This window comes from Enterobacter sp. 118C5, from assembly GCF_034107645.1.
In the GTDB taxonomy this organism is placed as follows: Bacteria; Pseudomonadota; Gammaproteobacteria; order Enterobacterales; family Enterobacteriaceae; genus Enterobacter; species Enterobacter nematophilus.
In genome coordinates this window covers 57,672-114,208 of the sequence record NZ_JAWNEU010000009.1, presented here as the reverse complement: position 1 = coordinate 114,208, position 56,537 = coordinate 57,672, and the positions used below count along the sequence as shown (strand labels likewise).

Here is a 56,537-nt window from a genome sequence, read left to right as displayed (position 1 = left end):
GGTCTTCGTCACCCAGAATGTCAGACAGAACAACGAAGTTGTCGCCTTCTTTCACCAGACCCATTGCGATACCCGCAACAGCGGCTTTGATCGGCACGCCTGCATCCATCAGCGCCAGAGAAGCACCACATACGGAAGCCATGGAAGAAGAACCGTTGGATTCGGTGATTTCAGAAACCACGCGAACGGTGTACGGGAATTTGTCAGCTTCTGGCATCACTGCCAGCACACCGCGCTTCGCCAGACGACCGTGACCAATTTCACGACGCTTCGGTGAGCCAACCATACCGGTTTCGCCCACAGAGTACGGAGGGAAGTTGTAGTGGAACAGGAAGTTGTCAGTACGCTCGCCCATCAGTTCGTCGATGATCTGCGCGTCACGTGCGGTACCCAGGGTTGCGGTAACCAGCGCCTGCGTTTCACCACGGGTGAACAGCGCGGAACCGTGAGTACGAGGCAGTACGCCAGTACGCACGTCCAGACCACGGATCATGTCTTTTTCACGGCCATCGATGCGCGGCTCGCCTGCCAGTACGCGGCTACGAACAACGTTTTTCTCGATAGCGTGCAGGATTTCGCTCAGCTCGTTAGCGTCCAGCGTTTCGTCTTCAGCGACCAGGGTGGCGATGGTTTCATCTTTGATCGCGTCAACCTGAGCATAACGCTCCTGTTTGTCGGTGATGCGGTATGCATCGCTCAGACGAGATTCTGCCAGTGCCGCAACGCGTGCGTTCAGCGCGTCGTTTGCCGCTTCTGGCTGCCAGTCCCAACGTGGCTTACCGGCTTCTTTCACCAGGTCGTTGATGTTCTGGATTACAATCTGCTGCTGCTCGTGACCGAACACCACAGCGCCCAGCATCTGGTCTTCGCTCAGCAGTTCAGCTTCGGATTCAACCATCAGCACAGCTGCTTCAGTACCGGCTACAACCAGGTCCAGCTTACTCTCTTTCAGCTCTTCCTGAGTTGGGTTCAGCACGTACTGGTCGTTGATGTAACCGACGCGCGCGGCACCGATTGGGCCATTGAATGGAATACCAGACAGTGACAGGGCAGCGGAAGCACCGATCATCGCAACGATGTCCGGGTTAACCTGTGGGTTAACGGAAACAACGGTCGCGATAACCTGAACTTCGTTAACGAAGCCTTCCGGGAACAGCGGACGAACCGGGCGGTCAATCAGACGCGCGATCAGGGTTTCGCCTTCGCTTGGACGGCCTTCACGACGGAAGAAGCCACCCGGGATTTTACCGGCAGCGTAGGTACGCTCCTGGTAGTTTACGGTCAGCGGGAAGAAGTCCTGACCTGGTTTAGCTTTTTTCTGGCCAACTACGGTAACGAATACCGCGGTGTCATCCATGCTTACCATAACGGCAGCAGTCGCCTGACGTGCCATCATGCCGGTTTCCAGCGTGACGGTATGTTGACCATACTGGAATTTACGAACGATCGGATTCAGCAAAATTCTGTCCTTTCTTAAATGTATGACAGCACACCGCCGGCGTGCTGTCGATTTAACCCGACCTTCTTCGCATCCTCGCGACTAATGACAACCGACACCCCCATGGGTGAAGCCTCTCATTAGCCGCGCGAACCTCTGCAATGAAGATCATTTATAGCAACAATACAATAGTTTCCATTGAATTGCTGCCGTCTGGTTGAAAAAAGGGGCCATCAGGCCCCCTTTTCTGAAACTCGCAAGACTTAGCGACGCAGACCCAGACGCTCGATCAGCGCGGTGTAGCGTGCAACATCTTTACGCTTCAGGTAGTCGAGCAGTTTACGACGCTGAGAAACCATGCGCAGCAGACCACGACGGCTGTGGTGATCTTTTTTGTGCTCTGCAAAGTGACCCTGCAGGTGGTTAATCTGTGCAGTCAGCAGTGCAACCTGAACTTCGGTAGAACCGCTGTCGTTAGTACCACGACCAAACTCAGAAACGATTTTAGCTTTAGCTTCAACGCTTAGAGACATTTTCAAACTCCAAAGTATAAAGAATGTAAGGGTGCCGATCTCTAATTCAGCGACCCCATGTACGCCCCGCAGATTGTTAAACAATTCACCGGGCGTTAAGCGGCGATATTCTACTCGTCTCCCCTGCTTATCGCAAGGTGAGCCGTTATCGCCGTCACGCGTCGACCGGATATTCGACGACCAGACGACGCGGCGCAACGCGCCCTTCACCGTCCATTTCGCCCATACCGATAAATTTCCCTTCGTCACCTTCCGTCACGCGTACCAGTCCATCCAGCGGCGCATTCGCCGTACGAACCGGGTTTCCGTTCTTAAAGTAAACGGACGATGTTAAAGGAAGATTAACGATCGGGAAGTCCGCTGCCGGACTGTCCATTGGCATCAGCAATGGATCCAGCAAATCTGCAGGTTCCACTCCCTGCGCTTGTGCCTGCTCAGCCAACGCGCGCAGCTGCTCAAGCGTCACCATGCGTTCCACAGGATATTTACTGACCGCCAGACGACGCAGGTAGATCACATGCGCGCCGCAGCCCAGCTTTTCACCCAGATCGTCAATGATGGTGCGAATATAGGTCCCTTTCGAACAGTGGACTTCCAGCTCCAGCTCATTGCCTTCGTGGCGAATGAACAGCAGCTCATACACGGTAATCGGACGGGCTTCGCGCGGGACGTCAATTCCCTGTCGCGCATATTCGTAGAGCTTCTTGCCCTGATATTTCAGCGCCGAATACATCGACGGCACCTGCATTGTGTCCCCGCGGAAGCTCTCCAGGGCCGCATCAAGCTGTTCGGCGCTGAAGGTCACCGGGCGCTCTTCTACTACCTGACCATCCGCGTCGGAGGTATCCGTACGCTGGCCCAGTTTAGCGATAACGCGGTAGCGTTTATCGGAATCGAGCAGGTACTGGGAAAACTTTGTCGCTTCACCCAGGCAAATCGGCAGCATGCCGGTCGCCAGCGGATCCAGCGCGCCGGTGTGGCCCGCACGGTTAGCGTTATAAATACGCTTCACTTTTTGCAGCACGTCGTTGCTGGATGCACCCTGCGGTTTATCCAGCAGCAGCACGCCATGCACGTCGCGACCGCGACGACGAGGACGACTCATCAGTCCTCCTTGCTGTCGTCCGTCGGGTTAACACGACGTTCGTCGTCATGTTTCACCACGCTGGTCACCAGGTTGGACATGCGCATACCTTCGACCAGCGAGTTGTCGTAGAAGAAGGTCAGCTCTGGCACGATACGCAGGCGCATCGCTTTGCCGAGCAGAGAGCGGATGAAACCAGAGGCTTCCTGCAGTGCTTTAATGCCGTTTTTAACCGCCGCTTCGTCCTGATCGTTCAGGAAGGTTACGAACACTTTGGCATAGGCCAGGTCACGAGACATTTCCACGCCAGATACGGTGGTCATCATACCGATACGCGGGTCTTTAATTTCGCGTTGCAGGATGAGTGCGATCTCTTTCTGCATCTCCTGCGCCACGCGCTGTGGGCGACCAAATTCTTTCGCCATAATAAATTCTCCAGACAAAAAAGGGGCTAAAAGCCCCTTTTAAAATTATTGCCGGGTGGCACGAGGCGATCCCGGCCTACATATGGACTTATCCCTGAAGGATTAGTCGATGCTGCGTTGGATCTCGATGATTTCGAACACTTCGATCATATCGCCAACGCGAACGTCGTTGTAGTTCTTCACGCCGATACCACATTCCATGCCGTTACGGACTTCGTTAACGTCATCTTTGAAGCGGCGCAGGGATTCCAGCTCGCCTTCGTAGATAACCACGTTGTCACGCAGTACGCGGATTGGGTTGTGACGCTTGATGGTACCTTCGGTAACCATACAGCCCGCGATAGCACCGAATTTCGGTGATTTGAACACGTCACGCACTTCAGCCAGACCGATGATCTGCTGTTTCAGCTCAGGAGACAGCATACCGCTCATCGCAGCTTTCACTTCGTCGATCAGGTTATAGATGACGGAGTAGTAGCGCAGATCCAGGCTTTCCGCTTCGATCACGCGGCGAGCAGATGCATCAGCACGCACGTTGAAGCCAACCAGGATAGCGTTGGATGCCGCAGCCAGGGTTGCGTCGGTTTCGGTGATACCACCTACGCCAGAACCGATGATCTTCACTTTCACTTCGTCGGTAGACAGTTTCAGCAAGGAGTCGGAGATCGCTTCCACAGAACCCTGAACGTCCGCTTTCAGGACGACGTTCACTTCGTGAACTTCGCCTTCAGCCATGTTCGCAAACATGTTCTCAAGTTTAGATTTCTGCTGACGAGCCAGTTTAACTTCACGGAATTTGCCCTGACGATACAGTGCCACTTCACGCGCTTTCTTCTCGTCACGCACCACGGTCACTTCATCACCGGCAGCCGGAACACCGGACAGACCCAGGATTTCCACTGGAATGGACGGACCTGCCTCCAGCACTTCCTGACCCAGTTCGTTACGCATCGCACGAACGCGACCGTATTCGAAGCCACACAGAACGATGTCGCCCTTGTTCAGGGTACCTTCGCGAACCAGAACCGTTGCAACCGGACCACGACCTTTATCCAGGAAGGATTCGATCACCGCGCCGCTCGCCATACCTTTACGAACGGCTTTCAGCTCCAGAACTTCAGCCTGAAGCAGGATAGCGTTCAGCAGGTCGTCGATACCGGTACCCGCTTTTGCAGATACAGGGATGAACTGCGCTTCGCCACCCCACTCTTCCGGCATAACGCCGTACTGAGACAGTTCGTTCTTCACGCGGTCCAGATCGGCTTCTGGCTTATCGATTTTGTTGACCGCAACAACCAGAGGCACCTGCGCCGCTTTTGCGTGCTGGATAGCTTCAATGGTCTGTGGCATAACGCCATCGTCTGCTGCAACAACCAGTACAACGATATCCGTAGCCTGAGCACCACGAGCACGCATTGAGGTGAACGCTGCGTGGCCTGGGGTATCCAGGAAGGTGATCATGCCGTTTTCGGTTTCTACGTGGTAAGCACCGATGTGCTGGGTAATACCACCCGCTTCGCCGGAGGCAACCTTCGTAGAACGAATGTAGTCGAGCAGAGAGGTTTTACCGTGGTCAACGTGACCCATGATGGTCACAACCGGTGCACGCGGTTCAGCCGCAGCGCCAGTGTCACGGTCGCTCATTACTGCTTCTTCCAGCTCGTTTTCACGACGCAGGATAACTTTGTGGCCCATCTCTTCGGCAACCAGCTGTGCGGTTTCCTGGTCGATAACCTGGTTGATGGTTGCCATTGCGCCCAGCTTCATCATCGCTTTGATGACCTGAGAGCCTTTAACCGCCATCTTGTTCGCCAGATCGCCAACGGTGATGGTTTCGCCAATCACGACGTCACGGTTAACCGCCTGAGCTGGCTTCTGGAAGCCCTGCTGCAGAGAAGAACCTTTACGCTTGCCGCCTTTACCACCGCGAACCGCTGCACGTGCTTCTTCACGGTCAGCTTTAGATTCAGCGTGTTTGTTACCTTTCTTCGCCGGACGCGCGGCTTTTGCATTACGACCACGGCCACGGCCGCCTTCTACTTCACGGTCGTTATCATCTTCAGCCTGACGCGCATGCTGAGAAGTGGTCACGTGATAGTCGCTGGTATCTTCAGTCGGTTCAGCGGTATTCACGCCATTCTTCTCGTTTTCTTCTGCCATACGGCGCGCTTCTTCAGCGACGCGGCGAGCTTCTTCTTCCAGCTTACGGCGGGCTTCTTCTTCCGCTTTACGCTTCAGCTCGGCAGCTTCATTTTCACGGCGGGCTTTTTCAGCCTGGGCGGTTTTGGTCATTTCGTCTGTCTGTTGATTGCTCACTTTGTCTTTTTCCGCAGCGTCACGCTTCACTTTATCACTGGCGTCGCGTTTCGCTTTTTCTGCGGCCTCACGTTCAGCTTTTAATTCTGCTTCACGTTTGGCGGCTGCTTCCGCCTCACGCTGAGCTTGTTCTTCCGCTTCACGCTGTGCCTGCTCTTCCGCGGCAAGGCGTTCTGCCTCTTGCGGATCACGTTTTACAAAGGTGCGCGTCTTGCGGACTTCAATTTGTACCGATTTGCTTTTGCCACCGGTACCAGGAATGTTTAACGTGCTGCGCGTTTTGCGCTGCAGCGTTAACTTGTCAGGCGTAGAACCGTGTTCGCGGTTCAGGTGCGTTAACAAGGTTTGTTTTTCTTGCGCGGTCACCGAGTCATCAGCGGACTTCGGGATCCCTGCATCAGCAAATTGCTGTACCAGGCGGTCCACGGAGGTCTGAATCTCAGCAGCCAGCGATTTTACAGTTACATCAGTCATGCTGTTCCTTCCTGCTACAGTTTATTACGCTTCGTCGCCGAACCAGCAAATATTACGTGCGGCCATGATGAGTTCGCCGGCTTTCTCGTCGGTTAAACCTTCGATATCGGCCAGGTCATCAACGCCTTGCTCAGCGAGATCTTCCAGCGTACAAACACCACGGGCAGCCAGCTTGAACGCAATCGCACGATCAAGACCTTCCAGATTCAGCAGGTCATCAGCCGGCTTCTTATCGCCAAGGCTTTCTTCCTGAGCCAGTGCCAGGGTGGTCAGTGCGTTTTTAGCGCGTTCACGCAGGGCTTCAACGGTTGGCTCATCCAGACCGTCAATTTCCAGCAGCTCTTTCATTGGCACATAGGCCAGTTCTTCCAGCGTAGAGAAACCTTCTTCTACCAGAACAGTGGCGAAGTCTTCGTCAATGTCGAGGTATTTGGTGAAGGTATCGATCGCCGCATGGGCTTCAGCCTGATGCTTAGCCTGCAGGTCATCAACGGTCATGACGTTGAGTTCCCAGCCGCTCAGCTGTGACGCCAGGCGTACGTTCTGACCGTTACGGCCAATCGCCTGCGCCAGGTTGCCCGCTTCAACAGCGATATCCATGGTGTGTTTGTCTTCGTCAACAACGATAGACGCGACATCAGCCGGAGCCATTGCGTTGATTACGAACTGCGCCGGGTTGTCGTCCCACAGAACGATATCAATACGCTCGCCGCCCAGTTCGGTAGAAACCGCCTGAACGCGCGCGCCGCGCATACCGACGCAAGCACCGACCGGGTCGATACGCTTGTCGTTGGTTTTCACCGCAATTTTCGCACGAGAGCCTGGATCGCGAGCTGCTGCTTTGATCTCAATAACTTCTTCGCCAATTTCCGGCACTTCGATGCGGAACAGTTCAACCAGCATTTCTGGTTTAGAACGGGTCACGAACAGCTGTGCACCACGCGCTTCAGGGCGCACGGCGTACAGAACACCACGAATACGGTCGCCCGGGCGGAAGTTTTCACGCGGCAGCATGTCTTCACGCAGGATCACGGCTTCAGCGTTGCCCGGCATCCCTTCGGATTTAATTTCCAGAGAGATGTTGTCGCGGTTCACTTTCTTCACCACGCCGGTGATGATTTCGCCTTCCTGATCGCGGAACTGATCGACAACCAGCGCGCGCTCGGCTTCGCGCACTTTCTGCACGATAACCTGCTTAGCGGTCTGGGTGGTGATACGGTCGAAGGTGACAGATTCAATCTGATCTTCAACGTAGTCACCCACGTTCAGACTTTCGTCTTCAAAACGTGCAGCTTCCAGGGTGATCTCTTTGGTCGGCTGGGTCACTTCTTCTACGATTACCCAACGACGGAATGTATCGAAGTCACCGCTTTTACGATCGATTTCTACGCGAACATCGATCTCTTGTTCGTATTTTTTCTTGGTTGCTGTAGCCAGTGCACTTTCCAGCGCTTCGAAAATCTTCTCACGCGGCAGTGATTTCTCGTTGGAGACGGCTTCAACAACAGCCAAAATTTCTTTGTTCATCGCGGGCTTTTCACCTCAATCCAGACTGTTAAAAGTGGGGAACCAGGTTCGCCTTCTGGATATTACTCAGCGCGAACACTTCATCTTTGCCTTCGACTGTCACCGTGATCATTTCACCATCAACGGCTTTGATAATTCCCTGCCATTTACGGCGGTTCTGTACGGCCATACGCAGAACGAGAGCCACTTCTTCACCGGTAAAGCGCACATAGTGCTCGGCCGTGAACATCGGGCGATCCAGGCCAGGTGAGGAAACTTCCAGGTTGTACGCAACGGTAATTGGGTCTTCAACATCAAGAACCGCACTCACCTGGTGGCTGACATCAGCACAATCATCAACATTGATGCCATCTTCACTATCAATATAGATGCGCAGCGTCGATGTACGGCCGCGAACGAATTCGATGCCGACCAGTTCGTAGCCCAGTGCTTCGACCGGTGCAGTAATCATCTCTGTTAATTTTTGCTCTAATGTGGACAAGCCCACCCCCAAGACATAAAAAAAGGGCGTAAAGCCCAGTTATTCTGTAGTCAGATAACAAAAAACCCCGATAAATCGGGGCTTTAGATAACTGAACCCTATAGCCACAACTGTGGCCTGGAGCACTCTCCGAAAGAATTTTTTCAAATCCAGCTACGAAGGCTCTAAGTCTTCACAGTATATTTGAAAAAGAACTTTATGGGAAAGTGGTTGCGGGGGCCGGATTTGAACCGACGACCTTCGGGTTATGAGCCCGACGAGCTACCAGGCTGCTCCACCCCGCGCCTGAAACGTGGCAAATTCTACGCGTTTTGGACAGAATTTGCAAATAATGCTGGGATTTGGTACCGAAGACGGGACGTAAAATCGGCGTTTAGTATATTGATAGTTGACCCCACCTGTCAACCCAGCTTCCGCCAGATAGAACAGACCAAATTTTTTACAAAAAACGCACGAGTCTCTTCCGGTATTCGATAAAAGATGATTAAATGAATACTCACTTATTTTGCATAAAAATGCACAAGAGAGCGAAAGCGGTCTCTAATCAGTCAATCAAGCAGGGTTTTATTCTATGACGACGATTCTCAAGCATCTTCCGGTAGGACAACGTATTGGCATCGCTTTCTCAGGCGGCCTGGATACCAGCGCTGCACTGCTGTGGATGCGCCAGAAGGGAGCGGTTCCGTATGCATATACTGCGAACCTGGGTCAGCCGGATGAGGACGACTATGATGCTATTCCTCGTCGCGCTAAAGAGTATGGCGCAGAAAACGCGCGACTGATTGACTGCCGTAAGCAACTGGTTGCTGAAGGCATCGCCGCTATTCAGTGCGGTGCGTTCCATAACACCACGGGCGGCCTGACCTATTTCAACACCACCCCGCTGGGTCGTGCCGTTACCGGCACCATGCTGGTTGCCGCCATGAAAGAAGATGGCGTGAACATCTGGGGTGACGGCAGCACCTATAAAGGTAACGATATCGAACGTTTTTATCGTTATGGCCTGCTGACCAACGCCGAGCTGCAGATCTACAAGCCGTGGCTGGACACCGACTTCATCGACGAGCTGGGCGGCCGTCATGAGATGTCCGAGTTTATGATTGCCTGCGGCTTTGACTACAAAATGTCCGTTGAGAAAGCCTACTCTACCGACTCCAACATGCTGGGCGCGACGCACGAAGCCAAGGACCTGGAATTCCTGAACTCCAGCGTGAAGATCGTTAACCCGATCATGGGCGTGAAGTTCTGGGACGAGAGCGTGAAGATCCCGGCGGAAGAAGTGACCGTGCGTTTTGAACGTGGCCATCCGGTTGCCCTGAACGGCAAGACCTTCTCTGACGACGTTGAACTGATGCTGGAAGCAAACCGCATCGGCGGTCGCCACGGTCTGGGCATGAGCGATCAGATTGAAAACCGTATCATCGAGGCGAAAAGCCGCGGTATCTATGAAGCTCCGGGGATGGCGCTGCTGCACATCGCTTACGAGCGTCTGCTGACCGGAATTCACAACGAAGACACCATTGAGCAGTATCACTCTCATGGTCGTCAGCTGGGCAAACTGCTGTATCAGGGTCGCTGGTTCGATCCGCAGGCGCTGATGCTGCGTGACGCGCTGCAGCGTTGGGTAGCGAGCGCAATCACCGGTGAAGTGACGCTGGAACTGCGTCGCGGTAACGACTACTCCATCCTGAACACCGTGTCGGACAACCTGACCTATAAAGCAGAGCGTCTGACCATGGAAAAAGGTGAGTCTGTGTTTTCTCCGGACGACCGTATTGGCCAGTTAACCATGCGTAACCTGGACATCACCGATACCCGTGAGAAGCTGTTCAACTACGTTGAGAATGGTCTGCTCTCCGCGAATTCCGGTAACGGCCTGCCGCAGGTTGAGAACCTGGAACACAGCGATAAGAAATAATCGACAGCAAGACATGCAAAAGGCGCCCCACGGGCGCCTTTTTTATTGGGCATTTGTAGGGCGGGCAAGCGTAGCGCCACCCGCCATTTTGCCAGCCACCACAATATACAGACGAAAAAAAAGACGTCTTTCGACGTCTTTCTTCTGGAATATTGGTACCGAGGATGGGACTCGAACCCACAAGCCCGTTAGGGCACTACCACCTCAAGGTAGCGTGTCTACCAATTCCACCACCTCGGTACGGAATACTTACTGCGGGATATCGCTGGTTGGCTTAGCCGGTGCAGCTGGCTGAGTCTGCTCAGTTTTCGCTGGCGCGCTCAGATTTTCCCACTCGCTTCCTTTGCTGGTCTTGTTGCTGTTGATATTTCCAAGTACCAGACTGATGATGAAGAACAGCGTAGCCAGAATCGCCGTTGTGCGGGTCATGAAGTTCGCAGAACCACTTGAACCGAACAGCGTACCGGAAGCGCCTGCTCCGAAGGAGGCTCCCATATCAGCGCCTTTACCTTGCTGCAGCATGATCAACGCTACGAGAGCGATGGCTACAATAAGGAAAACAACTAAAAGAGCTTCGTACATAATCAACCTGTTCCTTGCGGATTTGCCGCATACCAATGCTTCGACCAATTAGCAGGATTTTTGTTTCCCACTGAAGCGGGTGTGAATACTAACCAAAGCGAATCACCTTCGCAAGGGCATTTTCGACGCATTGTATCAACTGCGGAAAAAAACAGCAAAAAGCCATTAATTGCTTAAAACAAAGGCGACAAGCGCCGCCTTTTTAAACACTTACTGTGAAGGATTATGCAGCTTTTACGGCATCCGCAATACGGTGCGCAAATTCGGTGACCTGCGCTTCGTCTTCACCTTCCACCATCACGCGGATCAGTGGCTCGGTACCGGACTTACGCAGCAGCACGCGTCCGCGGCTGCCCAGAGCCGCTTCAACGTCAGCCATTACCGCTTTCACGTTGTCATTTTCCAGCGGATCGCCTTTACCGGCAGTGAAGCGCACGTTCACCAGGATCTGCGGGAACATTTTCATCCCGCTGCACAGATCGTGCAGGCTCATATGGTTGCGCGCCATCGCGGCAACCACCTGCAGCGCGGCCACGATACCGTCACCGGTAGTGGTTTTGTCGAGCAGGATCACGTGACCGGAGTTCTCGGCACCAATACGCCAGCCTTTCTCCTGCAGCTTTTCCAGCACGTAGCGGTCGCCCACTTTCGCGCGAACAAACGGAATACCGAGCTGTTTCAGCGCCAGTTCCAGACCCATGTTGCTCATCAGCGTCCCAACCGCGCCGCCGCGCAGCTGGCCCTGACGCAGGCCTTCACGGGCAATGATGTACAGGATTTGGTCGCCGTCGACTTTATTGCCTTCGTGGTCAACCATGATCACGCGGTCACCGTCGCCGTCCAGGGCAATGCCCAGATCGGCTTTTTCTGCCAGCACGCGCGCCTGCAGGGCGCGCACGTCCGTCGCCCCGACTTCTTCGTTAATGTTCAGACCATCCGGCTCGCAGCCGATGGCGATCACTTTCGCACCCAGCTCGCGGAAGACATTCGGCGCAATGTGATAGGTCGCACCGTTCGCACAGTCCACCACAATTTTAAGATGCGCCAGGCTCAGCTCGTTCGGGAAGGTGCCTTTACAGAATTCGATATAACGGCCCGCCGCATCGACGATACGGTTCGCTTTACCCAGTTCTGCGGAATCAACACAGGTGATCTCTTTTTCCATTTCGGCTTCAATGGCCTCTTCCACTTCGTCCGGCAGCTTGGTGCCGTCAATGGAGAAGAACTTGATGCCGTTGTCGTAGAACGGGTTATGAGACGCCGAGATCACAATTCCCGCTTCTGCGCGAAAGGTGCGCGTAAGATAGGCAACCGCAGGCGTTGGCATTGGGCCAGTAAAAGAGGCTGAAAGCCCTGCAGCCGCCAGACCCGCTTCCAGCGCAGATTCCAGCATATAGCCCGAAATACGGGTATCTTTACCAATAATGATCTTACGTGAGCCATGACGCGCCAGTACCTTACCAGCAGCCCAGCCGAGCTTCAGAACAAAATCAGGGGTGATTGGAGCATCGCCTACGCGCCCACGGATACCATCGGTACCAAAATATTTACGATTACTCATAGCGTTTGTTTTCCTTCGCTGCCAGTGTGGCTTCCACCACACGCATGGCTTCTACTGTTTCTTTGACGTCATGGACACGGATAATGTGCGCGCCTTGCATCGCCGCAATTACCGCGCAGGCCAGGCTGCCACTCAGGCGCTCGCTCGGTCCCACATTCAGCAATTGGCCAATCATCGATTTTCTCGACATCCCCACCAGCAGCGGCAGGCCAAAGTGATGAAATTCCGATAAGCGCGCAAGCAACGCATAATTGTGTGAGAGATTTTTACCGAAACCGAACCCCGGGTCGAGCAGCAATTTCTCTTTTGGGATGCCTGCACGCTCACAGCGTTCAATATGATCAATAAAGAAGCGATTCACGTCGGCAAAGACATCATCATACTTCGGCGCTTCCTGCATGGTTTTCGGTTGCCCCTGCATATGCATCAGGCATACCGGCAGGCCGGTTTCTGCAGCGGCCTCGATCGCACCCGGTTCGCTCAGCGAGCGGATATCATTAATAATGTGAGCACCCACTCTCGCCACTTCACGGATCACTTCTGGTTTGGACGTGTCGACGGAGATCCACACCTCAAAACGTTGCGCGATTGCCTCAACCACCGGCACCACGCGCGCCAGCTCTTCTTCCACCGAAACCTCCGCCGCGCCGGGACGCGTCGATTCACCGCCAACGTCAATGATGGTGGCACCCGCGTTGATCATTAAATTTGCGTGCTTAACCGCGTCGATAAGCGTGTTGTGCGTGCCGCCGTCAGAGAAGGAGTCAGGGGTAACATTCAGGATCCCCATCACGTGCGGATGTGAAAGATCGAGATGCGAGTCCTGGGCGAAGAGTTTCATGGTTAAATCCCTGCCTTTAGTATGGTTTAACGGAAAAGAAAAACCCCGGAGCAAGCTCCAGGGTTTGAGGTACAGACAAACGCTTCAACAGCAGTGACTTACTTGTCGCCCAACTGTTCTGACATGGTGTTGCCCGGGTTTGGCGTACGCGGTTCATCAACCGGACGCGGCGCGCGCGGGGTGCCATTGTTGTCAGAATTGTTGGAAGCGCCTGGGTCTTCCCAGCCTGCTGGCGGACGCACTTCGCGGCGAGCCATCAGGTCGTCAATCTGCGGTGCATCGATGGTCTCATATTTCATGAGCGCATCTTTCATCGAATGCAGGATGTCCATATTGTCGTTCAGGATCTGACGCGCGCGACCATAGTTACGTTCAATCAGCGCTTTCACTTCCTGGTCGATGATACGTGCCGTCTCATCGGACATATGTTTCGCTTTCGCCACGGAACGGCCCAGGAATACTTCACCCTCTTCCTCTGCATACAGCAGCGGACCGAGTTTGTCGGAGAAGCCCCACTGAGTCACCATATTACGCGCCAGGTTTGTCGCCACTTTAATATCGTTCGACGCACCGGTAGAAACGTGTTCTGGCCCGTAGATGATCTCTTCCGCCAGACGACCGCCGTACAGGGTTGAAATCTGGCTTTCCAGCTTCTGACGGCTGGCGCTGATCGCGTCGCCCTCAGGCAGGAAGAAGGTCACACCCAGCGCACGACCGCGCGGAATAATCGTCACTTTGTGCACCGGATCGTGTTCCGGTACCAGGCGGCCGATAATCGCATGGCCCGCTTCGTGGTATGCGGTGGACTCTTTCTGCGCTTCCGTCATCACCATGGAGCGACGTTCCGCACCCATCATGATTTTGTCTTTCGCTTTCTCGAACTCCACCATGGAGACCACGCGCTTGTTGCCGCGTGCGGCAAACAGTGCAGCTTCGTTGACCAGGTTAGCCAGGTCCGCACCGGAGAAGCCCGGGGTACCACGCGCAATGATTGCCGCGTCGATATCCGGCGCCAGCGGTACGCGACGCATATGCACTTTCAGAATCTGTTCACGACCGCGAACATCCGGCAGACCGACCACAACCTGACGGTCGAAACGTCCTGGACGCAGCAGCGCAGGGTCAAGTACGTCCGGACGGTTAGTTGCCGCGATAACGATAATACCTTCGTTACCTTCGAAGCCGTCCATCTCAACCAGCATCTGGTTCAGGGTCTGCTCACGCTCATCGTGACCACCGCCCAGGCCTGCGCCACGCTGGCGGCCTACGGCGTCGATTTCATCGATGAAGATGATGCACGGTGCTGCCTTCTTGGCCTGCTCGAACATGTCACGCACACGAGATGCACCGACACCCACGAACATTTCCACGAAGTCAGAACCTGAAATAGTAAAGAACGGCACCTTCGCTTCACCCGCGATGGCTTTCGCCAGCAGGGTTTTACCGGTACCCGGAGGGCCGACCATCAGAACGCCTTTCGGGATCTTACCGCCCAGTTTCTGGAAACGGCTCGGCTCACGCAGGTATTCAACCAGTTCACCCACTTCTTCTTTTGCTTCGTCACAACCGGCGACGTCAGCAAACGTGGTCTTGATCTGGTCTTCCGTCAGCATACGCGCCTTGCTCTTACCGAACGACATGGCACCTTTGCCACCGCCGCCCTGCATCTGGCGCATAAAGAAGATCCAGACGCCGATAAGAAGCAGCATCGGGAACCAGGAAATGAAGATCGAAGCCAGCAGGCTTGGTTCTTCTGGCGGCTCGCCTACCACTTTGACGTTTTTGGTCAGAAGGTTATCAAGCAGCTTAGGATCGTTCACCGGGATGTAAGTCGTGTAACGGTTACTATCTTTCTTGGTAACGTTGATCTCACGTCCGTTGATACGCGCTTCGCGAACCTGGTCCTGATTGACCTCTTGCAGGAAGGTAGAATAATCCACCTTGCGGCCATTCGACTCGCTGGGCCCAAAGCTCTGGAATACTGACATCAGCACAACGGCAATGACCAGCCAGAGTATTAGGTTTTTCGCCATGTCACTCAAGGGATTAACCTCATATTACAACTGTGTTAAAAACAGCGTCAGGATACTCTATATCCAGTTTCATTCAAACTTTCGCCTGAAATCTACCGGTTATCATTTTCGCCCGGTCGCTACAATATACACTTCTCGGGAACGGGCCCGGGAAGAGTCCGGCTTACGAACTTTGACCTTCGCAAACAGGGAGCGAATTTCCTTAAGATACTCCTCGAAACCTTCGCCCTGAAACACCTTCACAACAAAACTACCACCAGGCGCTAGTACATCACGACACATTTCTAACGCTAGCTCCACCAGATACATGGCGCGGGGGATATCCACCGCCGGTGTTCCGCACATATTTGGTGCCATATCCGACATGACAACCTGGACCTTACTATCACCAACACGATCAAGTAACGCTTTCAGCACTAATTCATCACGAAAGTCGCCCTGAAGGAAGTCGACACCGACGATGGGATCCATTGGTAAAAGATCGCACGCGATGATTCGGCCCGTTCCGCCGATCTGCGTTACCGCATACTGAGACCATCCGCCAGGTGCCGCACCGAGGTCAACAACCGTCATCCCCGGCTTAAAAAGTTTGTCACTTTGCTGTATTTCATCAAGTTTAAACCAGGCACGGGAACGTAACCCCTTTTTCTGTGCCTGTTGAACATATTTATCGCTAAAGTGTTCCTGAAGCCAGCGGCTGGAACTGGCAGAACGCTTTTTACCTGTCATTTAACATTTCCGTCCTGGTTCATCGTTGCTTGCCTGTGACGTAAATTTCTACGCAGCTATTTGGCGATATAAGGGAGATGGCGGTAGAATGAACCGTTTTCAATCCCAACGTAAGCAAAAATATACGATGAATCTGAGTACTAAACAAAAACAGCACCTTAAAGGTCTGGCACATCCGCTCAAGCCTGTAGTGATGCTTGGCAACAATGGTTTGACCGAAGGGGTGCTTGCCGAGATTGAACAAGCGCTGGAACACCACGAGCTGATCAAGGTGAAAATCGCCTCTGAAGACAGAGACACTAAAAACCTGATCGTGGAAGCCATCGTGCGCGAAACCGGCGCCTGTAATGTACAGGTCATCGGTAAAACGCTGGTGCTCTATCGCCCATCTAAAGAGCGTAAAATCTCGCTGCCACGCTAAGGATATCCTGAATCAATCACATTTTCTGTGTGAAACGAGGGATTTCTTTCAGCAGGCGAGCAAAATGCCATGCTCCTTGAGTTGATAAAAGGCCGCTACGCGGCCTTTTTCTTTTCTTTACAATGTATCAACATCTTAGTGGAGAAGCGAATTACAGGTATTCAACCTTAATAATTTCGTATTCCACTTCACCGCCAGGGGTACGGATGGTGACAACATCGTCCTGCTCTTTGCCAATCAGGCCGCGAGCAATCGGTGAGTTTACCGAAATCAGGTTCTGTTTGAAGTCGGCTTCATCATCGCCCACGATGCGATAGGTCTGCTCTTCGTCGTTGTCCAGGTTCAGAACGCTGACGGTAGAACCAAAAATCACGCGACCATTGTTAGGCATTTTGGTGATATCGATAACCTGCGCATTAGACAGCTTCGCTTCGATATCTTTAATACGCCCCTCACAGAAACCCTGCTGTTCGCGCGCCGCATGGTATTCAGCATTCTCTTTCAGATCGCCATGCTCACGGGCTTCCGCGATAGCGGCGATGATTTCAGGGCGACGCACGGATTTCAGGAAATCCAGCTCTTCGCGCAGTTTTTCGGCACCACGTAAGGTCATCGGAATAGCTTGCATTTGTTATACCTCTTAAACATTCCTGTTGGGAGCAGTGTTCCCTGCTCCTGCCCCCCGAAGCGGGCAAGAAGCAAAAAGAAAACCGACCCGGGAGCGACGCCCCAGGTCAGCAGCAATTTTTCAATTTGATACGCATTTTACCGCGAAGTTCACTATGGGTCATCGTTTACTTTGCAGTGCCATGCACCGTAGTATGACGGTTTGTTTTCGGGTTGTTAGCGCGAGATTATGCGATTTTCCAGTTTTATCATCGGATTGACTACCAGTATAACGTTCACCGCCCAGGCCGCGAATGTTGATGAGTACATTAATCAGCTCCCCGCAGGCGCGAACCTTGCCCTGATGGTGCAGAAGGTTGGCGCACAGGCTCCCGAGATTGACTATCACAGTCAACAGATGGCGCTGCCTGCCAGTACCCAGAAGGTGATCACAGCCCTCGCCGCCCTGCTCCAGCTCGGGCCTGACTTCCGTTTTACTACCACGCTTGAAACCAAAGGTAACGTCGAGGGTGGCGAACTGAAAGGCGATCTTATCGCCCGTTTCGGTGGCGATCCCACCTTTAAGCGCCAGGATATCCGCAACATGGTAGCGGTGTTAAAAAAATCCGGCGTGACAAAAATCGATGGCAATGTGCTGATCGATACCTCCATTTTTGCCAGCCACGATAAAGCCCCAGGCTGGCCGTGGAACGACATGACGCAGTGCTTTAGCGCCCCGCCAGCCGCCGCGATTGTTGACCGCAACTGCTTCTCGATCTCCCTTTACAGCGCGCCCAAGCCGGATGATTTAGCGTTTATTCGCGTGGCATCTTACTATCCGGTGACGATGTTTAGTCAGGTGCGTACGCTGGCAAAAGGCTCCCCGGATGCCCAGTACTGCGAACTGGACGTGGTGCCTGGCGATCTTAACCGTTACACCCTCACCGGCTGCCTGACGCAGCGCGCCGATCCCCTGCCGCTGGCCTTCGCGATTCAGGATGGCGCAAGCTATGCGGGTGCGATTCTCAAGGATGAGCTGAAGCAGGCGGGAATAACCTACTCCGGCACGCTGCTACGCCAGACGCAGGTCAACCAGCCGGGTACGGTCATTGCCAGCAAACAGTCGCCACCGCTGCACGATTTGCTGCGAATTATGCTGAAAAAGTCTGACAACATGATTGCCGACACCGTGTTCCGCATGATTGGTCACGCGCGCTTCGGCGTGCCGGGAACCTGGCGCGCGGGCTCAGACGCTGTTCGTCAGATCCTGCGCCAGCAGGCGGGGATCGATCTGGGCAACACTATCGCCGTCGATGGATCCGGATTATCGCGTCATAACCTGATTGCCCCGGCCACCATGATGCAGGTGCTTCAGTACATTGCACAGCATGACGCTGAGCTAAACTTTATCTCAATGCTGCCGCTTGCCGGACACGACGGTTCGCTGCAGTACCGCGCCGGGCTTCACGCGGCGGGTGTGGACGGCAAAGTCTCCGCTAAAACAGGTTCACTGCAGGGGGTGTATAACCTTGCTGGGTTCATCACGACCGCCAGCGGACAGCGCATGGCATTCGTGCAATATCTTTCCGGCTATGCCGTCGAACCGACCGACCAGCGCAACCGCCGTATACCGCTGGTTCGCTTCGAAAGCAGGCTTTATAAAGACATCTACCAGAATAACTAGCGATGAAACTCCTTATAGTTGAAGACGATCTGTTATTACAGGAAGGACTGGCTCTGGGACTCGCCAATGAAGGCTATGCCCTGGACTGTGCCGGCACCGCGGCAGAAGCCGATGCCCTGATCCAGAGCGGCGAATACAGCCTGGTGATCCTTGACCTGGGCTTGCCGGACAAAGACGGCGCGACGCTGCTCACCCAGTGGCGTCGCCGCGGCATCGCCAATCCGGTGTTGATCCTGACGGCACGCGACGCCATTGAAGATCGTATTACCGGCCTTGATGCTGGCGCTGATGATTACCTGGTGAAGCCCTTTGCGCTTGCAGAGCTTCAGGCTCGGGTGCGAGCGTTAATACGCCGCTATCAGGGCCATAGTGATAACTTACTAACCGACGGGGATATCACCCTGAATCTGCAAACCCAGCAGGTACTGCGTCAGTCCCAGCCCGTTGAAGTCACACCAAAAGAGTTCGCCTTGCTGACGCGTCTGATCATGCGAAGCGGACAAACGGTACACAGAGAAACCCTTCAGCAGGATATCTACTCCTGGCAGGACGATCCGGGGTCAAATACCCTGGAAGTCCACATCCACAACCTGCGTCGTAAGCTTGGCAAAGATCGAATTAAAACCGTCCGCGGCGTTGGCTACCGCCTGGAGAGCCAGAAATGAACAGCATGCGTCGGCGATTAATGGTGTTGCTGGCGGTCATCCTGTTATTTTTCCAGCTGATAAGCGTAATTTGGTTATGGCACGAAAGCCGCGAGCAGATTGGCTTTCTGGTTAACGAAACGCTGTCGGCAAAATCACGTAACAACCACGTCGAGAAAGAGATCCGCGAAGCGATTGCCTCGCTGCTGGTTCCATCTCTGGTGATGGTTGGCTTTACGCTATTTTTCTCGTTCTGGGCGGTCACCTGGATAACCCGACCGCTGAACAAACTGCGCGTGAGCCTGGCTAACCGTTCGGCGGATAATTTAACCCCGCTTCCTATGTATTCCGACATGGAAGAAATCGGCGCCGTGACCACCTCGCTCAATCAGCTACTCGCCAGGCTGGACAGTACCATTCAGCAGGAGCGTCTCTTTACGGCTGACGCCGCCCACGAACTGCGAACGCCCCTTGCCGGAATCAGGCTCCATCTGGAGCTCATGGCCCAGTCAGGCTCTCCGCAGGCTACGACGCTCATCAGCCGTATCGACCAGCTAATGCATACCGTTGAGCAACTGCTGATGCTGGCCCGTGCCGGCCAGGCGATGGCGAGCGGCCACTATGAAACCATCAACTGGACGGAGACTATCATCACGCCTCTTGGTCTTGAGCATGAAGCCAAAGCGCACACGGTGATATGGCCGGAGAAAAGTGCGCTCACGGTACAGGGAGACGCGGTACTGCTGCGGCTGATGCTGCGCAACCTGCTGGAGAATGCCGGGCGCTACAGCCCGACGGGCACCACGATTACCGTGACGCTCACCGAAGTCGAAGGCGGTACGCAGCTCAGCGTAATCGATCAGGGGCCTGGTATCGACGAAGCGCACCGACAGTCGATCACGGAGCCGTTCCGTCGTCTCGATCAGCGTTACGGCGGCAGCGGCCTGGGCCTGAGCATCGTACAGCGCATCCTGCAGCTTCATCACGGTAGGCTGATGCTGGAGAACGGTGCTGAAGGCGGGCTGATAGCAAGCTGCTGGCTGCCCTCAACGCTGGAATGAAAAAAGCCCCCAGGATGGGGGCTTCGGACAGATATTAGTGCTTGTAGATGAACTCGACGCCTTCTTCGTCGTCTTCATCCCAATCATCGTCCCAGTCGTCTTCCTCTTCCGCTTCCAGCTCTTCGAGCTGCTGGCGGTGGTAGTCATCCCACATGAATTCGACTTTCTCTGGCTGTTTCGCTTCTTCAGCCTGAACGACCGGGTTCTCGATGATGAAGGTCATCACATCCCAGCAGAGATCTTTCACGCCAACCTGACTTGCCGCGGAGATAAGGTAGTATTTATCTTCCCAGCCCATCGCTTCGGCAATCGCTTTGGCTTTTGCTTCGGCTTCCGCTTTATCCATCAGGTCGATCTTGTTGAAGACCAGCCAGCGTGGTTTACTCGCCAGTTTTTCGCTGTATTTTTCCAGCTCGCCGATGATAATGCGGGCGTTCTCAACCGGATCGGAACCGTCGATTGGATCGATATCAATGAGGTGCAGCAGGACGCGGCAGCGCTCAAGGTGCTTCAGGAAGCGAATACCCAGGCCAGCCCCTTCCGCAGCGCCTTCAATCAGGCCAGGGATATCAGCCACGACGAAGCTCTTTTCGTTATCCATGCGGACAACGCCGAGGCTTGGCACCAGCGTGGTAAACGGATAGTCCGCCACTTTGGGTTTCGCCGCAGAGACAGCGCGAATAAACGTCGATTTACCGGCGTTTGGCATACCCAGCATGCCAACGTCTGCCAGAAGCATCAGCTCCAGCTGCAAATCGCGCTTATCGCCCGGCGTACCCATCGTTTTCTGGCGCGGGGTACGGTTAACGGAAGATTTGAAACGGCTGTTGCCCAGACCGTGCCAGCCACCTTTTGCGACCATCAGGCGCTGACCGTGCTTGGTCATATCGCCCATGGTTTCACCGGTGCCCTGATCGATAACGCGCGTACCGACCGGAACCTTAATGGTCACGTCTTTACCGCGTTTACCGGTACAGTCCCGGCTCTGGCCGTTCTGGCCGCGCTCAGCGCGGAAGGATTTTTCAAAGCGGTAGTCGATCAGCGTGTTGAGGTTTTCATCCGCCTCCAGCCACACGTCACCACCATCGCCACCGTCACCGCCGTCAGGGCCGCCACGAGGAATATATTTTTCACGGCGGAAGCTTACACAACCGTTACCGCCATCACCTGCCACGACCAGAATCGTCGCTTCATCAACAAACTTCATTTTACTCTCCGTAACTCATTCGCCTGAGCGGGGGACTACTACAACCGCTTCATTTTTGCGCCAACGTCCCCAAAGACGATGACCAATGGCGGAATACATCGCGCCCGCAACCACGACAAACGCACCGAGATAGCCCAACAGGTTGAGCATCGGTCTGACGAAGACATCGGGCCAGGCCATTGATAACAAATCTGAAAATAACAGCGTAAACAGCGGGGTAAGCGTGATCAATGCGCTCACCTGTGCTGCCTGCCAGCGCGCCATCGCTTCCGCCAGCGCGCCATAACCGACCAGCGTGTTAAGCCCACAAAAAATGAGGCACGCCAGCTGCCAGTCGCTCAGCTGGGTAATGACGCCCGGCTTCGCTAACGGCAATAATGCCACTGTACACAAAGTGTACAGCAAAAAAAGGATCTGCTGTGAGGCCAGGCGACGCAATAATACCTTTTGCGCGACGCCATAGCTCACCCAGACCGTTGCTGCACCCACGCCGAAGATCACGCCCCAGGTGTAATCCGTAAGCCGGGTAAAAATCTCGATCAGGCTGGTGTTGAAGAACATCACCAGGCCGCATAGCAGCATGCTTGCCCCGATAATCTGCGTCCCGCGCATCTTCTCCTTGAGGATGAACACGCTCGCGACCATCATGCCCACGGGCGAAAGCTGACCAATCACCTGAGACGCCGTTGGGCTCAAATACTGCAGGGAAGAGCTGAACAGGATAAAGTTACCGAACAGACCGCCCGTCGCAATGGCCAGTAGCACCAGCCAGCGAGGGTTGCGGAAGAGCCGCAGCGGTGGAAGCTTACCTTTAACTGCAAGGATGGTCCCGAGACCGATGCTTGCCATCAGAAAGCGATAAAAGACCACCGTAGGCGGCTCCATCACTTCCAGTACCTGCTTCATTGCAATTGGCAGCGCACCCCAGCACATTGCGGTCGTGAGCGCCAAAAGAATACCAATGCCGGCCTGCTGCTTCATGCCCGTTTTCCCTACAGAAAATTTTCCGGGTTTCCAATGTAAAAAGCCCCGCAACACGTTGCGGGGCTTTAATCCGTTACCGGACCGAGAAAACCTTACTCAGCAACGATGCTGATGTATTTACGGTTGTTCGGGCCTTTAACTTCAAATTTCACTTTACCGTCTGCTTTAGCAAACAGAGTGTGGTCACGACCGCAACCTACGTTATTGCCAGCGTGGAATTTGGTACCACGTTGACGAACGATGATGCTACCCGCCAGAACGGATTCGCCACCGAAACGCTTAACGCCCAGGCGTTTAGCTTCTGAATCGCGACCGTTACGTGTGGAGCCGCCAGCCTTTTTATGTGCCATTTAAATCTCTCCTCAGGTCTTAGGCGCTGATGCCAGTAATTTTCACATCAGTGAACCACTGACGGTGGCCCTGCTGCTTACGGTAGTGTTTACGACGACGAAACTTAACGATTTTAACTTTCTCGCCACGACCGTGTGCAACAACTTCAGCTTTGATAACGCCGCCATCAACGAAAGGAACGCCGATTTTGACTTCTTCACCGTTTGCGATCATCAGAACTTCTGCGAACTCAACAGATTCGCCAGTTGCGATGTCCAGCTTTTCCAGGCGAACGGTCTGACCTTCGCTTACTCGGTGTTGTTTACCACCACTTTGGAAAACCGCGTACATATAAACTCCGCTTCCGCGCACGTCCTCGTATGAATCAGAGTGCGCTATAAATATTCACAATAGGGCGCGAATATTACGCAAAACGCGAGCCTTTGACAAGTGCTACCGTCAATACATGAAGAAAAAAAACACAACACGTACGGTAACGTTTATCTGAGCCGTTTTTTCAGTACAATCAGCACTACTATTGATAAACCGAAACCCTTCGTTACCCCATTGAAGATGGGATCAACAGGATAAAAAGCCCGGCTTTTGCGATGAATTTAGAAAAAATCAACGAGTTAACCGCGCAAGATATGGCGGGTGTAAATGCAGCAATCCTGGAGCAACTCAACTCTGACGTTCAGCTGATCAATCAGTTGGGCTATTACATTGTCAGCGGCGGCGGTAAACGCATTCGCCCGATGATTGCCATTCTGGCTGCCAGAGCCGTTGGCTATCAGGGAAATGCCCACGTGACGATCGCCGCGCTGATCGAATTTATTCACACCGCGACGCTTCTGCATGACGATGTTGTGGATGAATCCGATATGCGTCGTGGCAAAGCTACCGCAAACGCCGCCTTCGGGAATGCCGCCAGCGTTCTGGTGGGGGATTTTATCTATACCCGCGCCTTCCAGATGATGACCAGCCTGGGCTCTCTGAAAGTGCTGGAGGTGATGTCCGAAGCCGTTAACGTCATCGCTGAAGGCGAAGTGCTGCAGCTGATGAACGTCAATGACCCCGATATCACCGAAGAAAACTACATGCGCGTTATTTACAGCAAAACAGCGCGCCTGTTTGAAGCGGCCGCCCAGTGCTCCGGCATTCTGGCCGGCTGTTCTGAGGCACAGGAAAAAGGCTTGCAGGACTATGGACGCTATCTGGGTACCGCCTTCCAGCTGATTGATGATTTGCTGGACTACAGCGCGGACGGCGAAACGCTCGGCAAAAACGTTGGCGATGACCTGAACGAAGGCAAACCGACCCTGCCGCTGCTGCACGCTATGCGCAACGGAACGGCCGACCAGGCGAAAATGATCCGTGAGGCGATCGAACAGGGAAATGGTCGCCATCTTCTGGAACCTGTACTGGAAACCATGGCCATCTGCGGCTCGCTGGAATGGACCCGTCAGCGTGCTGAAGAAGAGGCTGACAAAGCCATTGAAGCTCTCCAGGTTATTCCAGACAGCCCATGGCGCGATGCCCTGATTGGTCTTGCCCACATCGCTGTTCAGCGCGACCGTTAATCTTGCCCCCCACCTCCCCGCATCCTTCGCGGGGAGGTTCAAAAACGCACCAGTAAATTCCGCATTCATGTAAATTCATCGGGTTAGAGCCCGCATGAATAAAGCCATGTCTTATTCTGAATATCCCTTCAAGTAACGCGAACTTTTTAGAACACGAATGTGAAATGAGTATAGTAAGCCAGTCGTTTCAGAAGAAACGGCGTAGGTGAATCCGAACTTAAGGACAGCGTTATGGATACGAAATTTATTGACTGGCATACGGCAGATATCATTGCGGCACTGCGCAAAAGAGGTACGTCACTTGCAGCAGAGTCCCGCCGCCATGGTCTGAGTTCTTCCACCCTGGCCAACGCCCTGACCCGCCCCTGGCCAAAGGGGGAATTAATTATCGCGACGGCGCTGGAAACGCACCCGTGGGTGATCTGGCCTTCACGTTATCACGATCCTGTTACTCATGAATTTATCGACAGAACGCGCATGATGCGCCAGAGAAAAGTAAAAACAGAACCGCAGGAATAACGGTTTTTTTGACAGGAATAGCAACCCCCCGGTCATTTCTGGCAGGGGGCTGCCGGAACGATTACTCGCCCTTCACACGCTCGATATTGGCACCCAGCGCGCGCAGTTTGTCTTCGATACGTTCATAGCCACGATCGATGTGATAAATACGATCCACCACCGTTGTGCCTTCCGCGATACAGCCCGCCAGCACCAGGCTTGCAGACGCACGCAGATCCGTTGCCATTACCTGAGCACCGGACAGTTTCTCGACGCCATGGCAAATCACGGTATTACTTTCGATCTCAGCATGTGCACCCATACGGATCAGCTCCGGTACGTGCATAAAGCGGTTCTCGAAAATCGTCTCGGTAATCACACCGGTTCCTTCGGCAACCAGGTTCAGCAGGGTGAACTGCGCCTGCATATCGGTCGGGAATGCCGGATGCGGCGCCGTACGCACGGTTACCGCTTTAGGACGCTTGCCGTGCATGTCGAGGCTGATCCAGTCTTCACCGGTTTCAACATCGGCACCTGCTTCACGCAGCTTCGCCAGAACGGCATCCAGAGTGTCTGGCTGTGCATTACGGCAGACAATCTTACCGCCAGAGATCGCCGCAGCCACCAGGAAGGTGCCGGTTTCGATACGGTCCGGCAGAACGCGATACACACCACCGCCCAGACGCTCAACGCCTTCGATGGTGATGCGGTCAGTCCCCTGGCCGGAAATCTTCGCACCCAGCGCCACGAGGAAATTGGCGGTATCCACGATCTCCGGTTCACGCGCGGCGTTTTCGATGATGGTAGTACCTTCTGCCAGCGTCGCAGCAGACATGATGGTGACGGTAGCGCCAACGCTCACTTTGTCCATGACAATGTGCGCGCCTTTCAGACGGCCATTGACGGAGGCCTTAACGTAACCTTCTTCCAGCTTGATCTCTGCGCCCAGTTTCTCCAGGCCAAAGATATGCAGGTCAACCGGACGCGCGCCGATGGCGCAGCCGCCCGGCAGCGAAACCTGACCCTGACCGAAACGTGCCACCAGCGGGCCAAGCGCCCAGATAGATGCACGCATGGTTTTCACCAGATCGTAAGGCGCAGAGAAGTTGTTCACGTTGCTGGCGTCGATCCAGACGGAACCGTTGCGCTCAACTTTCGTGCCCAACTGGGTGAGCAACTTCATGGTCGTGTCGATATCTTTCAGCTTCGGTACGTTCTGAATTTCTACCGGCTCTTCCGCGAGCAGCGCAGCAAAGAGGATTGGTAGCGCGGCGTTCTTCGCGCCAGAAATTGTGACTTCGCCCTGGAGACGCGTTGGCCCCTGTACACGAAATTTATCCATTGTGTGCTCTCTTATAAATTCAACCGTGCTGCGGGCCTGTCGCCCTCAGCTCAAAAACCGTTTAGTTTGCGATCGCGTGCCCACTCTTGCGGGGTGAACGCTTTAATCGACAGGGCGTGGATGCGGTTATCCGCAATATATTCCATCAGCGGCGCGTACACAGCCTGCTGCTTCTTCACACGGCTCATACCGTCGAACATCTCACCCACAGCAATAACCTGGAAGTGACTGCCATCGCCAGTGACGTGGGCTTCCTGAAGGGAGAGTGCATTCATCAGCACTGTCTGGATTTCATGATTTTCCATGGGCTCTTAATCATCTGATAGTGAAAACAAGCCCAACATCTTAGAGCAAAGTGGCGTCGTCTTAAACAAGCAAAAAGCCCCGACGATGAAACTGTCAGGGCTTTCGGAAGTAACGCACTGAAAATATTAACGAGGCAGTATGTCCTGAGGCAGATTGTAGAGTTGCGCAAGGGTAACGACATTGTCACTCGCGCCATGAAGCATGACGCTTGTTCCCTGCTTTTTGCCTACGGCAACCAGATGGGCAAGCAGCGCAACGCCTGCCGTATCCACCCGCGTGACGTCAGTTAAGTCGATAAGCGTCACGCCTTGCATCGCTTCATGGCGTTTATCCCACAGCGGGTTCAGCAGATCCTGGTCCAGTTCACCGGACAGCCTTAACGTCTCACCTTCACGCGACCAGCGGAGTTGCTGCGACATTACTTCTTCTCGTCCAGGGTAATTTTCTGGCGAGAAATAGACTGCAGCTGTGCGGTCAGGCCATCAATGCCCTTGGTGCGCAGCAGGTCACTCCACTCATTCTGTTTAGTGGTGATCATGCTCACCCCTTCGGCGATCATGTCATACGCCTGCCAGTGGCCGGTCTGGCTGTTTTTACGCCACTGGAAATCCAGACGCACCGGTGGACGGCCGTTAGGATCGTTGATGGTTACGCGAATAGGAATGATGGTGGCATCGCCAAGCGGCTGTTCTGGCGCAATCTGATAGGTCTGACCGTGGTACATCGCCAGCGCCTGGCCGTAAGCCTGTTTCAGGTATTCACGGAATGCAGCAAAGTAGGCTTCACGCTGCGCAGGCGTCGCGTCTTTGTAATAACGCCCCAGCACCAGCGCTCCCGCGTATTTGATCTGCACATACGGCAGCAGCTCCTGGTCAACCACGTCACGCAGATAGTCAGGATTCGCGCGAATTTTTGGCTGTTCGTTTTTGAGACGGTCGAAGGTTTTCTTCGCAGCTTCGTCCATCAGTTTGTACGGGTTGCTCTGATCCGCAGCATGCGCCGCAGTGATAGGGGCAATGACCAGCATGGCAACCATTAACAGTCGTTTAAACATGAATGACTTCTCCTGAATTAATTCGCAGCACCAGGGGTCGGCGCAACGTTGGTATGGTCTTCACTCTGCGCAGGGGCATCGTCAGACTTTTTATCATCCCCTTTACTGTTGTAAAGGAACTGACCAATCATGTCCTCCAGCACCATCGCGGACTTCGTATCCTGGATAACGCTACCGTCTTTAAGGATAGTCGTTCCCAGCTCAGGGTCTTCAAAGCCCACGTTAAGGGCCAGATATTGTTCACCCAGCAGGCCGGAAGTACGGATAGAAAGGGAGCTGGTGTCCGGAATGTGGTTGTAACGTTCTTCGATATCCATCGCGACGCGCGGCAGATACGTTTTCTCATCGAGCGTAATGTCAGATACGCGGCCGATCACCACGCCGCCAATACGGACCGGTGAACGTGCCTTCAGCCCGCCGATGTTATCGAATGTGGCATAGATGCGATACGTCGGCTCGGTGCGTACTGAGGTGATATCTGCCGCTCGCAGGCAGATAAACAGCGCCGCCAGCAGCGCCAGCAGCAGGAAAACGCCGACCCAAATTTCATTTTTTCTCGTTTGCATGAACTCAATTCCCAAACATCAGTGCGGTGAGCACAAAATCCAGACCCAGTACGGCCAGCGACGAATGTACGACAGTACGTGTAGTTGCACGGCTAATGCCCGCCGAGGTCGGGATGGCATCGTAACCATTGAACAATGCAATCCAGGTGACCGTAATGGCAAATACCACGCTTTTAATCAGGCAGTTAACCAGATCCATTCGCAGGTCGATGGCGTCCTGCATCGCGGACCAGAAGAAACCGGCATCAATGCCTTTCCAGTGGACCCCAACCAGCGAACCGCCCCAGATCCCCACGGCGACAAACAGAATAGTCAGTAGCGGGAGCGAGATCACCCCCGCCCAGAAACGCGGCGAGATCACGCGACGCAGCGGATCGACCGCCATCATCTCCATGCTGGAGAGCTGCTCGGTGGCACGCATCAGGCCAATCTCAGCCGTCAATGCCGATCCTGCACGCCCGGCGAACAGCAGCGCCGCCACCACCGGCCCCAGCTCGCGCAGCAGCGAGAGCGCCACCAGCATCCCGAGGCTGGTTTCCGCACTGTAGGTTGTCAGGACGAGGTAGCCCTGCAGCCCCAGCACCATGCCGATAAACAGACCGGAAACAATAATGATGAGCATCGACAGCACGCCGACATTGTAAAGCTGACGCACCAGCAGAGGGGCGTGCTTGCTAAACTCCGGCTTGCCGACCAGCGCGTTGAATAACATCAATCCGGCACGCCCGAACGTCCTGATGGTTTTTATGCCACGGTGTCCGAGAGCGGCCAACGCATTTAACAGCATGAGTGGCTTAACTCCCTATTCCCAGTAAATCGTCACGATAATCGCCCGCCGGGTAGCGGAACGGTACGGGTCCGTCAGCAATACCGTCAAGGAACTGCCGCACGCGCGGATCGCAATTTTCCTGCAGCGCCAGGGCGCTACCGTGTGCAACGATCTTTTTGTCCGCCACGATATAGGCGTAATCGGCAATGCTCAATACTTCCGGTACATCGTGAGACACCACGATACAGGTTACGCCAAGCGCGCTGTTCAGTTCAGAGATGAGCTTTACCAGCACGCCCATCGTGATAGGATCCTGCCCGACGAACGGTTCGTCGAACATGATTAAATCGGGCTCTAATGCAATGGCTCGCGCCAGCGCGGCGCGGCGCGCCATCCCGCCGGAAAGCTCCGAAGGCATCAGCTTCGCGGCTCCCCGCAACCCCACGGCTTCAAGCTTCATCATCACCGTGCTTTTCAGCAGCTCAGGCGGCAGGCTGGTATGCTCGCGTAGCGGATAGGCTACGTTATCAAAGACGTTCATGTCGGTGAACAACGCCCCTGACTGAAAGAGCATACTCATGCGTTTGCGGACAGTATACAGGCGCGAGCGCGACATCTCCGGGACGTTTTCGCCATCGAAGAGGATTTCACCGCTATCCGGTGGGATCTGACCACCAATAAGGCGCAGGAGAGTCGTTTTACCGATCCCGGACGGCCCCATGATGGCGGTGATTTTGCCACGCGGTACGGTCAACGAAATATCATCGAATATCAGACGATTGCCGCGAGAAAAACTCACCCCGCGGACATCGACAATATTCGCCATCGTTTGGCTCATTTATAGTTCCTTTCTTACCCTGCTCACGTTAAGGCGTGCAGCCTGAATCAGCCCTTAACCCCGCATTTTTACAGAATATTAGCCGTTGAGGTTAGCGAAAGCTGGCATTTGTTTTACTTTTCCGGCGCATAAAGTCAAAATTAGGAATTCGTTACGCCTCAGACCGTATGCAGTCCAGCCATTCCCGCGCGATGGACCGACAAGTATACCTGAAGAAAGGACTTTTGATGCTTTTAGCAACAGCACTGTTAATCATTGGTTTACTGTTAGTGGTCTACAGTGCTGACCGTTTAGTCTTTGCTGCATCTATCCTGTGTCGCCTGACGGGCGTACCGCCTGTTGTCATCGGGATGACCGTGGTCAGCGTTGGCACGTCACTTCCTGAAATCATCGTCTCCGTCTCGGCGTCGCTGCATGGTCAGTTGGACCTGGCAATTGGCACCGCGATTGGCTCTAACATCGTCAATATATTACTGATTTTAGGCCTTGCGGCACTGCTCCATCCATTTCGCGTCCATTCTGATGTTCTGCGACGTGAATTGCCGCTAATGTTAGTCGTAAGCCTGCTGGCAGGATGCGTATTCTATGATGGCGTACTGAGCTATAGCGACGGCATTTTCCTGCTGGCGCTGGCCGTCATCTGGTTACTGTATAGTGTTAAAATTGCCCGCCAGGCGGAAAAACAGGGTCAGGATAGCCTGACGCGTGAGCAGGTTGCCGAACTCCCGCGTGAAGGTACGCTGCCGGTCGCCCTGCTCTGGCTTGGCGTTGCGCTGATCATCATGCCGATGGCAACTCGCATGGTTGTGGATAACGCGACGGTACTGGCGAACTATTTCGCCATGAGCGAACTGACGATTGGCCTGACGGTGATTGCTATCGGCACCAGCCTGCCGGAGCTGGCCACCGCCATTGCGGGGGCGCGTAAAGGGGAAGATGACATCGCCATTGGTAATATCATCGGCTCCAACATATTTAATATCGCGATTGTCATGGGCCTGCCGGCTCTGATTACGCCGGGGCCGTTTAACCCTCTGGCGTTTTCACGCGATTACGGGGTGATGCTGCTGGTCAGCGTGATATTTGCCCTGCTCTGCTGGCGGCGGCAACGCCAGATCGGCAAAGGCGCAGGCGCGCTGCTGACGGGTGGATTTATCGTATGGATGGCGATGCTGTACTGGCTCTCGCCTCTTCTCTCTGGGTAAACGGAAACGCATTATGTCGCAAATAGAATTGCAGCCGGGTTTTGACTTTCAGAAAGCAGGCAAAGAGGTTCTGGAGATTGAACGTGAAGGTCTGGCGCAGTTAGATCAGTACATTAATCAGGATTTTAGTCTGGCATGTGAGAAGATGTTCTACTGTGCCGGGAAAGTCGTGGTGATGGGGATGGGCAAGTCCGGCCACATTGGGCGCAAAATGGCGGCAACGTTTGCCAGCACCGGAACCTCGTCCTTCTTTGTACACCCGGGGGAAGCCGCGCACGGCGACCTGGGGATGGTCACGCCGCAGGATATCGTTATCGCGCTGTCCAACTCCGGTGAGTCCAATGAAATTCTGGCATTGATCCCCGTACTGAAGCGTCTGCAGGTGCCGCTGATTTGCATGACCAGCCGTCCGGAAAGTAGCATGGCGCGTGCGGCCGATATTCACCTGTGCGTTAAAGTGCCGAAAGAGGCCTGCCCGCTCGGCCTGGCGCCAACGTCCAGCACCACCGCCGCGCTGGTCATGGGCGATGCGCTTGCCGTCGCGCTGCTCGAAGCCCGCGGTTTTACGCCGGAAGATTTCGCGCTCTCCCACCCGGGCGGCGCGCTGGGACGTAAGCTGCTGCTGCGGGTAAACGATATTATGCACACCGGGGATGAGATCCCTCACGTCAGTAAAGAAGCCTCCCTGCGTGATGCCCTGCTGGAAATCACCCGCAAGAATCTGGGGATGACGGTCGTGTGCGACGATCTGATGAAAATTCAGGGGATCTTCACCGATGGCGACCTGCGTCGCGTGTTCGACATGGGTGTAGATGTCCGCACGCTCGGCATTGCCGATGTGATGACGCCCGGCGGCATTCGCGTGCGTCCGGGTACGCTGGCCGTGGATGTGCTGAACCTGATGCAGTCCCGCCATATCACCTCCGTTATGGTTGCCGATGGCGACCAGTTGCTGGGTGTGGTACATATGCATGATCTGCTGCGCGCTGGCGTAGTGTAATAAAGGATAAGACAATGAGTAATGCGGGTGCATCCCTTGCAACCTGTTATGGTCCGGTCAGTACCCAGATGATGGCAAAGGCGGAAAATATTCGTCTGCTCATTCTGGATGTGGATGGCGTACTTTCCGATGGCCTGATTTACATGGGCAATAACGGTGAAGAGCTGAAAGCGTTTAACGTTCGCGACGGCTACGGTATCCGCTGTGCGCTCACCTCAGGTATCGAGGTTGCTATCATCACCGGACGAAAAGCTAAACTGGTAGAAGACCGCTGTGAAACCTTAGGCATTACCCATCTTTACCAGGGTCAATCCGATAAGATGGCAGCGTTCAACGATTTACTGGGTAAACTGGCTATCGCACCGGAAAACGTGGCCTACGTCGGGGACGACCTGATTGACTGGCCGGTGATGGCCGAAGTCGGTCTTAGCATCGCGGTTGCTGATGCTCATCCGCTGCTGATCCCACGCGCTGACTACGTTACCCACATCAACGGTGGCCGGGGTGCCGTCCGTGAAGTCTGCGATCTGCTTCTGCTGGCGCAGGGCAAGCTTGATGAAGCCAAAGGGCAATCGATATGAGTAAAACCAGACGTTGGGTTATCATTCTGCTTTCGCTTGTCGCACTGGTATTGATTGGCGTGAACCTTGCCGATCGCGACGATACGCAAACGGAAGTCGTCAACAATAACGATCCAACCTATAAAAGCGATCACAGCGACACCGTGGTCTATAGCCCGGAAGGTGCGCTGAACTATCGCCTGATTGCCCAGCACGTTGAATACTTTTCCGATGACGGCGTTTCGTGGTTTACCCAACCTGTCATGACCACTTTCGATAAAGACAAAGTGCCGACGTGGTCAATTAAGTCAGATCGGGCCAAACTGACAAATGACCGTATGCTTTATCTGTATGGCCACGTTGAAGTCAACGCCCTGACCGCTGACTCGCAACTGCGAAAAATTACGACGGATAATGCTCAGATCAACCTGGTAACCCAGGACGTGACGTCGCAGGATCTGGTCACACTGTATGGCACAACATTTAATTCCAGCGGTTTAAGAATGCGCGGGAACTTACGCAGCAAGAACGCCGAGCTGATTGAAAAGGTTAGAACCTCCTATGAAATTCAAAACAAACAAACTCAGCCTTAAAGTAATTATCGCCAGCGCGATGCTGGCGGCCAGTCTCCCCGCGCTTGCTGTAACGGGCGATACCGACCAGCCGATCCATATCGAGTCCGACACCCAGTCTCTCGATATGCAGGGTAACGTCGTCACCTTCACGGGTAACGTCGTCGTGACGCAGGGCACCATCAAAATCAACGCCGATAAAGTGGTCGTTACCCGTCCGGGCGGCGAGCAGGGCAAAGAGATCATTGATGGTTACGGCAACCCGGCCACCTTCTACCAGATGCAGGACAACGGCAAGCCGGTGAAGGGCCACGCCTCGCATATGCACTATGAGCTGGCGAAGGATCTGGTCATCCTGACCGGAAAAGCGTACCTGGAACAGCTGGACAGCAATATTACCGGTGACCAGATTACCTATCTGGTGAAAGAGCAAAAAATGCAGGCCTCCAGCGAGAAAGGCAAACGCGTAACCACCGTGCTGGTTCCGTCGCAGCTGCAGGACAAAGGCAAGGGCCAGGCCCCGGCACAGAAGAAGAGTAACTAATTCGCTATGGCAACATTAACTGCAAAAAATCTCGCGAAGGCCTATAAGGGCCGCCGTGTCGTAGAAGATGTCAGTCTGACCGTCAACTCCGGCGAAATTGTGGGCCTGCTTGGCCCGAACGGTGCGGGTAAAACCACCACCTTCTACATGGTGGTTGGCATTGTGCCGCGCGATGCCGGCAACATTATTATTGACGATGAAGATATCAGCCTGCTGCCGCTGCACGCGCGCGCGCGCCGTGGCATCGGCTATCTGCCGCAGGAAGCCTCTATTTTCCGTCGTCTGAGCGTCTTTGATAACCTGATGGCGGTCCTGCAAATTCGCGACGACCTGACCAACGAACAGCGTCAGGATCGCGCCAACGAGCTGATGGAAGAGTTTCACATCGAGCACCTGCGCGACAGCCTGGGCCAGGCATTGTCCGGGGGTGAACGTCGTCGTGTTGAGATTGCGCGCGCGCTGGCCGCCAATCCGAAGTTTATCCTTCTGGATGAACCGTTTGCGGGCGTTGACCCGATCTCCGTTATCGACATTAAACGCATTATCGAGCATCTGCGTGACAGCGGGCTTGGCGTGCTGATCACCGACCACAACGTTCGTGAAACGCTGGCGGTATGTGAACGCGCGTATATCGTGAGCCAGGGCAATCTGATCGCTCACGGTACGCCACAGCAGATCCTCGAAGACGATCATGTTAAGCGCGTCTATCTTGGGGAAGACTTCAGACTCTGATAGGGTAGAGGTAACGTAACGCCGAACCGGAGAAAAATGCTCTGAACATGAAGCAAGGTTTGCAATTAAGGCTCAGCCAACAGCTGGCGATGACGCCGCAGTTACAGCAGGCAATTCGTCTGTTGCAACTGTCCACCTTAGAACTCCAGCAGGAGCTCCAGCAGGCGCTGGACAGCAACCCCCTGCTGGAGCAAGCCGATCTTCATGACGAGGTAGATACCCAGCAGTTGCAGGACACAGAAGCGCTCGACACCGCGGATGCACTCGAACAAAAAGAGATGCCGGACGAGCTTCCGCTGGATGCCAGCTGGGATGAAATCTATACCGCCGGCACCCCTTCCGGCACGCGTGCAGACTACCAGGACGACGAGCTACCGGTCTACCAAGGTGAAACCACCCAGTCGCTGCAGGATTACCTGATGTGGCAGGTAGAGCTTACCCCCTTCTCCGATACCGACCGCGCCATTGCCACTTCGATTGTCGACGCCGTTGATGACACCGGCTATTTGACCGTCACGCTGGACGACATTCTGGAAAGCATGGGCGATGAAGAGATTGAGATTGAGGAGATTGAAGCGGTACTGAAACGCATTCAGCGCTTCGATCCGGTTGGGGTGGCCGCGAAAGATCTGCGCGATTGCCTGCTGATCCAGCTTTCTCAGTTCAGCAAAGAAACACCGTGGCTCGACGAGGCACGCTTAATCATCAGCGATCATCTGGATCTTCTGGCTAACCACGATTTCCGCACCCTGATGCGCGTGACGCGCCTGAAGGAAGAGGTGCTGAAAGAGGCGGTAAATCTCATCCAGTCCCTCGATCCGCGTCCCGGTCAGTCGATCCAGACCAGCGAACCCGAGTACGTTATCCCGGACGTGCTGGTCAGAAAACACAATGACCGCTGGGTCGTTGAACTGAACTCTGACAGCATCCCTCGCCTGCAAATCAACCAGCAGTACGCCTCCATGTGTACCAGCGCGCGCAACGACTCCGACAATCAATACATTCGCAGCAATCTTCAGGAAGCGCGATGGTTGATCAAAAGCCTGGAGAGCCGGAATGATACCCTGCTTCGCGTGAGCCGCTGCATCGTTGAACAGCAGCAGGCATTCTTTGAGCAGGGCGAAGAGTATATGAAACCGATGGTGCTGGCGGATATCGCCCAGGCCGTCGAGATGCATGAATCCACCATTTCCCGCGTCACCACGCAGAAGTATCTGCACAGTCCGCGCGGTATTTTTGAGCTTAAGTATTTCTTCTCCAGCCATGTGAACACCGAGGGTGGCGGCGAAGCCTCCTCAACGGCGATTCGCGCCCTGGTGAAGAAGTTGATCGCCGCGGAGAACCCCGCGAAGCCACTAAGTGACAGTAAGTTGACCACCATGCTGTCCGATCAGGGTATTATGGTGGCACGTCGTACTGTTGCGAAGTATCGAGAGTCTTTATCCATTCCGCCGTCTAACCAGCGTAAACAGCTGGTCTGACACAACCGATAAGGAAGACACTATGCAGCTCAATATCACAGGACACAACGTCGAGATTACTGAGGCTTTACGTGACTTCGTGAACGCTAAGTTCGCGAAACTCGAGCAGTATTTCGAAAGGATCAACCAGGTCTACGTTGTGTTAAAAGTGGAGAAAGTGACTCATATCTCGGATGCGACCCTGCATGTAAACGGGGGTGAGCTCCATGCCAGTGCGGAAGGGCAGGACATGTACGCGGCTATCGACGGCTTGATTGACAAGCTTGCGCGACAGCTCAATAAACATAAAGATAAACTGAAACAACACTAATTGTCCGGGCAGTTAACGGGTGCAGGACGGCCTGTTGTGAAACACAACAGGCCATTTGTACAGTTAGCGCTTAGGTGAAATTATGATGAACAACGATTCCGCTCTTCAACTGAGCAATGTCCTTAACCAGGAATGTACCCGCAGTGCCGTTCACTGCCAGAGCAAAAAACGTGCGCTGGAGATCATCAGTGAACTGGCTGCAAAACAGCTGGGCCTGCCGCCGCAGGTGGTGTTCGAAGCAATTCTGACCCGTGAAAAGATGGGCAGTACCGGTATCGGCAACGGCATCGCGATCCCGCACGGCAAGCTGGAAGAGGACACCCTGCGTGCCGTCGGTGTGTTTGTGCAACTGGAAACGCCAATCGCTTTTGACGCCATTGATAACCAGCCCGTCGATCTCCTCTTCGCGCTGCTGGTTCCTGCCGACCAGACCAAGACCCATCTGCATACGCTTTCGCTGGTTGCTAAACGTCTGGCGGATAAAACCATCTGCCGTCGACTGCGCTCAGCCCAAAGTGATGAAGAGCTTTATCAAATTATCACTGAAGCAGAAGGCAATCAGGATGACGCATAACCAGGTGATGGCCTTCACATCTGTTGTCCTGAGGAGAAACGGAACATGGTGCTGATGATTGTCAGCGGTCGTTCAGGGTCGGGTAAATCCGTTGCCCTGCGCGCGCTGGAAGACATGGGTTTTTACTGCGTCGATAACCTGCCGGTCGTGTTATTGCCCGATCTGGCACGCACGTTAGCGGAGAGACAAACCTCCGCCGCCGTCAGTATCGACGTGCGTAACATGCCTGAATCCCCGGAGATCTTCGAACAGGCAATGAGTAACCTGCCTGACGCGTTCTCGCCTCAGCTGCTGTTCCTTGATGCCGACCGCAATACCCTGATCCGCCGCTACAGCGACACCCGTCGTTTGCACCCGCTTTCCAGCAAGAATCTCTCGCTGGAAAGCGCCATCGACGAAGAGAGCGATCTGCTTGAGCCGCTGCGATCTCGTGCCGATCTGATTGTCGACACCTCAGAGATGTCCGTTCACGAGCTGGCGGAAATGCTGCGTACCCGCCTGCTGGGCAAACGCGAGCGCGAGCTGACGATGGTATTCGAATCCTTCGGCTTTAAGCACGGTATTCCGATTGATGCGGACTATGTTTTCGACGTGCGCTTCCTGCCGAACCCGCACTGGGATCCAAAACTGCGTCCAATGACCGGTCTGGATAAGCCCGTGGCGGCGTTCCTCGACCGACACACAGAAGTTCACAATTTTATCTACCAGACGCGAAGCTACCTTGAGCTATGGTTACCTATGCTGGAGACAAACAATCGTAGCTACCTCACGGTAGCGATTGGCTGTACCGGCGGTAAACATCGTTCGGTCTATATCGCCGAACAGCTGGCCGACTATTTCCGCTCGCGCGGTAAGAACGTTCAGTCCCGTCATCGCACGCTGGAAAAACGTAAAACATGACCGTAAAACAAACCGTTGAGATCACCAACAAGCTGGGCATGCATGCGCGCCCGGCGATGAAGCTGTTTGAGCTGATGCAGGGTTTCGATGCAGAAGTGCTGCTGCGTAATGACGAAGGCACCGAAGCGGAAGCCAACAGCGTGATTGCGCTGCTGATGCTGGACTCCGCCAAGGGGCGTCAGATCGAGGTAGAAGCCACCGGACCTCAGGAAGAGGAAGCCCTGGCGGCGGTAATTGCGCTGTTTAACGCCGGCTTCGACGAAGATTAGGCCTGCTATTCTGGCGGGTGGCGCTGCGCTTACCCGCCCTACATTAACGCATTTCTCTCCATAAACCCTTCCCCACCCAGCTGGCGCATCTGGCGCATGATCCACGCCTGACGGCTTCGCACGTACCCTGACGGGGCGCAGGCCTTGAAGCGGATAGGATTAGGCAGAACAGCCGCGAGCAGCGCCGCCTCCGACATGCTCAGCCTGCTGGCTGGTTTATTAAAATAGCGTTGTGATGCAGCTTCGACACCAAATACCCCGTCGCCGAACTCGGCGATATTAAGGTAAACGGTCAGAATACGCTTTTTGCTCCAGACCGTTTCCATTCCCAGGGTCAGGCCCGCTTCCAGCCCTTTTCGCACCCAGCTTCGGCCATCCCACAGGAACAGGTTTTTAGCCGTCTGCTGCGACAGCGTTGACGCACCGTGTACGCGGTTTTCGTGACGTTCGTTATGGGCCAGCGCCTTTTCAATCGCGGCCACATCGAACCCCCAGTGCTCCGGGAATTTTTGATCTTCCGCCGCGATAACCGCCAGCCCCATGAACGGAGAAATTTCATCCATGCTCACCCAGTCAGAATGGGCAACGTAGCCGAAATCACCGGAGAACCACGCGCTAAGCTGGCGCTCAACCATGACCGCTGAAAACGGTACCGGCAAAATGCTGAACACCGCCAGCCCACCTCCCCAGAACACCGCCAGCACGAGAACGATGCGTAGAAGAAGGCGTTTCACCCATGCGCCTGCGGAAAACTGACTCCTCATTCCGTCAGCACCAGTACCCGGGCGACCAGCTTTTCAATACCCACGGCGGCTTCCGCAATATTCTTCGCCAGCATATACGCGGGCGTGGTGACAACTTTGTTGCCTTCATCCACCACAATGTCATCGACCGGGCACGGAACGTGTTCGCCCCCCATCTCCTCGACGACCTCTGCGGTATCAATATCGGTTCCGATCGTCAGCCGTAACGGGAAATCGAAAATGTTTGGCAGCATGGCCGGCGCAATACAGATAAAGCCCAGCGGCTTGCCCGCGGCATGCATCGCCAGCGTCAGCGCTTTTAAATCAGGGTCCACCCTGCACTCGGCGCCTTCGGCAGCAAAGGTGCTGAGATTTTTCGCGGCGCCGAAGCCGCCCGGCACAATGAGGGCATCCAGTTCAGCGGCATCTGCCTGCACCAGCGGATGAATCTCTCCCCGGGCAATACGCGCGGCTTCAATCAGCACGTTGCGCGTTTCGGCCATCGGCTCGCCGGTCAGATGGTTAATCACATCCGCCTGATTTTTGTCGGGCGCAAAACAGATAACCTCTGCTCCCTGTTTTGCCAGGGCCAGCAGCGTGATTACGGCTTCATGTATTTCTGAACCATCAAAAACACCGCATCCGCTCAGGACGACACCAATTTTTTTCATCTTGACGATCCTTCTCTGCAACTCGCTGAAGCACATTAATAATTTTGATTAAAACGCTATGCTTCACACATTTCACTGATTCATGTAACAAACCATTTAAGATTTGCTATCTTATCTGCGTGCGGCCTAAATTTTTACGGCGGCGCCCATTAGAAAATTACTTTAAAAAACAGGCGCAGCCACGATTTCCCTGGTGTTGGCGCAGTATTCGCGCACCCCGGTCTAGCCGGGGTCATTTTTTTCTGGCGTCCACCCAGGCTTTAAGCACCGCAATATCGTTCTGCCACTCTTGTTTCATCTCTTCAACCCAATCACCCACGTTATCTTCCCAAGCTGGTAAATCAGGCGACTGAATCTGTTGACCCAGCTGCTGCAGGTGGCGTAACCCGACCGAGCCGGCTGCGCCTTTGATTTTATGCCCTTCTTCCACAATGCCCTTCTGGTCCCGCGCCGTCAGATTTGACTCCAGCACGCTCAGATAGCCCGGCATCATTTTTTCAAACACCGCCAGACCGTCGGTAATCAGTTTCGGGCCGACCAGATCGATATACTGCTCCAGCATCGCGGTATCGAGTATCGTTTGGGCTTTTGCGCTATCAACAGACGTCATGGTGCTCTCCTCTTCATCGTGGGTATCCCAGAACTTCTTGATCATGGCGGTCAGAGCTGGCACCGCCAGAGGCTTGCTGAGTACATCGTCCATACCGGCGTCGAGATACTCTTTTTTATCTTTCAGCACGTTTGCCGTCAGCGCCACCAGCGGCGGCAGTTCATCAGCCGCGTACTGACGCGTCAGTTCACGCGAGATATCCAGCCCGGTCATATCCGGCAACTGGATATCCAGCAGAACGAGGTCATATTCGCCCGGCTTAAACATCTCCAGCGCGGCTTTACCGGTCATCGCGACATCCACGCTGTTGCCAAGTTTTTCCAGCACCGAGCGCGCTACAATCACGTTAAGCTCAATATCCTCCACCAGCAGCACGTGCAGCGCAGGCAGCGGCATATCGTCGTTTTCAAAGGTATCCTCTACCTCTTCCGCCACCGCCGGCGCATGCACCGTCAGCGTGAAGGTTGACCCTTTGCCCGCCTGGCTGGCAACGGTGATGTCACCGCCCATGCTCTTCGCCAGCCGTTTAGAGACCGCGAGGCCGATCCCGGTGCCGGTGGCCGGTTTCCCGCCGTTGCTGTCCTTCACCTGGTAGTACATCGCGAAAATCTTGTCCTGCTCCTCCTGCGGAATACCAATCCCGGAGTCCTCCACCTCGAAGTGCAGCATGTCGCCTTCGCCATAGCGGATACGCACCGCCACCTGCCCCTTCTGGGTAAATTTCACCGCGTTGCTGATGAGGTTCCACAGGATCTGACGCAGCCGCGTGCCGTCGGTAACGACTTTATGCGGCAGCGGCAGGGTGGGCTCCATGACAAAATTCAGCCCCTTCTGCTGCGCCTGCAGACCAGACAAGTTTTCCAGATCGGCAAGGAAGCTGGTGAAATCAACCGGCTGGTTATCAAGCTGAACCTTACGCCGCTCCATCTTATCCATATCAATAATATCGTTGAAGATGTTACCCAGCGTGACCGCCGAGACATGAATCGTTTTGAGGTATTTTTCCTGCTCTGCGGTCAGGTCGGTGTCCAGCAGAATGCGGCTCAGCCCCACGATGCCGTTGAGCGGCGTACGCAGTTCGTGGCTGATTGTCGAGATAAAGGTGGTCTTGTCGCGGCTGGCGCGCTCCAGCGCATCCTGGTAGCGCTTACGCTCGGTAATATCGCGGCCAAAGCCCATCAGGCCGTGGCGCTTCCCGACGCGGTCATAGTACGGCACCTTGCGGATCTCAAAGCAGGCTTTACGCCCGTCCGGGTAATCCAGCCACTGTTCGTAGGTTAGCGAGACGTTATGACGGAACACTTTTTCGTCCGTCTCCATGACCTTGGCGGCCGCCTCTTCGGAGTAAACGTCCTGCGGCTTCAGGTGAATCAGCTGCTTTTCGCTTTTCCCGGTGAGGAGCTCCATCGCCCGGTTACAGCCGGAAAACTCTTTATCTTCATTGCGGTAGAACACCAGATCCGGCGAAGCATCCAGGAACGAACGCAGGAAGGAGGATTGCTGCTCAAGCTGGATCTGCGTCACCTCGCGCTCTTTCATTTCGATTTTCAGCTGTTCCAGCGTGGCCTGACGCTCTGCCTCCGCCTTCTCACGATCTGAAATCTCCTGATTCAGCTGCGCAATGTTGTCTTTAAGCTGAACGTTGAGCTTCAGGTCGCGCTCGCGCATCTCCTCGAGCTTATCGACCAGTTTTGATAAGCGCTGACGGGATTCCTCTAACTGTTCGACCACCACGGAAAGGAAATAGACCGCCCAGGGGGTAATGAGCAGGCCGAAGAAGATAGAGCGGATAACGTCGATACTCTCGACCTGACCATGCAGAACCATCGTAACGGCCATCTGCACGACAATGGCCAGAACGACCAGCGCCAGCGCCAGCAGCATGGAGAAACGCACCAGCCCAAGCTTCATCATCAGGTCGACGTAGTACTGGGCAAGCATTCGAATTTGCTTCATAGAGGATCCCTTCACGACTTTATCGCTCAATAATACTCAAATTCGAGGCGGGACGTTGAAGGTTGTGAGAAAAAGTGCGGGGTGAAACAGGAGATTAGCCTCGCCTCCGGTGAACCGGAGGCGAGGAGAGGTCAATCAGGAGCGTTTCAGCAGCAGCCAGAGGCTGATCAGGAAGAAGCTGGCGCTCGGCAGCAGCGCACCGATAATCGGCGGGATGCCATAAACCAGCGTCAGCGGACCGAAGATCTGATCGAGTACATAGAAGACAAAGCCGAAGCTAATACCGGTCACGACGCGCACGCCCATCGGCACGCTACGCAGCGGGCCGAAGATAAACGACAGCGCCATCAGCATCATTACCGCCACGGACATCGGCTGGAAGATTTTGCTCCACATGTTGAGCTGATAGCGTCCCGCATCCTGCCCGCTCGACTTCAGGTACTTCACATAGTTATGCAAGCCGCTGATAGAGAGCGCGTCAGGATCCAGCGCCACAACCCCAAGCTTATCCGGCGTGAGGTTGGTCTTCCAGGTGCCGGTCACCGTCTGTGACCCGGTAATCTGTTTTGGATCGGTCAGGTCAGATTCATCAACCTGCGACAAACGCCACTGCTTATGTTCCGCGTCAAACTTCGCCGAAGAGGCGTGTCGGACAGACTCCAGACGGCGCTGGTCATTGAAAGCATAAATGCTCACCCCGCCCAGTTCATCATTGCCCTTTACCCGTTCAATGTAGACGAAGTTTTTACCGTCTTTCGCCCATAAACCTTGCTGAGTCGAGAGCAGTGAACCACCGTACATGGCCTGAGCACGATAGTTACGCGCCATCTGCTCGCCCTGCGGTGCCACCCACTCGCCAATCGCCATGGTCAACAGCACCAGCGGGATGGCGGTTTTCATTACCGACAGCGCAACCTGCATACGGGTAAAGCCTGAGGCCTGCATCACCACCAGCTCGCTGCGCTGAGCCAGCATCCCCAGCCCCAGCAGCGCACCCAGCAGGGCCGCCATCGGGAAGAAGATCTGCACATCTTTTGGCACGCTGAGCAGGGTGTACATCCCCGCCCCCATCGCGTCATAGCTGCCCTGCCCGGCTTTTTTCAGCTGATCGACAAATTTGATAATGCCGGAGAGCGACACCAGCATGAACAACGTCATCATGATGGTGGTGAAAATGGTTTTACCGATATAGCGATCAAGAACGCCAAACGCCTGCATTAGATGGCTCCTTTACGCGAGAATCGGGCACGTATGCGGCGCACAGGCACCGTATCCCACAGGTTTAATCCCAGCGCCAGTAAGATGTACAGGCTGTTAACGAACCACGTCCAGACCATCGGATCCAGCTTACCCTTCGCGCCGTTAGAGCGAATCGAGGTTTGCAGCAGGAAGTAGATCAGGTAAAGCAGCATCGCTGGCAGCATAGAGAGCACGCGGCCCTGGCGCGGGTTCACCACGCTCAGCGGCACGACAATCAGTGCCATCATAAACACGGTGAATACGAGCGTAATACGCCAGTGGAACTCAGCCCGCGCTCTGTCGGTATCGGTATTCCACAGCGTGCGCATATCCATTTGCTCGGTATCCGTCGGATCGAGCGCCACCGCCTGATGACCAATAATGGCCTGATAGTTCTGGAAATCCGTAATGCGGAAGTCGCGCAGCATCGCGGTGCCTTCGAAACGGGTGCCTTTATTCAGCGTGACGACCTGAGAACCGTCTTTACGCTGGGAAAGCTGGCCAGAATCGGCAACCACTACGGACGGACGCGCGTTACCTTTAGGACGCAGCTGCGCCAGGAAGACATCGTTGAATTTACTGCCGTCAACGCTCTCAATAAACAGCACGGAGTTTCCGTCAGTCGCCTGCTGGAACTGCCCCTGCGCGAGCGCCGCCATGCCGGGGTTTGCTTTCGCTTCGGCCAGCACTTCGTCCTGATGACGGGAAGACATAGGGCCCGCCCACATCACATTCACCGCCGCAACAATGCCCGTGAACAGCGCCAGTATCATCGCCGCTTTCACCAGTACGGCTTTACTCAGGCCGCAGGCATGCATCACCGTAATTTCACTCTCGGTGTACAGCTTACCAAGGGTCATGAGCAGGCCGAGGAATAGACTCAGCGGCAGAATAAGCTGCGCCATTTCCGGGATCCCCAGCCCAAGCAGGGAAAGCACCAGATTCGTTGGAATTTCGCCGTCAACGGCCGCACCGAGGATCTTCACCAGCTTCTGACAGAAAAAAATCAGCAGCAGGATGAAGAGGATCGCCAGTTGGCTTTTGAGCGTCTCCCGCACCAGATATCTTATGATTATCACTTTAAATACGCCCGTAAAAACCCGTCTCTTTGCTGGAAAATCGCTTGTTTCATGGCTTAAACGTCATTTATTCTCTTGAGTCGTCGAAATCGTCGCTAAGATTAAAACATCCGGCGGATTCACGCTTCAGGACTTTTTCTGACGTGTCGAAACCGTAGTAACGTAAGATTAACACGAAGTCACCACAACAGCGGACATGAGTTACGAAAGGTTTCAATTCTATCCGTAGCAGCCGCCGTTGTCTTTAAGATTCAGGAGCGTAGTGCATGGAGTTCAGTGTAAAAAGCGGTAGCCCGGAGAAACAGCGGAGTGCCTGCATCGTTGTGGGCGTCTTTGAACCGCGCCGACTCTCCCCGATCGCCGAGCAACTCGATAAAATCAGTGACGGCTATATCAGCGCCCTGCTGCGACGTGGCGAACTGGAAGGCAAACCTGGGCAGACGCTGTTACTGCACCATGTTCCGAACGTCCTGTCAGAGCGTATTCTGCTGATTGGCTGCGGCAAAGAGCGCGAGCTGGATGAACGTCAGTATAAGCAGGTTATTCAGAAAACCATTAATACGCTGAATGATACCGGTTCAATGGAAGCCGTCTGCTTCCTGACCGAGCTGCACGTCAAAGGCCGTAACACCTACTGGAAAGTGCGTCAGGCAGTCGAAACCGCAAAAGAGAGCCTGTACAGCTTCGATCAGCTTAAGACCAACAAAAGCGAGCCGCGTCGTCCGCTGCGCAAAATGGTCTTTAACGTGCCAACCCGTCGCGAACTGACCAGCGGCGAGCGCGCCATCCAGCATGGTCTGGCGATTGCCGCCGGTATCAAAGCGGCAAAAGATCTCGGCAACATGCCGCCAAACATCTGTAACGCCGCCTACCTCGCCTCTCAGGCGCGCCAGCTGGCTGATTCCTACAGCAAAAACGTCATCACCCGCGTCATCGGCGAACAGCAGATGAAAGAGCTGGGCATGCACTCGTATCTGGCGGTGGGTAACGGCTCGCAGAACGAATCCCTGATGTCGGTCATCGAATACAAAGGCAACCCGTCCGAAGATGCGCGTCCGATCGTGCTGGTGGGTAAAGGCCTGACCTTCGATTCCGGCGGTATCTCCATCAAGCCTGCCGAAGGCATGGACGAGATGAAATACGACATGTGCGGCGCGGCGGCGGTATACGGCGTGATGCGCATGGTCGCGGAACTTCAGCTGCCGATTAACGTCATTGGCGTGCTGGCAGGCTGCGAGAACATGCCTGGCGGACGCGCGTATCGTCCGGGCGACGTCCTGACCACTATGTCCGGCCAGACCGTTGAGGTGCTGAACACCGACGCCGAAGGCCGTCTGGTGCTATGCGACGTGCTGACCTACGTTGAGCGCTTCGAGCCTGAAGCAGTGATTGACGTGGCCACCCTGACCGGTGCCTGCGTGATTGCGCTGGGCCACCACATCACCGGCCTGATGTCGAACCACAACCCGCTGGCGCACGAGCTTATCGGCGCGTCTGAGCAGGCCGGCGACCGCGCATGGCGTCTGCCGCTGGGCGACGAGTATCAGGAACAGCTGGAGTCTAACTTTGCGGATATGGCGAACATCGGCGGTCGTCCTGGCGGGGCTATCACCGCGGGCTGCTTCCTGGCGCGCTTTACCCGCAAGTACAACTGGGCGCACCTGGACATCGCCGGCACCGCATGGCGCTCCGGTAAAGCCAAAGGCGCAACCGGCCGTCCGGTGGCGCTGCTGTCGCAGTTCCTGCTCAATCGTGCGGGTTTCAACGGCGACGAGTAAGTCAAAACGGCAGTAAACCGTAGGCCGGGTAAGGCGAAGCCGCCACCCGGCTTAAGCATTTAAAGCGAGCACAAGAAGCCCCATATATGAAGAATGCAACGTTCTACCTTCTGGACAACGACACCCATCAGGATGGCCTCAGCGCCGTTGAACAGCTGGTGTGTGAAATTGCCGCAGAACGTTGGCGCGCAGGTAAACGCGTTCTGATTGCCTGTGAAGATGAACAGCAGGCGATTCGCCTTGATGAAGCGCTGTGGGCGCGCCCGCCTGAGAGCTTTGTGCCGCATAACCTGTCGGGCGAAGGTCCGCGAGGCGGGGCCCCGGTCGAAATAGCCTGGCCGCAAAAGCGCAACAGCAGCGCGCGCGATATTCTCATTAGCCTGCGGACAGACTTTGCAGATTTTGCCACCGCTTTCACAGAAGTGGTAGACTTTGTCCCTTACGAAGAATCCTTGAAACAACTGGCGCGCGAACGCTATAAAGCGTACCGCCTGGCTGGTTTTAACCTGAATACGGCAACCTGGAAATAATGGAAAAGACATATAACCCACGCGATATCGAACAGCCGCTTTACGAGCACTGGGAACAGCAGGGCTATTTCAAGCCTAACGGCGACGAAAGCAAAGAGTCCTTCTGCATCATGATCCCGCCGCCGAACGTCACCGGCAGTTTGCATATGGGGCATGCTTTCCAGCAGACCATCATGGACACCATGATCCGCTACCAGCGCATGCAGGGCAAAAATACCCTGTGGCAGGCGGGGACTGACCACGCGGGTATCGCGACCCAGATGGTGGTTGAGCGTAAAATTGCCGCTGAAGAAGGTAAAACCCGTCACGACTACGGTCGCGAGGCGTTCATCGACAAAATCTGGCAGTGGAAGGCAGAATCCGGCGGCACCATTACCCGTCAGATGCGCCGTCTCGGCAACTCCGTGGACTGGGAGCGCGAGCGCTTCACCATGGACGAAGGCCTGTCCAACGCCGTGAAAGAAGTGTTCGTCCGTCTGTACAAAGAAGACCTGATTTACCGCGGCAAACGCCTGGTAAACTGGGACCCGAAACTGCGCACCGCCATCTCTGACCTGGAAGTGGAAAACCGCGAGTCCAAAGGCTCCATGTGGCACATCCGCTACCCGCTGGCCGACGGCGCGAAAACCGCAGACGGTAAAGATTACCTGGTGGTGGCGACCACCCGTCCGGAAACCCTGCTGGGCGATACCGGCGTGGCCGTTAACCCGGAAGATCCGCGCTATAAAGATCTGATCGGCAAATTTGTGGTGCTGCCGCTGGTAAACCGCCGTATTCCAATTGTGGGCGACGAACACGCCGACATGGAAAAAGGCACTGGCTGCGTGAAAATCACCCCTGCGCACGACTTCAACGACTATGAAGTGGGTCGTCGTCACGCCCTGCCGATGATCAACATTCTGACCTTCGACGGCGATATCCGCGAAAGCGCAGAAGTGTACGACACCAAAGGCAACGAATCCGACGTCTATTCCAGCGAGATCCCGGCGGAGTTCCAGAAGCTGGAGCGCTTTGCCGCACGTAAAGCTATCGTAGCTGCCGTTGACGCGCTTGGCCTGCTGGAAGAGATTAAGCCTCACGATCTGACCGTGCCGTACGGCGACCGTGGCGGCGTGGTTATTGAGCCAATGCTGACCGACCAGTGGTACGTACGTGCCGACGTGCTGGCGAAACCGGCTGTTGAAGCGGTTGAAAACGGCAGCATTCAGTTCGTGCCGAAGCAGTACGAAAACATGTACTTCTCATGGATGCGCGACATTCAGGACTGGTGTATCTCCCGTCAGCTGTGGTGGGGTCACCGCATCCCGGCATGGTACGACAACGAAGGCAACGTCTACGTTGGCCGTAGCGAAGACGAAGTGCGTCAGGAAAACAGCCTGAGCGCTGACGTTGCCCTGCGTCAGGATGAAGACGTGCTGGATACCTGGTTCTCCTCCGCGCTGTGGACCTTCTCCACTCTCGGCTGGCCAGAGAACACCGACGCTCTGCGTCAGTTCCACCCAACCAGCGTGATGGTGTCAGGCTTCGATATCATCTTCTTCTGGATTGCCCGCATGATCATGATGACCATGCACTTCATCAAAGACGAAGACGGCAAGCCGCAGGTTCCGTTCCATACCGTCTACATGACCGGCCTTATCCGCGACGACGAAGGCCAGAAGATGTCCAAGTCCAAGGGCAACGTGATTGACCCGCTGGACATGGTTGACGGTATCTCCCTGGAAGACCTGCTGGAAAAACGTACCGGCAACATGATGCAGCCGCAGCTGGCTGAGAAAATCCGCAAGCGTACCGAGAAGCAGTTCCCGAACGGGATCGAATCTCACGGTACCGACGCCCTGCGCTTCACCCTGGCGGCGCTGGCCTCTACCGGCCGCGACATCAACTGGGACATGAAGCGTCTGGAAGGTTACCGTAACTTCTGTAACAAGCTGTGGAACGCCAGCCGCTTCGTGCTGATGAATACCGAAGATCAGGACTGCGGCTTCAACGGCGGCGAAATGACCCTGTCCCTGGCAGACCGTTGGATCCTGGCGGAATTCAACCAGACGGTGAAAGCCTTCCGCGAGGCGCTGGACAGCTACCGCTTCGATATCGCAGCGGGCATCCTGTACGAATTCACCTGGAACCAGTTCTGCGACTGGTATCTGGAGCTGGCGAAGCCGGTGATGAACGGCGGTTCTGAGGCGGAGCTGCGCGGCACGCGCAACACGCTGATTACGGTTCTGGAAGGTCTGCTGCGCCTGGCGCATCCGGTCATTCCATTCATCACCGAAACCATCTGGCAGCGCGTGAAGGTCATTGCGGGCATCAACGCCGATACCATCATGCTGCAGCCGTTCCCGGAATTCGATGCGGCTAAGGTTGATGAAGCGGCGTCTGCGGATACCGAGTGGCTGAAACAGGCGATCGTTGCGGTACGTAACATCCGTGCCGAAATGAACATCGCCCCTGGTAAACCGCTTGAGCTGCTGCTGCGCGGCTGCAGCGAGGCTGCCGTTCGTCGCGTCACCGAGAACAACACCTTCCTGAAAACTATGGCGCGTCTGGAGAGCATCACCGTGCTGCCTGCGGATGACAAAGGTCCGGTTTCCGTGACCAAAATCATCGACGGCGCCGAGCTGCTGATCCCGATGGCGGGCCTGATCGACAAAGACGCGGAGCTGGCGCGTCTGGCGAAAGAAGTGGCGAAAGTCGACGTGGAAATTGGCAAAATCGAAAGCAAGCTGGCGAACGAAGGCTTTGTTGCCCGCGCGCCGGAAGCGGTCATCGCCAAAGAGCGTGAGCGTCTGGTTGCCTTTGCCGATGCGAAGACCAAGCTGATCGAGCAGCAGGCGGTTATTGCAGCCCTGTAATGCTTTTACCCCTTACGCTTCAGGGCGTAAGGGGTAACCTTCCTGAAAACTCCTCGCTTGCACTCCCTTTTCCGCGGTGCTATTAACAGCAACTGTGTGTCAATTTTTGTAATGAGTAATGCCATGAGCGTGATTACCCCCGTCGCGACGACGATGCGTCGGATCACTGAGCAGGACAATCCGGCTATCGCCGCCGTTATCCGCACCGTATCTGCAGAGTATGGGCTGACAGCGGATAAAGGTTACACCGTTGCCGACCCAAACCTGGACGAACTTTTCCAACTTTACAGCCAGCCGGGCCACGCCTACTGGGTCATCGAACAGGACGGTAATGTCGTGGGCGGCGGCGGCATAGCGCCGCTGAGCTGCAGCGAGCCGGATATCTGTGAGCTGCAGAAAATGTATTTCCTGCCGTCGGTTCGTGGACAGGGCCTGGCGAAAAAGCTGGCGCTGGTCGCCCTGGAGCACGCGCGCGCTCATGGGTTTAAACGCTGTTACCTCGAAACCACCGCCTTCCTCAAAGAGGCCATCGGCCTGTATGAACATCTGGGCTTTGAGCATATCGATGCGCCGCTGGGCTGCACGGGCCACGTTGACTGCGAAGTCAGGATGCTGAAAAGTCTGTAAGTTTCGTTCCTGCCCCCTTCTGTTAAGCGGCTGTAAACTGAATGCTCTACACTCTCAGTTCACACCACAACGGGGGAAACACGATGTCGAAGATAAAAAGCTACGCCGCACCGCAGGCGGGTGCAGAACTTGAGCTGTACGAGTACGATGCCGGCGAACTAAAAGCAGAAGACGTCGAAGTACAGGTTGATTACTGCGGGGTCTGCCACTCAGATCTCTCGATGATCGACAACGAATGGGGCTTCTCCAGCTATCCGCTGGTTGCCGGGCACGAAGTCATTGGCCGCGTCGTGGCGCTCGGCAGCGCCGCGCAGGACAAAGGGCTGAAGGTTGGCCAGCGCGTGGGCATTGGCTGGACGGCACGCAGCTGCGGCCACTGTGACGCCTGCATCAGCGGCAACCAGATCAACTGCCTTGAAGGCGCGGTGCCCACCATCCTGAACAAGGGCGGTTTCGCCGATAAGCTGCGCGCCGACTGGCAATGGGTTATCCCACTGCCGGACAGCATTGATATTGAATCTGCCGGTCCGCTGCTGTGCGGCGGGATCACCGTCTTTAAACCGCTGCTGATGCACCACGTCACCGCCACCAGCCGCGTGGGCGTGATCGGTATCGGCGGTCTGGGCCATATCGCCATCAAGCTGCTGCACGCGATGGGCTGTGAAGTCACGGCGTTCAGCTCTAACCCGGCGAAGGAAAAAGAAGTGCTGGCCATGGGCGCGGACAAAGTCGTGAACAGCCGCGATCCGGACGCGCTGAACGCGCTGGCGGGCCAGTTTGACCTGATCATCAACACCGTGAATGTCGATCTCAACTGGCAGCCGTACTTTGAAGCGCTGGCCTACGGCGGTAACTTCCACACCGTGGGTGCGGTGATGAAGCCGCTGCCGGTTCCGGCCTTTACCCTGATCGGCGGAGATCGCAGCGTGTCCGGCTCCGCGACCGGTACGCCGTACGAGTTGCGCAAGCTGATGAAGTTCGCCGGACGCACCAAAGTGGCGCCAACCACCGAGCTGTATCCGATGTCGAAAATCAACGAAGCCATCCAGCACGTGCGCGACGGCAAAGCCCGCTACCGCGTGGTGTTGAAAGCGGATTTTTGATGTGACATTGCCGGGGAATGTGCAACCTGATGCCCTCACCCCAACCCTCTCCCACAGGGAGAGGGCGCAAACACTAAAAACGGTAACGGTTGTTACCGTTTTGCTTCTACCATGGCCTTAAACACCTCTGCCACCGCAACCGCCCCCGGGTCCATTACCCCGTCCAGATTCTCTTTATTCACATACGATGAACGCCCTGCTCCGGCTTTTGCCATTTTTGCCGTTGCTTCGGCGCCCTGCTGCGCAGCCTGCGCCGCCGCCTGAAGATCGCCTTTCTGCAACGCTTCCAGCGCCGGTTGCAGCGCATCGATCAGCGTGCGATCGCCGAGATCTGCCCCGCCATACTGCTTCATCTGCGCCAGCCCGCTGAGCAAGGCTTCAGGTAGCGGCTGCCCTTCGTGAAGCTTTTGCCCGGCCGCCGTAAAGAAGATCGACATCAGTACGCCGCTCGATCCGCCCATGACCGTAGCCAGCCGTTCCCCCACCAGCAGCAGAAGCTCAGGCACATCATCAAGCGGGAGCGCGTTCTCCTCCAGACGCTGCGCAATATCCCGCGCCCCTTGCGCAAAGGTGGAGCCGGTATCGCCGTCGCCCACTTTGGCGTCCAGCGCGTTCAGGCGGTTTTCCAGCTCTATGAGCGTCTTCGTCACCCTTGAAACAGATTCCTTCACCTGCGGATTGTCAGAGGGGGTATATTCAACGCGATCGTGAATAGCCGTTTGCGGAACGGTACGCAGAGGGGCAAACGCCACGGGTTTCTGCCAGCCCAGCGTTTCCACCTCTTCATGCAGCGCTTTTTCGAACAAATCGTTGAGCTTCAGCAGCGTCAGAGAAAAGCCCTTCATGTCCAGGGCGCTCACCAGCGGTGCCGGACCAATGAGACAGGCAATGTTCTCTTTTAGCGCCGAGTGCGCCAGCTCTTTGGTCAGCAGCGCCATTTCCAGCGCCGAGACGCCGCCGAGGTTGTTAATCAGCACCGCGAAACGCCCCTCGCCCGCCTGCGCTTTGAGCGGCGTCACCAGCGTGTCGATAATCGCTTTGCTGTTTTGCGTATCAACCACCGAGGCACCCGGCTCCCCGTGGATCCCCAGCCCCAGCTCGACATGGCCCTGCTTGATGCGCCCTTCTTCATCGTCGCTGCCCGGCAGGTTGCAGGTTTGCATCGCAACGCCCAGGCTCCAGAGGTTATCGCAGGCCTGCTGCGCAATATCCCGCACCTCGCTCAGCGATTTTCCGTGCTCCGCCGCATAGCCCGCAATCTTATGCACCAGTGCCGTGCCGGCAATGCCGCGCGGCTGCTTGTTGTCGGGCAGCGCGATATCGTCCGCCACAATGACCATCTCGACCTTCAGGCCGTAGCGTTTGGCCTTCTCTGCCGCCAGACCAAAGTTCAGGCGGTCTCCTGTATAGTTTTTGACGATCAGCAGGCAGCCGCGATCGCCCGTCACCGCCACAATAGCGTTCAGCACCGCATCCACGCTTGGGGAGGCGAACAGATCGCCACACACTGCCGCCGTCAGCATGCCTTTACCGACAAATCCGGCGTGCGCCGGTTCGTGCCCGGAGCCACCGCCGGAGATCACCGCCACGCGGCTTTTATCCCAGTCGCCACGTGCCACCACGCGGATAGCCGGATCGATATCGAGCTTGACGAGATTCGCGTGTGGCGCAGAAAGGAGTATGCCTTCAATGGCATCGTTGACCAGCTGTTTGCGATCGTTAAAGAAGAATCTGGACATTGTTTTCCACTATTTTATGAACCGTATGCAAAAGCATAGCCCGCGCTGGACAATGCGCCGCAAAGTCAGCAATTTACTCAACCATTTTGCCGTCAGGTTGCCTATACTCCACCCAGGACTAAGAGAGGAAGCGCATCATGAGTACACCATTGTTAATTGCCCGGACGCTGGAAAAAGAACTGTATCTACTGCCCGCGATGGCGAACCGCCACGGTCTGATTACCGGCGCCACCGGCACAGGGAAAACAGTCACTCTCCAGAAGCTGGCGGAGTCACTTTCAGAGATTGGCGTGCCGGTCTTTATGGCTGACGTAAAAGGCGATTTAACCGGTGTGGCTCAGGAGGGTACCGCTTCTGAAAAACTGCTCGAACGGCTGAAGAATATTGGCATTACGGACTGGACGCCGCACGGCAACCCGGTGGTGGTCTGGGACATCTTCGGTGAGAAAGGTCACCCGGTGCGCGCCACCGTTTCCGATCTCGGCCCGCTGCTGCTGGCCCGCCTGCTCAACCTCAACGACGTGCAGTCCGGGGTGCTGAACATCATCTTCCGTATCGCTGACGATCAGGGGCTGCTGCTGCTCGATTTCAAGGATCTGCGCGCCATTACCCAGTACATCGGCGATAACGCAAAATCTTTCCAGAACCAGTACGGCAATATCAGCAGCGCCTCCGTCGGAGCCATTCAGCGTGGGCTACTGACGCTAGAGCAACAGGGCGCCGAACACTTCTTTGGCGAGCCTATGCTGGATATCAAGGACTGGATGCGCACCGACAGCAGCGGCAAAGGCATCATCAACATTCTGAGCTCAGAGAAGCTCTACCAGATGCCAAAGCTTTACGCCGCCAGCCTGCTGTGGATGCTCTCCGAACTGTACGAGCAGTTACCGGAAGCGGGCGATCTGGAAAAACCCAAACTGGTCTTCTTCTTTGACGAAGCGCACCTTCTGTTTAACGACGCGCCGCAGGTGCTGCTGGATAAAATCGAGCAGGTCATTCGCCTGATCCGCTCCAAAGGGGTCGGCGTCTGGTTTGTGTCGCAAAACCCGTCGGATATTCCGGACAATGTGCTGGGCCAGCTCGGCAACCGCGTGCAGCACGCCCTGCGCGCCTTTACGCCGAAGGATCAGAAAGCGGTGAAAGCCGCCGCGCAAACCATGCGCGCCAATCCGGCCTTTGATACCGAAGCCGCGATTCAGGCACTGGGCACCGGTGAAGCGCTGATCTCGTTCCTTGATGCGAAGGGCAGCCCCTCCATCGTCGAGCGCGCCATGGTGATCGCGCCCTGTTCGCGCATGGGGCCCGTTACCGACGATGAGCGCAACGGCCTGATTAACCACTCTCCGGTGTACGGCAAGTATGAGGACGAGGTGGATCGCGAATCCGCGTTCGAGATGCTGCAAAAAGGGGTACAGGCAACCGCCGAATCGCAGGATGCGCCACCCGCGAAGGGTCAGTCAGTCGCGGTGGATGACGGCATTCTCGGCGGGCTAAAAGACATTTTGTTTGGTACAACCGGGCCGCGCGGCGGCAAGCGCGACGGCGTGGTACAGACCATGGCGAAAAGCGCCGCGCGGCAGGTTACTAATCAGATTGTGCGCGGCATGCTGGGAAGCCTGCTAGGCGGCCGTCGCCGGTAGGCGGGGAACCCACGGCCGGCCCAGCGCCGACCCCTGCACGCCGTTTTCCTGAAGATAGCGGTCGATTTCCACCATCCCCGTCCAGCGGTTCTCACACCATAGCGGTGCCAGAAGCGTTGGGCGGCGGGCGCTGGCGGAGATGCGGTGATAGACAATCTCCGGCGGCGTGTGGCGAATCATCTCCCCTGCTGTCACCGTATATTCCTCAAGCTCAATACCGCTTAACCGCCCGGCTTCCCAGGCTTTGGCCATAATGCTTCCCGTAACGATATGCAGCGGGTGCAGCTTGATGCCGTCCACGCCGGTTTCAACGACTTTTTCCAGCGTCTCCAGGCCGTGCTGCTGCCCTTCACCAGGCAAGCCGACAATCAGATGCGAACAAACCTTCAGGCCGCGCTCGCGGGCCAGCCGCGTAGTGCGCTGGTAGCAGGCGAAATCATGGCCGCGGTTGATGCGGTGCAGGGTTTTATCATGCGCGGTCTGCAGGCCCAGCTCCAGCCAGATCTCGTAGCCCTGCTCTTTGTACTCGCTGAGCAGATCCAGCACCGCCTCCGGCACGCAGTCCGGGCGCGTACCGACGCATAGACCGACAATATTGGCCTGGGTGACCGCCTGCTGATACATGGAACGCAGCACCTGCACCTCCGCCCACGTGCTGGTGTAGGCCTGGAAATAGGCCAGATACTGCTTCGCGCGGTTCACCAGGCTTGCCTGATGGGCGAGCTGTTCCGCGATGGATTTATGCTGCTGGGCTTCGTCAGCAAACGACGCAACGTTACAGAAGGTGCAGCCGCCGCGCCCGATGGTGCCGTCGCGGTTCGGGCAGCTAAAGCCACCGTGCAGCGTCAGCTTATGAACCTTTTCGCCGTATCGCTGCAAAAGATCCCCACCAAACATATTGACTAATTTCTGTAACTGCATAATCTGATAGACCGTCCCGAAGAAAGGGGACAAGCCTGCCATTTTTAGCCTCTGTCGGCGATGACCTGGATCAATCGCCCTGGACGGCCTTTATCTATATGAATAAATACTCAGGATTACTGCAATTTCATTCACGCTATCTGTGATTACTTTTCCTTATGTTCTGATTGTTTTTTTCATTTATAGCGGCAACACTGAAAAACAGTGATTTTATGCGGGTTTGAATACATCACCAGATTATTATTCTGCTATAAATCAGCATTTCAGCACGCTGCATCAATAATACCGCTTTCATATAGTGAGTCAGATCACACTCCTTCACGGCTCCCCTGGCCTTTCGATGGTTATAAAAATAGTTAAATATCATTTAAAAACAAAGCGATAAGTAGTCTTTAGCACATATTTGTATAAATAAGATTGCCATTTGACCTGTGTACCAATTCCCGATAAGTTGGAAATCCGCTGGAAGCTTTCTGGATGAGCGGCCTGCTCATCATATTTATGCAGTAATTGAGATTCCCTCTGAAGCAAGTCCTCAAACTTGTTTACCTGCGCGAAAGGATGAAAAAGAGGGCGAATGCGAGGTCCGCGTATGAAACGCAAACCCCGTCGCCATGCTCTTTCTGCGCCTGTGCGCCACGGTAAAGTTCAGTGGGAATCCCGACGAGCCTGGGGAGGTTCACTGATATGTTGTACGATAAATCCCTTGAGAAGGATAACTGTGGTTTCGGCCTGATCGCCCACATAGAAGGCGAACCTAGCCACAAGGTAGTGCGTACCGCTATTCACGCACTGGCCCGTATGCAGCACCGTGGAGCCATCCTGGCCGATGGTAAAACCGGCGACGGTTGCGGCCTGCTGCTGCAAAAACCGGATCGTTTCTTCCGCATCGTGGCGGAAGAGCGCGGCTGGCGTTTAGCCAAAAACTACGCTGTCGGCATGCTGTTCCTGAATCAGGATCCTGAAAAGGCTGCCGCCTCACGCCGCATCGTTGAAGAAGAACTTCAGCGCGAAACCCTGTCGATTGTCGGCTGGCGCGATGTGCCAACCAACGAAGGGGTGCTCGG

The 56,537-nt window shown here is 55.2% G+C and carries 57 protein-coding genes and 2 tRNA genes (2 of these 59 cut by a window edge); 25 read left to right on the top strand and 34 right to left on the bottom strand.

The features are described from left to right. The 8 genes from pnp to UTO39_RS15825 all read right to left on the bottom strand — a co-directional run. Window positions 1-1,459 carry the 5' portion of a polyribonucleotide nucleotidyltransferase gene (pnp, locus tag UTO39_RS15860; RefSeq protein WP_061096958.1) on the bottom strand. The gene continues 674 nt to the left of window position 1, outside the view, so the window shows 1,459 of its 2,133 coding nt (coding positions 1-1,459); it begins with the start codon at window positions 1,457-1,459; the stop codon falls past the left edge of the window. Between the two features lie 242 nt (window positions 1,460-1,701). Next, window positions 1,702-1,971: a 30S ribosomal protein S15 gene (rpsO, locus tag UTO39_RS15855; protein ID WP_003861789.1), complete on the bottom strand. Its 270-nt coding sequence runs from the start codon at window positions 1,969-1,971 to the stop codon at window positions 1,702-1,704. 154 nt (window positions 1,972-2,125) lie between these two features. After that, the gene (gene truB, locus UTO39_RS15850) at window positions 2,126-3,076 is read right to left on the bottom strand and encodes a tRNA pseudouridine(55) synthase TruB (protein ID WP_320727548.1); all 951 of its coding nucleotides are present in this window, start codon (window positions 3,074-3,076) and stop codon (window positions 2,126-2,128) included. Continuing rightward, window positions 3,076-3,480: a 30S ribosome-binding factor RbfA gene (gene rbfA, locus UTO39_RS15845; RefSeq protein ID WP_041907887.1), complete on the bottom strand. Its 405-nt coding sequence runs from the start codon at window positions 3,478-3,480 to the stop codon at window positions 3,076-3,078. Before rbfA ends, truB begins: the two co-directional genes overlap by 1 nt. 102 nt (window positions 3,481-3,582) lie before the next feature. After that, complete coding sequence (infB, locus tag UTO39_RS15840) at window positions 3,583-6,270, bottom strand: translation initiation factor IF-2 (RefSeq protein ID WP_041907885.1); 2,688 nt, start codon at window positions 6,268-6,270, stop codon at window positions 3,583-3,585. A 24-nt stretch (window positions 6,271-6,294) separates the two neighbouring features. Continuing rightward, window positions 6,295-7,797 (bottom strand): transcription termination factor NusA, encoded by a 1,503-nt coding sequence (gene nusA, locus UTO39_RS15835; protein ID WP_014885374.1) that lies wholly within the window; start codon window positions 7,795-7,797, stop codon window positions 6,295-6,297. Window positions 7,798-7,825: 28 nt separating this feature from the next. Next, window positions 7,826-8,278, bottom strand: coding sequence for a ribosome maturation factor RimP (gene rimP / locus UTO39_RS15830; RefSeq protein WP_014833432.1), 453 nt, complete (start codon window positions 8,276-8,278; stop codon window positions 7,826-7,828). A gap of 207 nt (window positions 8,279-8,485) precedes the next feature. After that, a tRNA-Met gene (locus UTO39_RS15825) sits at window positions 8,486-8,562 on the bottom strand. Between the two features lie 287 nt (window positions 8,563-8,849). On the opposite strand from UTO39_RS15825, the gene argG reads away from it, so the two are divergent. Then, window positions 8,850-10,196: an argininosuccinate synthase gene (gene argG / locus UTO39_RS15820; RefSeq protein ID WP_061096957.1), complete on the top strand. Its 1,347-nt coding sequence runs from the start codon at window positions 8,850-8,852 to the stop codon at window positions 10,194-10,196. A gap of 153 nt (window positions 10,197-10,349) precedes the next feature. Here argG and UTO39_RS15815 read toward each other — a convergent pair. From UTO39_RS15815 to rlmE, 6 genes are all read right to left on the bottom strand, one after another. Continuing rightward, window positions 10,350-10,436, bottom strand: a tRNA-Leu gene (locus UTO39_RS15815). 9 nt (window positions 10,437-10,445) lie between these two features. Continuing rightward, entirely contained in the window at window positions 10,446-10,778 is a 333-nt protein-coding gene (gene secG, locus UTO39_RS15810; RefSeq protein WP_021242256.1) for a preprotein translocase subunit SecG, read from the bottom strand. Window positions 10,779-11,001: 223 nt separating this feature from the next. After that, the gene (gene glmM / locus UTO39_RS15805; protein WP_028014552.1) at window positions 11,002-12,339 is read right to left on the bottom strand and encodes a phosphoglucosamine mutase; all 1,338 of its coding nucleotides are present in this window, start codon (window positions 12,337-12,339) and stop codon (window positions 11,002-11,004) included. Further along, on the bottom strand, window positions 12,332-13,180 hold the full coding sequence (gene folP, locus UTO39_RS15800) for a dihydropteroate synthase (RefSeq protein ID WP_320727547.1): 849 nt from the start codon (window positions 13,178-13,180) through the stop codon (window positions 12,332-12,334). Before folP ends, glmM begins: the two co-directional genes overlap by 8 nt. Before the next feature lie 98 nt (window positions 13,181-13,278). Further along, window positions 13,279-15,213, bottom strand: coding sequence for an ATP-dependent zinc metalloprotease FtsH (ftsH, locus tag UTO39_RS15795; RefSeq protein ID WP_013098921.1), 1,935 nt, complete (start codon window positions 15,211-15,213; stop codon window positions 13,279-13,281). Between the two features lie 102 nt (window positions 15,214-15,315). Continuing rightward, window positions 15,316-15,942, bottom strand: a complete 627-nt coding sequence (rlmE, locus tag UTO39_RS15790) for a 23S rRNA (uridine(2552)-2'-O)-methyltransferase RlmE (protein ID WP_003861812.1) — start codon at window positions 15,940-15,942, stop codon at window positions 15,316-15,318. Window positions 15,943-16,069: 127 nt separating this feature from the next. Between rlmE and yhbY the strand changes: the two genes are divergently transcribed. After that, window positions 16,070-16,363, top strand: a complete 294-nt coding sequence (yhbY, locus tag UTO39_RS15785; RefSeq protein WP_003861814.1) for a ribosome assembly RNA-binding protein YhbY — start codon at window positions 16,070-16,072, stop codon at window positions 16,361-16,363. Window positions 16,364-16,514: 151 nt separating this feature from the next. On the opposite strand, the gene greA is transcribed toward yhbY, so the two are convergent. Continuing rightward, window positions 16,515-16,991: a transcription elongation factor GreA gene (gene greA / locus UTO39_RS15780; protein WP_006812122.1), complete on the bottom strand. Its 477-nt coding sequence runs from the start codon at window positions 16,989-16,991 to the stop codon at window positions 16,515-16,517. 228 nt (window positions 16,992-17,219) lie between these two features. Here greA and dacB point away from each other — a divergent pair, with 228 nt between their 5' ends. The 3 genes from dacB to pmrB are packed head-to-tail and all read left to right on the top strand — an operon-like array spanning window position 17,220 to window position 20,358. Continuing rightward, entirely contained in the window at window positions 17,220-18,653 is a 1,434-nt protein-coding gene (gene dacB, locus UTO39_RS15775; RefSeq protein WP_320727546.1) for a serine-type D-Ala-D-Ala carboxypeptidase, read from the top strand. A gap of 2 nt (window positions 18,654-18,655) precedes the next feature. Next, entirely contained in the window at window positions 18,656-19,318 is a 663-nt protein-coding gene (pmrA, locus tag UTO39_RS15770; RefSeq protein WP_028014555.1) for a two-component system response regulator PmrA, read from the top strand. Next, window positions 19,315-20,358, top strand: coding sequence for a two-component system sensor histidine kinase PmrB (gene pmrB / locus UTO39_RS15765; protein ID WP_320727545.1), 1,044 nt, complete (start codon window positions 19,315-19,317; stop codon window positions 20,356-20,358). Before pmrA ends, pmrB begins: the two co-directional genes overlap by 4 nt. Before the next feature lie 34 nt (window positions 20,359-20,392). Here the strand turns inward: pmrB and cgtA are convergent, their stop codons facing one another. From cgtA to rplU, 4 genes are all read right to left on the bottom strand, one after another. Next, on the bottom strand, window positions 20,393-21,565 hold the full coding sequence (cgtA, locus tag UTO39_RS15760; protein WP_014885381.1) for an Obg family GTPase CgtA: 1,173 nt from the start codon (window positions 21,563-21,565) through the stop codon (window positions 20,393-20,395). A gap of 15 nt (window positions 21,566-21,580) precedes the next feature. Further along, window positions 21,581-22,546: a DMT family transporter gene (locus UTO39_RS15755; RefSeq protein ID WP_320727544.1), complete on the bottom strand. Its 966-nt coding sequence runs from the start codon at window positions 22,544-22,546 to the stop codon at window positions 21,581-21,583. Between the two features lie 95 nt (window positions 22,547-22,641). Then, window positions 22,642-22,899, bottom strand: coding sequence for a 50S ribosomal protein L27 (rpmA, locus tag UTO39_RS15750; protein WP_004385076.1), 258 nt, complete (start codon window positions 22,897-22,899; stop codon window positions 22,642-22,644). Between the two features lie 19 nt (window positions 22,900-22,918). Beyond that, window positions 22,919-23,230, bottom strand: coding sequence for a 50S ribosomal protein L21 (gene rplU, locus UTO39_RS15745; protein WP_003025032.1), 312 nt, complete (start codon window positions 23,228-23,230; stop codon window positions 22,919-22,921). Between the two features lie 257 nt (window positions 23,231-23,487). On the opposite strand from rplU, the gene ispB reads away from it, so the two are divergent. Both ispB and sfsB read left to right on the top strand, forming a co-directional pair. Beyond that, window positions 23,488-24,459, top strand: a complete 972-nt coding sequence (ispB, locus tag UTO39_RS15740; protein ID WP_028014558.1) for an octaprenyl diphosphate synthase — start codon at window positions 23,488-23,490, stop codon at window positions 24,457-24,459. Between the two features lie 231 nt (window positions 24,460-24,690). Then, window positions 24,691-24,978, top strand: coding sequence for a DNA-binding transcriptional regulator SfsB (sfsB, locus tag UTO39_RS15735; RefSeq protein ID WP_061096952.1), 288 nt, complete (start codon window positions 24,691-24,693; stop codon window positions 24,976-24,978). 61 nt (window positions 24,979-25,039) lie between these two features. Here sfsB and murA read toward each other — a convergent pair whose 3' ends face one another. From murA to mlaF, 7 genes are all read right to left on the bottom strand, one after another. Next, complete coding sequence (murA, locus tag UTO39_RS15730) at window positions 25,040-26,299, bottom strand: UDP-N-acetylglucosamine 1-carboxyvinyltransferase (RefSeq protein WP_028014560.1); 1,260 nt, start codon at window positions 26,297-26,299, stop codon at window positions 25,040-25,042. A 50-nt stretch (window positions 26,300-26,349) separates the two neighbouring features. After that, window positions 26,350-26,604, bottom strand: coding sequence for a BolA family iron metabolism protein IbaG (gene ibaG / locus UTO39_RS15725; protein ID WP_008501458.1), 255 nt, complete (start codon window positions 26,602-26,604; stop codon window positions 26,350-26,352). Between the two features lie 126 nt (window positions 26,605-26,730). Beyond that, complete coding sequence (gene mlaB, locus UTO39_RS15720) at window positions 26,731-27,024, bottom strand: lipid asymmetry maintenance protein MlaB (RefSeq protein ID WP_320727543.1); 294 nt, start codon at window positions 27,022-27,024, stop codon at window positions 26,731-26,733. Continuing rightward, window positions 27,024-27,659 (bottom strand): phospholipid-binding protein MlaC, encoded by a 636-nt coding sequence (gene mlaC / locus UTO39_RS15715; protein WP_320727542.1) that lies wholly within the window; start codon window positions 27,657-27,659, stop codon window positions 27,024-27,026. The genes mlaB and mlaC overlap by 1 nt, the downstream gene beginning before the upstream one ends. Before the next feature lie 17 nt (window positions 27,660-27,676). Further along, window positions 27,677-28,225, bottom strand: coding sequence for an outer membrane lipid asymmetry maintenance protein MlaD (gene mlaD / locus UTO39_RS15710; RefSeq protein WP_041911946.1), 549 nt, complete (start codon window positions 28,223-28,225; stop codon window positions 27,677-27,679). 4 nt (window positions 28,226-28,229) lie between these two features. Further along, entirely contained in the window at window positions 28,230-29,012 is a 783-nt protein-coding gene (mlaE, locus tag UTO39_RS15705) for a lipid asymmetry maintenance ABC transporter permease subunit MlaE (RefSeq protein ID WP_028014564.1), read from the bottom strand. Between the two features lie 7 nt (window positions 29,013-29,019). After that, window positions 29,020-29,832 (bottom strand): phospholipid ABC transporter ATP-binding protein MlaF, encoded by an 813-nt coding sequence (gene mlaF / locus UTO39_RS15700; RefSeq protein ID WP_320727541.1) that lies wholly within the window; start codon window positions 29,830-29,832, stop codon window positions 29,020-29,022. Window positions 29,833-30,059: 227 nt separating this feature from the next. Here mlaF and UTO39_RS15695 point away from each other — a divergent pair, with 227 nt between their 5' ends. The 11 genes from UTO39_RS15695 (at window position 30,060) to npr (ending at window position 37,979) form a co-directional block, all read left to right on the top strand. Continuing rightward, a complete protein-coding gene (locus UTO39_RS15695) occupies window positions 30,060-31,037 on the top strand; it encodes a calcium/sodium antiporter (RefSeq protein WP_028014566.1) in 978 nt (325 codons plus the stop codon). 13 nt (window positions 31,038-31,050) lie between these two features. Further along, window positions 31,051-32,037 carry an arabinose-5-phosphate isomerase KdsD gene (gene kdsD, locus UTO39_RS15690; protein WP_023333606.1) on the top strand — a complete coding sequence of 329 codons (987 nt, stop codon included), beginning with the start codon at window positions 31,051-31,053 and terminating at the stop codon, window positions 32,035-32,037. A gap of 14 nt (window positions 32,038-32,051) precedes the next feature. Further along, a complete protein-coding gene (gene kdsC, locus UTO39_RS15685) occupies window positions 32,052-32,618 on the top strand; it encodes a 3-deoxy-manno-octulosonate-8-phosphatase KdsC (RefSeq protein ID WP_025756695.1) in 567 nt (188 codons plus the stop codon). Continuing rightward, window positions 32,615-33,190, top strand: coding sequence for an LPS export ABC transporter periplasmic protein LptC (lptC, locus tag UTO39_RS15680; protein ID WP_028014568.1), 576 nt, complete (start codon window positions 32,615-32,617; stop codon window positions 33,188-33,190). Before kdsC ends, lptC begins: the two co-directional genes overlap by 4 nt. Then, window positions 33,159-33,713: a lipopolysaccharide ABC transporter substrate-binding protein LptA gene (lptA, locus tag UTO39_RS15675; protein ID WP_061096949.1), complete on the top strand. Its 555-nt coding sequence runs from the start codon at window positions 33,159-33,161 to the stop codon at window positions 33,711-33,713. Before lptC ends, lptA begins: the two co-directional genes overlap by 32 nt. Window positions 33,714-33,719: 6 nt before the next feature. After that, window positions 33,720-34,445, top strand: coding sequence for an LPS export ABC transporter ATP-binding protein (lptB, locus tag UTO39_RS15670; RefSeq protein WP_028014570.1), 726 nt, complete (start codon window positions 33,720-33,722; stop codon window positions 34,443-34,445). A gap of 47 nt (window positions 34,446-34,492) precedes the next feature. After that, the gene (rpoN, locus tag UTO39_RS15665; RefSeq protein ID WP_061096948.1) at window positions 34,493-35,926 is read left to right on the top strand and encodes an RNA polymerase factor sigma-54; all 1,434 of its coding nucleotides are present in this window, start codon (window positions 34,493-34,495) and stop codon (window positions 35,924-35,926) included. A 22-nt stretch (window positions 35,927-35,948) separates the two neighbouring features. Then, on the top strand, window positions 35,949-36,236 hold the full coding sequence (gene hpf, locus UTO39_RS15660) for a ribosome hibernation promoting factor (RefSeq protein WP_014171818.1): 288 nt from the start codon (window positions 35,949-35,951) through the stop codon (window positions 36,234-36,236). A gap of 82 nt (window positions 36,237-36,318) precedes the next feature. Then, window positions 36,319-36,810, top strand: a complete 492-nt coding sequence (gene ptsN, locus UTO39_RS15655; RefSeq protein WP_008501443.1) for a PTS IIA-like nitrogen regulatory protein PtsN — start codon at window positions 36,319-36,321, stop codon at window positions 36,808-36,810. A 45-nt stretch (window positions 36,811-36,855) separates the two neighbouring features. Next, entirely contained in the window at window positions 36,856-37,710 is an 855-nt protein-coding gene (rapZ, locus tag UTO39_RS15650) for an RNase adapter RapZ (RefSeq protein ID WP_014885397.1), read from the top strand. Further along, window positions 37,707-37,979 carry a PTS phosphocarrier protein NPr gene (gene npr / locus UTO39_RS15645; RefSeq protein WP_003861872.1) on the top strand — a complete coding sequence of 91 codons (273 nt, stop codon included), beginning with the start codon at window positions 37,707-37,709 and terminating at the stop codon, window positions 37,977-37,979. The genes rapZ and npr overlap by 4 nt, the downstream gene beginning before the upstream one ends. A gap of 38 nt (window positions 37,980-38,017) precedes the next feature. On the opposite strand, the gene mtgA is transcribed toward npr, so the two are convergent. The 6 genes from mtgA to UTO39_RS15615 all read right to left on the bottom strand — a co-directional run bounded on the left by mtgA (window position 38,018) and on the right by UTO39_RS15615 (window position 44,400). Beyond that, complete coding sequence (gene mtgA, locus UTO39_RS15640; RefSeq protein WP_320727540.1) at window positions 38,018-38,743, bottom strand: monofunctional biosynthetic peptidoglycan transglycosylase; 726 nt, start codon at window positions 38,741-38,743, stop codon at window positions 38,018-38,020. Next, on the bottom strand, window positions 38,740-39,393 hold the full coding sequence (gene elbB, locus UTO39_RS15635) for an isoprenoid biosynthesis glyoxalase ElbB (RefSeq protein WP_320727539.1): 654 nt from the start codon (window positions 39,391-39,393) through the stop codon (window positions 38,740-38,742). Before elbB ends, mtgA begins: the two co-directional genes overlap by 4 nt. Before the next feature lie 232 nt (window positions 39,394-39,625). Next, a complete protein-coding gene (gene arcB, locus UTO39_RS15630; RefSeq protein WP_320727538.1) occupies window positions 39,626-41,959 on the bottom strand; it encodes an aerobic respiration two-component sensor histidine kinase ArcB in 2,334 nt (777 codons plus the stop codon). Window positions 41,960-42,094: 135 nt separating this feature from the next. Then, window positions 42,095-43,177: an LPS export ABC transporter permease LptG gene (gene lptG, locus UTO39_RS15625; RefSeq protein WP_028014575.1), complete on the bottom strand. Its 1,083-nt coding sequence runs from the start codon at window positions 43,175-43,177 to the stop codon at window positions 42,095-42,097. After that, window positions 43,177-44,277: an LPS export ABC transporter permease LptF gene (lptF, locus tag UTO39_RS15620; protein ID WP_028014576.1), complete on the bottom strand. Its 1,101-nt coding sequence runs from the start codon at window positions 44,275-44,277 to the stop codon at window positions 43,177-43,179. The genes lptG and lptF overlap by 1 nt, the downstream gene beginning before the upstream one ends. A 63-nt stretch (window positions 44,278-44,340) precedes the next feature. Further along, window positions 44,341-44,400 carry a hypothetical protein gene (locus tag UTO39_RS15615; protein WP_213743486.1) on the bottom strand — a complete coding sequence of 20 codons (60 nt, stop codon included), beginning with the start codon at window positions 44,398-44,400 and terminating at the stop codon, window positions 44,341-44,343. A 143-nt stretch (window positions 44,401-44,543) separates the two neighbouring features. On the opposite strand from UTO39_RS15615, the gene pepA reads away from it, so the two are divergent. The 5 genes from pepA to UTO39_RS15590 all read left to right on the top strand — a co-directional run bounded on the left by pepA (window position 44,544) and on the right by UTO39_RS15590 (window position 51,170). Next, entirely contained in the window at window positions 44,544-46,055 is a 1,512-nt protein-coding gene (pepA, locus tag UTO39_RS15610; protein WP_014833462.1) for a leucyl aminopeptidase, read from the top strand. Between the two features lie 86 nt (window positions 46,056-46,141). After that, entirely contained in the window at window positions 46,142-46,585 is a 444-nt protein-coding gene (gene holC / locus UTO39_RS15605; protein ID WP_003861884.1) for a DNA polymerase III subunit chi, read from the top strand. Further along, window positions 46,585-49,440 carry a valine--tRNA ligase gene (locus UTO39_RS15600; protein WP_061096944.1) on the top strand — a complete coding sequence of 952 codons (2,856 nt, stop codon included), beginning with the start codon at window positions 46,585-46,587 and terminating at the stop codon, window positions 49,438-49,440. Before holC ends, UTO39_RS15600 begins: the two co-directional genes overlap by 1 nt. Before the next feature lie 123 nt (window positions 49,441-49,563). Next, on the top strand, window positions 49,564-50,067 hold the full coding sequence (locus UTO39_RS15595; RefSeq protein ID WP_061096943.1) for a GNAT family N-acetyltransferase: 504 nt from the start codon (window positions 49,564-49,566) through the stop codon (window positions 50,065-50,067). Window positions 50,068-50,150: 83 nt separating this feature from the next. Continuing rightward, window positions 50,151-51,170 (top strand): NAD(P)-dependent alcohol dehydrogenase, encoded by a 1,020-nt coding sequence (locus UTO39_RS15590; RefSeq protein ID WP_320727537.1) that lies wholly within the window; start codon window positions 50,151-50,153, stop codon window positions 51,168-51,170. 92 nt (window positions 51,171-51,262) lie between these two features. Here the strand turns inward: UTO39_RS15590 and UTO39_RS15585 are convergent, their stop codons facing one another. Then, entirely contained in the window at window positions 51,263-52,909 is a 1,647-nt protein-coding gene (locus UTO39_RS15585) for a dihydroxyacetone kinase subunit DhaK (RefSeq protein ID WP_320727536.1), read from the bottom strand. A gap of 137 nt (window positions 52,910-53,046) precedes the next feature. Here UTO39_RS15585 and UTO39_RS15580 point away from each other — a divergent pair, with 137 nt between their 5' ends. Next, window positions 53,047-54,549 carry a DUF853 domain-containing protein gene (locus tag UTO39_RS15580; protein ID WP_320727535.1) on the top strand — a complete coding sequence of 501 codons (1,503 nt, stop codon included), beginning with the start codon at window positions 53,047-53,049 and terminating at the stop codon, window positions 54,547-54,549. On the opposite strand, the gene UTO39_RS15575 is transcribed toward UTO39_RS15580, so the two are convergent. Further along, window positions 54,529-55,470, bottom strand: a complete 942-nt coding sequence (locus UTO39_RS15575; protein WP_320727563.1) for a TIGR01212 family radical SAM protein — start codon at window positions 55,468-55,470, stop codon at window positions 54,529-54,531. The two genes, UTO39_RS15580 and UTO39_RS15575, sit on opposite strands and share 21 nt — an antisense overlap. Window positions 55,471-56,157: 687 nt before the next feature. On the opposite strand from UTO39_RS15575, the gene gltB reads away from it, so the two are divergent. Then, window positions 56,158-56,537: the 5' end (the start) of a glutamate synthase large subunit gene (gene gltB, locus UTO39_RS15570; RefSeq protein ID WP_253543353.1), read on the top strand. It continues 4,081 nt past the right edge of the window; 380 of the gene's 4,461 nt are visible here — the first part of the coding sequence; its start codon is at window positions 56,158-56,160; the stop codon falls past the right edge of the window.

What these genes read in the sequence shown, in the direction of transcription:
- rpsO (WP_003861789.1), bottom strand. Translation starts at nt 1,971, where the DNA reads ATGTCTCTAAGCGTTGAAGCTAAAGCTAAAATCGTTTCTGAGTTTGGT.
- truB (WP_320727548.1), bottom strand. Translation starts at nt 3,076, where the DNA reads ATGAGTCGTCCTCGTCGTCGCGGTCGCGACGTGCATGGCGTGCTGCTG.
- rbfA (WP_041907887.1), bottom strand. Translation starts at nt 3,480, where the DNA reads ATGGCGAAAGAATTTGGTCGCCCACAGCGCGTGGCGCAGGAGATGCAG.
- infB (WP_041907885.1), bottom strand. Translation starts at nt 6,270, where the DNA reads ATGACTGATGTAACTGTAAAATCGCTGGCTGCTGAGATTCAGACCTCC.
- nusA (WP_014885374.1), bottom strand. Translation starts at nt 7,797, where the DNA reads ATGAACAAAGAAATTTTGGCTGTTGTTGAAGCCGTCTCCAACGAGAAA.
- argG (WP_061096957.1), top strand. Translation starts at nt 8,850, where the DNA reads ATGACGACGATTCTCAAGCATCTTCCGGTAGGACAACGTATTGGCATC.
- secG (WP_021242256.1), bottom strand. Translation starts at nt 10,778, where the DNA reads ATGTACGAAGCTCTTTTAGTTGTTTTCCTTATTGTAGCCATCGCTCTC.
- glmM (WP_028014552.1), bottom strand. Translation starts at nt 12,339, where the DNA reads ATGAGTAATCGTAAATATTTTGGTACCGATGGTATCCGTGGGCGCGTA.
- folP (WP_320727547.1), bottom strand. Translation starts at nt 13,180, where the DNA reads ATGAAACTCTTCGCCCAGGACTCGCATCTCGATCTTTCACATCCGCAC.
- ftsH (WP_013098921.1), bottom strand. Translation starts at nt 15,213, where the DNA reads ATGGCGAAAAACCTAATACTCTGGCTGGTCATTGCCGTTGTGCTGATG.
- rlmE (WP_003861812.1), bottom strand. Translation starts at nt 15,942, where the DNA reads ATGACAGGTAAAAAGCGTTCTGCCAGTTCCAGCCGCTGGCTTCAGGAA.
- yhbY (WP_003861814.1), top strand. Translation starts at nt 16,070, where the DNA reads ATGAATCTGAGTACTAAACAAAAACAGCACCTTAAAGGTCTGGCACAT.
- greA (WP_006812122.1), bottom strand. Translation starts at nt 16,991, where the DNA reads ATGCAAGCTATTCCGATGACCTTACGTGGTGCCGAAAAACTGCGCGAA.
- dacB (WP_320727546.1), top strand. Translation starts at nt 17,220, where the DNA reads ATGCGATTTTCCAGTTTTATCATCGGATTGACTACCAGTATAACGTTC.
- pmrA (WP_028014555.1), top strand. Translation starts at nt 18,656, where the DNA reads ATGAAACTCCTTATAGTTGAAGACGATCTGTTATTACAGGAAGGACTG.
- pmrB (WP_320727545.1), top strand. Translation starts at nt 19,315, where the DNA reads ATGAACAGCATGCGTCGGCGATTAATGGTGTTGCTGGCGGTCATCCTG.
- cgtA (WP_014885381.1), bottom strand. Translation starts at nt 21,565, where the DNA reads ATGAAGTTTGTTGATGAAGCGACGATTCTGGTCGTGGCAGGTGATGGC.
- UTO39_RS15755 (WP_320727544.1), bottom strand. Translation starts at nt 22,546, where the DNA reads ATGAAGCAGCAGGCCGGCATTGGTATTCTTTTGGCGCTCACGACCGCA.
- rpmA (WP_004385076.1), bottom strand. Translation starts at nt 22,899, where the DNA reads ATGGCACATAAAAAGGCTGGCGGCTCCACACGTAACGGTCGCGATTCA.
- rplU (WP_003025032.1), bottom strand. Translation starts at nt 23,230, where the DNA reads ATGTACGCGGTTTTCCAAAGTGGTGGTAAACAACACCGAGTAAGCGAA.
- ispB (WP_028014558.1), top strand. Translation starts at nt 23,488, where the DNA reads ATGAATTTAGAAAAAATCAACGAGTTAACCGCGCAAGATATGGCGGGT.
- sfsB (WP_061096952.1), top strand. Translation starts at nt 24,691, where the DNA reads ATGGATACGAAATTTATTGACTGGCATACGGCAGATATCATTGCGGCA.
- murA (WP_028014560.1), bottom strand. Translation starts at nt 26,299, where the DNA reads ATGGATAAATTTCGTGTACAGGGGCCAACGCGTCTCCAGGGCGAAGTC.
- ibaG (WP_008501458.1), bottom strand. Translation starts at nt 26,604, where the DNA reads ATGGAAAATCATGAAATCCAGACAGTGCTGATGAATGCACTCTCCCTT.
- mlaB (WP_320727543.1), bottom strand. Translation starts at nt 27,024, where the DNA reads ATGTCGCAGCAACTCCGCTGGTCGCGTGAAGGTGAGACGTTAAGGCTG.
- mlaC (WP_320727542.1), bottom strand. Translation starts at nt 27,659, where the DNA reads ATGTTTAAACGACTGTTAATGGTTGCCATGCTGGTCATTGCCCCTATC.
- mlaD (WP_041911946.1), bottom strand. Translation starts at nt 28,225, where the DNA reads ATGCAAACGAGAAAAAATGAAATTTGGGTCGGCGTTTTCCTGCTGCTG.
- mlaE (WP_028014564.1), bottom strand. Translation starts at nt 29,012, where the DNA reads ATGCTGTTAAATGCGTTGGCCGCTCTCGGACACCGTGGCATAAAAACC.
- mlaF (WP_320727541.1), bottom strand. Translation starts at nt 29,832, where the DNA reads ATGAGCCAAACGATGGCGAATATTGTCGATGTCCGCGGGGTGAGTTTT.
- UTO39_RS15695 (WP_028014566.1), top strand. Translation starts at nt 30,060, where the DNA reads ATGCTTTTAGCAACAGCACTGTTAATCATTGGTTTACTGTTAGTGGTC.
- kdsD (WP_023333606.1), top strand. Translation starts at nt 31,051, where the DNA reads ATGTCGCAAATAGAATTGCAGCCGGGTTTTGACTTTCAGAAAGCAGGC.
- kdsC (WP_025756695.1), top strand. Translation starts at nt 32,052, where the DNA reads ATGAGTAATGCGGGTGCATCCCTTGCAACCTGTTATGGTCCGGTCAGT.
- lptC (WP_028014568.1), top strand. Translation starts at nt 32,615, where the DNA reads ATGAGTAAAACCAGACGTTGGGTTATCATTCTGCTTTCGCTTGTCGCA.
- lptA (WP_061096949.1), top strand. Translation starts at nt 33,159, where the DNA reads ATGAAATTCAAAACAAACAAACTCAGCCTTAAAGTAATTATCGCCAGC.
- lptB (WP_028014570.1), top strand. Translation starts at nt 33,720, where the DNA reads ATGGCAACATTAACTGCAAAAAATCTCGCGAAGGCCTATAAGGGCCGC.
- rpoN (WP_061096948.1), top strand. Translation starts at nt 34,493, where the DNA reads ATGAAGCAAGGTTTGCAATTAAGGCTCAGCCAACAGCTGGCGATGACG.
- hpf (WP_014171818.1), top strand. Translation starts at nt 35,949, where the DNA reads ATGCAGCTCAATATCACAGGACACAACGTCGAGATTACTGAGGCTTTA.
- ptsN (WP_008501443.1), top strand. Translation starts at nt 36,319, where the DNA reads ATGATGAACAACGATTCCGCTCTTCAACTGAGCAATGTCCTTAACCAG.
- rapZ (WP_014885397.1), top strand. Translation starts at nt 36,856, where the DNA reads ATGGTGCTGATGATTGTCAGCGGTCGTTCAGGGTCGGGTAAATCCGTT.
- npr (WP_003861872.1), top strand. Translation starts at nt 37,707, where the DNA reads ATGACCGTAAAACAAACCGTTGAGATCACCAACAAGCTGGGCATGCAT.
- mtgA (WP_320727540.1), bottom strand. Translation starts at nt 38,743, where the DNA reads ATGAGGAGTCAGTTTTCCGCAGGCGCATGGGTGAAACGCCTTCTTCTA.
- elbB (WP_320727539.1), bottom strand. Translation starts at nt 39,393, where the DNA reads ATGAAAAAAATTGGTGTCGTCCTGAGCGGATGCGGTGTTTTTGATGGT.
- arcB (WP_320727538.1), bottom strand. Translation starts at nt 41,959, where the DNA reads ATGAAGCAAATTCGAATGCTTGCCCAGTACTACGTCGACCTGATGATG.
- lptG (WP_028014575.1), bottom strand. Translation starts at nt 43,177, where the DNA reads ATGCAGGCGTTTGGCGTTCTTGATCGCTATATCGGTAAAACCATTTTC.
- pepA (WP_014833462.1), top strand. Translation starts at nt 44,544, where the DNA reads ATGGAGTTCAGTGTAAAAAGCGGTAGCCCGGAGAAACAGCGGAGTGCC.
- holC (WP_003861884.1), top strand. Translation starts at nt 46,142, where the DNA reads ATGAAGAATGCAACGTTCTACCTTCTGGACAACGACACCCATCAGGAT.
- UTO39_RS15600 (WP_061096944.1), top strand. Translation starts at nt 46,585, where the DNA reads ATGGAAAAGACATATAACCCACGCGATATCGAACAGCCGCTTTACGAG.
- UTO39_RS15595 (WP_061096943.1), top strand. Translation starts at nt 49,564, where the DNA reads ATGAGCGTGATTACCCCCGTCGCGACGACGATGCGTCGGATCACTGAG.
- UTO39_RS15590 (WP_320727537.1), top strand. Translation starts at nt 50,151, where the DNA reads ATGTCGAAGATAAAAAGCTACGCCGCACCGCAGGCGGGTGCAGAACTT.
- UTO39_RS15585 (WP_320727536.1), bottom strand. Translation starts at nt 52,909, where the DNA reads ATGTCCAGATTCTTCTTTAACGATCGCAAACAGCTGGTCAACGATGCC.
- UTO39_RS15580 (WP_320727535.1), top strand. Translation starts at nt 53,047, where the DNA reads ATGAGTACACCATTGTTAATTGCCCGGACGCTGGAAAAAGAACTGTAT.
- UTO39_RS15575 (WP_320727563.1), bottom strand. Translation starts at nt 55,470, where the DNA reads ATGCAGTTACAGAAATTAGTCAATATGTTTGGTGGGGATCTTTTGCAG.